This window comes from Pedobacter duraquae, from assembly GCF_004362245.1.
GTDB classification, from domain to species: Bacteria; Bacteroidota; Bacteroidia; order Sphingobacteriales; family Sphingobacteriaceae; genus Pedobacter; species Pedobacter duraquae.
In genome coordinates this window covers 1-57,671 of the sequence record NZ_SNWM01000004.1, presented here as the reverse complement: position 1 = coordinate 57,671, position 57,671 = coordinate 1, and the positions used below count along the sequence as shown (strand labels likewise).

At 41.5% G+C, this 57,671-nt stretch carries 53 protein-coding genes, 1 tRNA gene, 1 other RNA gene and 1 riboswitch (1 of these 56 running past the window's edge); of the genes, 27 read left to right on the top strand and 28 right to left on the bottom strand.

Annotated features, from left to right (window positions below; all coding sequences use genetic code 11):
- The 3 genes in view from CLV32_RS15800 to mgtE are tightly spaced (at most 44 nt apart) and all read left to right on the top strand, a layout consistent with a single transcriptional unit that may run on beyond the window.
- Positions 1-536 carry the 3' portion of a WbqC family protein gene (locus CLV32_RS15800; protein ID WP_133557274.1) on the top strand. The gene continues 73 nt to the left of window position 1, outside the view, so only the last 536 of its 609 coding nucleotides appear in the window; the start codon falls outside the window, past its left edge; it ends in the stop codon at positions 534-536.
- Positions 537-538: 2 nt separating this feature from the next.
- Positions 539-1,657, top strand: a complete 1,119-nt coding sequence (corA, locus tag CLV32_RS15795) for a magnesium/cobalt transporter CorA (protein ID WP_133557272.1) — start codon at positions 539-541, stop codon at positions 1,655-1,657.
- 44 nt (positions 1,658-1,701) lie between these two features.
- Entirely contained in the window at positions 1,702-3,051 is a 1,350-nt protein-coding gene (gene mgtE / locus CLV32_RS15790; RefSeq protein WP_133557270.1) for a magnesium transporter, read from the top strand.
- On the opposite strand, the gene CLV32_RS15785 is transcribed toward mgtE, so the two are convergent.
- The 7 genes from CLV32_RS15785 to CLV32_RS15755 all read right to left on the bottom strand — a co-directional run bounded on the left by CLV32_RS15785 (position 3,040) and on the right by CLV32_RS15755 (position 13,903).
- Entirely contained in the window at positions 3,040-5,211 is a 2,172-nt protein-coding gene (locus tag CLV32_RS15785; protein WP_133557268.1) for an FUSC family protein, read from the bottom strand. The genes mgtE and CLV32_RS15785 overlap by 12 nt on opposite strands.
- A 23-nt stretch (positions 5,212-5,234) precedes the next feature.
- Positions 5,235-6,461, bottom strand: coding sequence for a TCR/Tet family MFS transporter (locus CLV32_RS15780; RefSeq protein WP_133557266.1), 1,227 nt, complete (start codon positions 6,459-6,461; stop codon positions 5,235-5,237).
- 134 nt (positions 6,462-6,595) lie between these two features.
- Positions 6,596-7,738, bottom strand: a complete 1,143-nt coding sequence (locus tag CLV32_RS15775) for a tetratricopeptide repeat protein (RefSeq protein WP_133557264.1) — start codon at positions 7,736-7,738, stop codon at positions 6,596-6,598.
- Positions 7,739-7,816: 78 nt separating this feature from the next.
- Positions 7,817-8,902, bottom strand: coding sequence for a tetratricopeptide repeat protein (locus tag CLV32_RS15770; protein ID WP_133557262.1), 1,086 nt, complete (start codon positions 8,900-8,902; stop codon positions 7,817-7,819).
- Between the two features lie 28 nt (positions 8,903-8,930).
- Positions 8,931-11,555, bottom strand: a complete 2,625-nt coding sequence (gyrA, locus tag CLV32_RS15765; RefSeq protein ID WP_133557261.1) for a DNA gyrase subunit A — start codon at positions 11,553-11,555, stop codon at positions 8,931-8,933.
- Positions 11,556-11,651: 96 nt separating this feature from the next.
- Complete coding sequence (gene hemF, locus CLV32_RS15760; RefSeq protein ID WP_133557259.1) at positions 11,652-12,545, bottom strand: oxygen-dependent coproporphyrinogen oxidase; 894 nt, start codon at positions 12,543-12,545, stop codon at positions 11,652-11,654.
- A gap of 131 nt (positions 12,546-12,676) precedes the next feature.
- Positions 12,677-13,903 carry an MFS transporter gene (locus CLV32_RS15755; protein ID WP_133557257.1) on the bottom strand — a complete coding sequence of 409 codons (1,227 nt, stop codon included), beginning with the start codon at positions 13,901-13,903 and terminating at the stop codon, positions 12,677-12,679.
- Positions 13,904-14,113: 210 nt separating this feature from the next.
- On the opposite strand from CLV32_RS15755, the gene CLV32_RS23120 reads away from it, so the two are divergent.
- The gene (locus CLV32_RS23120; RefSeq protein ID WP_166641954.1) at positions 14,114-14,353 is read left to right on the top strand and encodes a hypothetical protein; all 240 of its coding nucleotides are present in this window, start codon (positions 14,114-14,116) and stop codon (positions 14,351-14,353) included.
- Between the two features lie 168 nt (positions 14,354-14,521).
- Here CLV32_RS23120 and CLV32_RS15745 read toward each other — a convergent pair whose 3' ends face one another.
- Positions 14,522-15,133 carry a fasciclin domain-containing protein gene (locus tag CLV32_RS15745; RefSeq protein WP_133557253.1) on the bottom strand — a complete coding sequence of 204 codons (612 nt, stop codon included), beginning with the start codon at positions 15,131-15,133 and terminating at the stop codon, positions 14,522-14,524.
- A 135-nt stretch (positions 15,134-15,268) separates the two neighbouring features.
- On the opposite strand from CLV32_RS15745, the gene CLV32_RS15740 reads away from it, so the two are divergent.
- The 5 genes from CLV32_RS15740 (at position 15,269) to CLV32_RS15720 (ending at position 19,501) form a co-directional block, all read left to right on the top strand.
- Positions 15,269-15,754, top strand: a complete 486-nt coding sequence (locus CLV32_RS15740) for a DUF4442 domain-containing protein (protein WP_133557251.1) — start codon at positions 15,269-15,271, stop codon at positions 15,752-15,754.
- A gap of 20 nt (positions 15,755-15,774) precedes the next feature.
- Positions 15,775-16,407: an AlbA family DNA-binding domain-containing protein gene (locus CLV32_RS15735; protein WP_133557249.1), complete on the top strand. Its 633-nt coding sequence runs from the start codon at positions 15,775-15,777 to the stop codon at positions 16,405-16,407.
- 27 nt (positions 16,408-16,434) lie between these two features.
- Positions 16,435-17,796, top strand: a complete 1,362-nt coding sequence (locus CLV32_RS15730; protein WP_133557247.1) for an MATE family efflux transporter — start codon at positions 16,435-16,437, stop codon at positions 17,794-17,796.
- Between the two features lie 129 nt (positions 17,797-17,925).
- Complete coding sequence (locus tag CLV32_RS15725) at positions 17,926-18,513, top strand: RNA polymerase sigma factor (RefSeq protein WP_133557245.1); 588 nt, start codon at positions 17,926-17,928, stop codon at positions 18,511-18,513.
- 52 nt (positions 18,514-18,565) lie between these two features.
- On the top strand, positions 18,566-19,501 hold the full coding sequence (locus CLV32_RS15720) for a cation diffusion facilitator family transporter (RefSeq protein ID WP_133557243.1): 936 nt from the start codon (positions 18,566-18,568) through the stop codon (positions 19,499-19,501).
- Here the strand turns inward: CLV32_RS15720 and CLV32_RS15715 are convergent, their stop codons facing one another.
- Positions 19,502-20,554, bottom strand: a complete 1,053-nt coding sequence (locus tag CLV32_RS15715) for an aldose epimerase family protein (RefSeq protein ID WP_133557241.1) — start codon at positions 20,552-20,554, stop codon at positions 19,502-19,504. It abuts the gene before it with no gap.
- Positions 20,555-20,666: 112 nt separating this feature from the next.
- Between CLV32_RS15715 and CLV32_RS15710 the strand changes: the two genes are divergently transcribed.
- Positions 20,667-21,197 carry an RNA methyltransferase gene (locus CLV32_RS15710; protein ID WP_133557239.1) on the top strand — a complete coding sequence of 177 codons (531 nt, stop codon included), beginning with the start codon at positions 20,667-20,669 and terminating at the stop codon, positions 21,195-21,197.
- Positions 21,198-21,270: 73 nt separating this feature from the next.
- Here CLV32_RS15710 and CLV32_RS15705 read toward each other — a convergent pair whose 3' ends face one another.
- From CLV32_RS15705 to gltB, 5 genes are all read right to left on the bottom strand, one after another.
- A complete protein-coding gene (locus tag CLV32_RS15705; RefSeq protein ID WP_133557237.1) occupies positions 21,271-23,412 on the bottom strand; it encodes a xanthine dehydrogenase family protein molybdopterin-binding subunit in 2,142 nt (713 codons plus the stop codon).
- On the bottom strand, positions 23,412-24,395 hold the full coding sequence (locus CLV32_RS15700) for an FAD binding domain-containing protein (RefSeq protein ID WP_133557235.1): 984 nt from the start codon (positions 24,393-24,395) through the stop codon (positions 23,412-23,414). Before CLV32_RS15700 ends, CLV32_RS15705 begins: the two co-directional genes overlap by 1 nt.
- A complete protein-coding gene (locus tag CLV32_RS15695) occupies positions 24,392-25,015 on the bottom strand; it encodes a (2Fe-2S)-binding protein (RefSeq protein WP_133557233.1) in 624 nt (207 codons plus the stop codon). The genes CLV32_RS15700 and CLV32_RS15695 overlap by 4 nt, the downstream gene beginning before the upstream one ends.
- Before the next feature lie 88 nt (positions 25,016-25,103).
- A complete protein-coding gene (locus CLV32_RS15690; protein ID WP_133557231.1) occupies positions 25,104-26,570 on the bottom strand; it encodes a glutamate synthase subunit beta in 1,467 nt (488 codons plus the stop codon).
- Positions 26,571-26,572: 2 nt separating this feature from the next.
- Positions 26,573-31,072: a glutamate synthase large subunit gene (gene gltB, locus CLV32_RS15685; protein WP_133557229.1), complete on the bottom strand. Its 4,500-nt coding sequence runs from the start codon at positions 31,070-31,072 to the stop codon at positions 26,573-26,575.
- Positions 31,073-31,346: 274 nt separating this feature from the next.
- Between gltB and CLV32_RS15680 the strand changes: the two genes are divergently transcribed.
- From CLV32_RS15680 to CLV32_RS15665, 4 genes are all read left to right on the top strand, one after another.
- A complete protein-coding gene (locus tag CLV32_RS15680; RefSeq protein WP_133557227.1) occupies positions 31,347-32,312 on the top strand; it encodes a S41 family peptidase in 966 nt (321 codons plus the stop codon).
- Between the two features lie 126 nt (positions 32,313-32,438).
- An RNA gene (gene ffs / locus CLV32_RS15675) (signal recognition particle sRNA small type) lies at positions 32,439-32,537 on the top strand.
- Positions 32,538-32,676: 139 nt separating this feature from the next.
- Entirely contained in the window at positions 32,677-33,342 is a 666-nt protein-coding gene (gene fsa / locus CLV32_RS15670; protein WP_133557225.1) for a fructose-6-phosphate aldolase, read from the top strand.
- A 128-nt stretch (positions 33,343-33,470) separates the two neighbouring features.
- Positions 33,471-34,004 carry a hypothetical protein gene (locus CLV32_RS15665; RefSeq protein WP_133557223.1) on the top strand — a complete coding sequence of 178 codons (534 nt, stop codon included), beginning with the start codon at positions 33,471-33,473 and terminating at the stop codon, positions 34,002-34,004.
- A gap of 22 nt (positions 34,005-34,026) precedes the next feature.
- Here CLV32_RS15665 and CLV32_RS15660 read toward each other — a convergent pair whose 3' ends face one another.
- The gene (locus CLV32_RS15660) at positions 34,027-34,524 is read right to left on the bottom strand and encodes a D-glycero-alpha-D-manno-heptose-1,7-bisphosphate 7-phosphatase (RefSeq protein ID WP_133557221.1); all 498 of its coding nucleotides are present in this window, start codon (positions 34,522-34,524) and stop codon (positions 34,027-34,029) included.
- Between the two features lie 84 nt (positions 34,525-34,608).
- Here CLV32_RS15660 and CLV32_RS15655 point away from each other — a divergent pair, with 84 nt between their 5' ends.
- The 4 genes from CLV32_RS15655 to CLV32_RS15640 all read left to right on the top strand — a co-directional run bounded on the left by CLV32_RS15655 (position 34,609) and on the right by CLV32_RS15640 (position 37,552).
- Positions 34,609-35,241: a class I SAM-dependent methyltransferase gene (locus tag CLV32_RS15655; protein WP_133557219.1), complete on the top strand. Its 633-nt coding sequence runs from the start codon at positions 34,609-34,611 to the stop codon at positions 35,239-35,241.
- Positions 35,242-35,418: 177 nt separating this feature from the next.
- Positions 35,419-35,491 (top strand) — tRNA-Lys (locus CLV32_RS15650).
- Between the two features lie 247 nt (positions 35,492-35,738).
- Entirely contained in the window at positions 35,739-36,956 is a 1,218-nt protein-coding gene (locus tag CLV32_RS15645; protein ID WP_133557217.1) for a site-specific integrase, read from the top strand.
- A 38-nt stretch (positions 36,957-36,994) separates the two neighbouring features.
- Complete coding sequence (locus tag CLV32_RS15640; protein ID WP_243732333.1) at positions 36,995-37,552, top strand: ORF6N domain-containing protein; 558 nt, start codon at positions 36,995-36,997, stop codon at positions 37,550-37,552.
- 174 nt (positions 37,553-37,726) lie between these two features.
- Here CLV32_RS15640 and CLV32_RS15635 read toward each other — a convergent pair whose 3' ends face one another.
- The 3 genes from CLV32_RS15635 to CLV32_RS15625 are packed head-to-tail and all read right to left on the bottom strand — an operon-like array spanning position 37,727 to position 40,182.
- Positions 37,727-38,029 (bottom strand): hypothetical protein, encoded by a 303-nt coding sequence (locus CLV32_RS15635; protein ID WP_133557216.1) that lies wholly within the window; start codon positions 38,027-38,029, stop codon positions 37,727-37,729.
- On the bottom strand, positions 38,010-39,302 hold the full coding sequence (locus CLV32_RS15630) for a hypothetical protein (protein WP_133557214.1): 1,293 nt from the start codon (positions 39,300-39,302) through the stop codon (positions 38,010-38,012). The genes CLV32_RS15635 and CLV32_RS15630 overlap by 20 nt, the downstream gene beginning before the upstream one ends.
- Entirely contained in the window at positions 39,295-40,182 is an 888-nt protein-coding gene (locus CLV32_RS15625; protein WP_166641953.1) for a HEPN domain-containing protein, read from the bottom strand. Before CLV32_RS15625 ends, CLV32_RS15630 begins: the two co-directional genes overlap by 8 nt.
- A 123-nt stretch (positions 40,183-40,305) precedes the next feature.
- Between CLV32_RS15625 and CLV32_RS15620 the strand changes: the two genes are divergently transcribed.
- The 4 genes from CLV32_RS15620 to CLV32_RS15605 all read left to right on the top strand — a co-directional run bounded on the left by CLV32_RS15620 (position 40,306) and on the right by CLV32_RS15605 (position 44,274).
- Complete coding sequence (locus CLV32_RS15620; protein ID WP_133557210.1) at positions 40,306-40,668, top strand: helix-turn-helix domain-containing protein; 363 nt, start codon at positions 40,306-40,308, stop codon at positions 40,666-40,668.
- A 325-nt stretch (positions 40,669-40,993) separates the two neighbouring features.
- Entirely contained in the window at positions 40,994-42,190 is a 1,197-nt protein-coding gene (locus tag CLV32_RS15615; RefSeq protein WP_008245487.1) for a sulfite oxidase, read from the top strand.
- Between the two features lie 92 nt (positions 42,191-42,282).
- Positions 42,283-42,879, top strand: coding sequence for a DUF305 domain-containing protein (locus CLV32_RS15610; protein ID WP_082489588.1), 597 nt, complete (start codon positions 42,283-42,285; stop codon positions 42,877-42,879).
- 3 nt (positions 42,880-42,882) lie between these two features.
- Positions 42,883-44,274, top strand: coding sequence for a beta-propeller fold lactonase family protein (locus CLV32_RS15605; RefSeq protein ID WP_056095402.1), 1,392 nt, complete (start codon positions 42,883-42,885; stop codon positions 44,272-44,274).
- Between the two features lie 6 nt (positions 44,275-44,280).
- Here the strand turns inward: CLV32_RS15605 and CLV32_RS15600 are convergent, their stop codons facing one another.
- From CLV32_RS15600 to CLV32_RS15580, 5 genes are all read right to left on the bottom strand, one after another.
- Positions 44,281-45,267 (bottom strand): YeiH family protein, encoded by a 987-nt coding sequence (locus tag CLV32_RS15600; protein ID WP_008245480.1) that lies wholly within the window; start codon positions 45,265-45,267, stop codon positions 44,281-44,283.
- A 117-nt stretch (positions 45,268-45,384) separates the two neighbouring features.
- Positions 45,385-46,134 carry a substrate-binding domain-containing protein gene (locus CLV32_RS15595; RefSeq protein WP_008245473.1) on the bottom strand — a complete coding sequence of 250 codons (750 nt, stop codon included), beginning with the start codon at positions 46,132-46,134 and terminating at the stop codon, positions 45,385-45,387.
- Between the two features lie 11 nt (positions 46,135-46,145).
- Positions 46,146-47,066, bottom strand: a complete 921-nt coding sequence (locus CLV32_RS15590) for a molybdate ABC transporter substrate-binding protein (protein ID WP_056870676.1) — start codon at positions 47,064-47,066, stop codon at positions 46,146-46,148.
- A 19-nt stretch (positions 47,067-47,085) separates the two neighbouring features.
- The gene (locus CLV32_RS15585; protein ID WP_008245470.1) at positions 47,086-47,541 is read right to left on the bottom strand and encodes a DsrE family protein; all 456 of its coding nucleotides are present in this window, start codon (positions 47,539-47,541) and stop codon (positions 47,086-47,088) included.
- Positions 47,542-47,560: 19 nt separating this feature from the next.
- Positions 47,561-48,646 (bottom strand): c-type cytochrome, encoded by a 1,086-nt coding sequence (locus tag CLV32_RS15580; RefSeq protein WP_082491480.1) that lies wholly within the window; start codon positions 48,644-48,646, stop codon positions 47,561-47,563.
- Between the two features lie 144 nt (positions 48,647-48,790).
- Here CLV32_RS15580 and CLV32_RS15575 point away from each other — a divergent pair, with 144 nt between their 5' ends.
- The 3 genes from CLV32_RS15575 to CLV32_RS15565 are packed head-to-tail and all read left to right on the top strand — an operon-like array spanning position 48,791 to position 50,619.
- Positions 48,791-49,690 carry a LysR family transcriptional regulator gene (locus CLV32_RS15575; RefSeq protein WP_133557208.1) on the top strand — a complete coding sequence of 300 codons (900 nt, stop codon included), beginning with the start codon at positions 48,791-48,793 and terminating at the stop codon, positions 49,688-49,690.
- Positions 49,683-50,189 (top strand): hypothetical protein, encoded by a 507-nt coding sequence (locus tag CLV32_RS15570; protein WP_056095394.1) that lies wholly within the window; start codon positions 49,683-49,685, stop codon positions 50,187-50,189. The genes CLV32_RS15575 and CLV32_RS15570 overlap by 8 nt, the downstream gene beginning before the upstream one ends.
- Before the next feature lie 40 nt (positions 50,190-50,229).
- Positions 50,230-50,619: a YidH family protein gene (locus CLV32_RS15565; protein WP_008245456.1), complete on the top strand. Its 390-nt coding sequence runs from the start codon at positions 50,230-50,232 to the stop codon at positions 50,617-50,619.
- Between the two features lie 160 nt (positions 50,620-50,779).
- On the opposite strand, the gene CLV32_RS15560 is transcribed toward CLV32_RS15565, so the two are convergent.
- Genes CLV32_RS15560 through CLV32_RS15545 form a run of 4 tightly spaced genes read right to left on the bottom strand, consistent with a single transcriptional unit; the run spans position 50,780 to position 54,402 of the window.
- Positions 50,780-52,072, bottom strand: coding sequence for a voltage-gated chloride channel family protein (locus CLV32_RS15560; protein ID WP_008245455.1), 1,293 nt, complete (start codon positions 52,070-52,072; stop codon positions 50,780-50,782).
- Positions 52,073-52,090: 18 nt separating this feature from the next.
- A complete protein-coding gene (gene eno, locus CLV32_RS15555) occupies positions 52,091-53,371 on the bottom strand; it encodes a phosphopyruvate hydratase (RefSeq protein WP_133557206.1) in 1,281 nt (426 codons plus the stop codon).
- A 58-nt stretch (positions 53,372-53,429) separates the two neighbouring features.
- Positions 53,430-53,843: an EamA family transporter gene (locus CLV32_RS15550; RefSeq protein ID WP_008245453.1), complete on the bottom strand. Its 414-nt coding sequence runs from the start codon at positions 53,841-53,843 to the stop codon at positions 53,430-53,432.
- A gap of 4 nt (positions 53,844-53,847) precedes the next feature.
- Positions 53,848-54,402, bottom strand: a complete 555-nt coding sequence (locus CLV32_RS15545; RefSeq protein ID WP_133557204.1) for a phosphatase PAP2 family protein — start codon at positions 54,400-54,402, stop codon at positions 53,848-53,850.
- Positions 54,403-54,444: 42 nt separating this feature from the next.
- Positions 54,445-54,513, bottom strand: a riboswitch (Fluoride riboswitch).
- 227 nt (positions 54,514-54,740) lie between these two features.
- Here CLV32_RS15545 and CLV32_RS23480 point away from each other — a divergent pair.
- Together CLV32_RS23480 and CLV32_RS15535 are read left to right on the top strand one after the other, a co-directional pair.
- Entirely contained in the window at positions 54,741-55,079 is a 339-nt protein-coding gene (locus CLV32_RS23480; RefSeq protein WP_008245450.1) for a four-helix bundle copper-binding protein, read from the top strand.
- A gap of 391 nt (positions 55,080-55,470) precedes the next feature.
- A complete protein-coding gene (locus CLV32_RS15535; RefSeq protein WP_243732332.1) occupies positions 55,471-55,836 on the top strand; it encodes a YnfA family protein in 366 nt (121 codons plus the stop codon).
- Between the two features lie 35 nt (positions 55,837-55,871).
- Here CLV32_RS15535 and CLV32_RS15530 read toward each other — a convergent pair.
- A partial coding sequence (locus CLV32_RS15530; protein ID WP_133557202.1) for a heavy metal translocating P-type ATPase occupies positions 55,872-57,671 on the bottom strand: 1,800 nt, incomplete at its 5' end.

Genomic DNA, 57,671 nt, shown 5'->3' with positions numbered 1-57,671 from the left:
ACTATATCTTTGAACTTGAGAAGTTTGAACATTTTCCAAAGCAGACCTTTCGAAACAGGGCAACAGTAGTATCGCCTAACGGGCCCTTAAATCTTTTTCTTCCGGTAGTTAAAGGATCGAAGTTCCATACTACAATGAAAGATGTCAGGATCAGTTATGATTTTAAATGGCAGCGCCTGCATTGGCTGACGCTGCAGACCTGCTATCGCAATTCTGCCTACTTTGAATACTATGAAGACGACTTTGCCGGTTTTTTTGAGAAACAGCATGAGTTCCTTTTCGACCATAACCTGGAAATCATGGATTGGTTATTTAAACAATTGAAAAAGAAAGTGGATTTTCAGTTTACTACAGAATTCGTAAAAGACCCTGAGGTTGTGGCCGACTACCGCGACCGGTCCATGTTTAAAACTGACGCAGCACATCCTGCAAAACCCTATTTTCAGGTATTTGATGACAGAAATGGATTTCTTCCAAACATGAGTATCGTTGATCTGTTATTCAATCAGGGACCGCAATCTAAATCCTTCCTTTAAGAATGACGAAAAATCAGCGTGCTAAGAAAAAGAGGCAGCGTTATAATTTACCCGCTGCCGGAAGCAGTCCGGGTACGGTATTTATAGACGATAGCTCACTGGAACCAAGGATCGTGTTACATACCATTGCTGATCAAAACTATGGGACAGAATCCCTGAAAGATCTCAGTCGGCTAAAGGACATCATCAATAAACCTGGCGCAACGTATTGGGTAGAGATCCAGGGCTTTAAATCTGAATCCATGTTCCGTACGCTGGAGCAGGACCTTGATATCAATAAATTGATCCTTGAGGATATCACAAGAACTTATCAGCGACCTAAGTTTGAAGAATATGATAGCCATATCTTCGCAATCAGCAGAATGCTCTTTTTTGATGACGATAAAAACCTGGAAAATGAACAGATCTCCTTTATCGTTACGGAACGCGCGGTAATTACCTTTCAGGATAAATATGAAGATTGCCTGGAGCCCATCAGACAGCGCCTTAAGGCAGGGAAGGGGAATATCAGAACTTCTGGCAGCAGCTATATCATGTATGCGATCATGGATATCATCGTAGATAAATATTTTGAAGTTTTAGGATATTGGGGTGATGAACTTGATCTTATTGAAGACAGGTTACTCGATAAACCAGATAAAACGGTCATGTATGACACGCAGTCTATTAAACGCAGTTTAATCAGCATCCGCAGGGTGGCCTGGCCAGAGCGCGATAAACTCAATGATATCCTGCGTTCGGACAGCCCTTTGATTACTGAACAAACCAAACTGTACGTCAAAGATGCCTATGATCATTGTATCCAGATTATTGACATCATTGAATCACTAAAAGAAATCTCTGCAAGTAATATCGACATGTATCTTTCTATTATCAGTAACCGGATGAACGAGATCATGAAGGTGCTGACCATTATTTCGTCCATTTTCATTCCTTTAACCTTTATCGCAGGGATTTATGGTATGAATTTCTCGCGCGAAGATCCTGTTACAGGAAGAATTATGCCCTATAACATGCCCGAACTGTATGCACAGCATGGTTATCTCTACACAATGATTGTCATGCTCGTTATCGCGGCGTTTCAGGTCGTATATTTTTGGAGAAAAGGCTGGTTTAAGTAGAACCAGACCCTAATAAAGCCTTATTTTTCCTATCTTAGCCAGGCATGCAATTTTTCGACCTAGACAAAACAGACGTTCCCAAGCTTAAGGCAGCATTACAGGCTGACGATGAAGCGCTGAAGGTTATCCTTTCAGAATACCATGCTTCGGAAATTGCCATTCTGTTTGAAAGCATCCATCAGGACGACCGGCAGCGGATCATTAACCTGCTAGATGTTGAAATTGCATCTGAAGTTATTTCAGAGATGCATGAGGAAGCACACCCGGAAGAGCTTCTTTTGAAAATGCATCCCGACAAGCGTACCGAGATCGTTGAAGAACTTGACTATGATGATGCGACCGACATTATCTCTCAGTTGGAGGAGCATGAGCAAAAGGAGATCTTAGGAGACCTGAGTGAAGATGATGCCAGCAACATCCGCCAGCTGTTAAGTTATGATGAGGATACTGCGGGAGGATTGATGAACACAGAGTTCATCAAAATCAACCTGAACCTCACCAAAAAAGATGCTATCGATGAAATTATCCGTCAGAGCGAAGAGATAGAAGAGTTTTATACCATCTTTGTAGTCAACGACTTTAATATATTTCAGGGAATTGTATCCCTTAAAGACATCATCAAAGCTAAAGGGAATGCAAAAATCACCGAGCTTGTAAAAGCCGATGTGGCCTGGGTAACACCCGACACTGATCAGGAAGAAGTAGCTAAACTCATTTCCCAATATAATATTACGAGTATTCCAGTTTTGGATGAGCAGATGCATTTGCTTGGTCGCGTAACATTTGATGATGTTATCGACGTTTTGGAAGACGAAAATACAGAGGATATCCTGAAAATCTCGGGGGTTTCCGAGGATGAGGAATTAAGTGGTAACTGGGTGGAAGCCGTAAAATCACGTTTACCCTGGTTAGTTATCAATCTCGCTACCGCCTTTCTTGCCTCATCCGTTGTCCGTTATTTTGAGCCTACGCTGGAAAAGATCGCTGTGCTTTCTGCGTATATGACCATTATTGCCGGAATGGGAGGAAATGCAGCTACACAAGCCCTCGCCGTTACTGTACGTCGTATTTCCTTATACGACCTAACCGACAATCAGGCATATCGGACTGTTTTAAAGGAGTTTACCGTTGGATTGATTAATGGTGCCGTTACAGGACTGATCGTATTTATCTTCGCCCTTGTTTTTGATGCAAATCCGATGCTGGGCTTTGTGATATTTATGGCCATGACGGGTAACCTCGTCATAGCTGGCGTGACGGGCGCAGGAATTCCCTTAATCTTAAAAAGGGTAGGTATAGATCCTGCAATAGCCTCATCCATCATTATCACAACCTTTACCGATGTTTTCGGCTTTTTATTGTTACTTGGGATGGCCAGTAAACTACTCCTGTAACCTGATCTGATCGGTTAATTTGTAGACATCGTACGACAGCTTTTGGATGCTGCTAAACTGCTCAGCAATCAGTTCTGATTCGGTATCCAGTTTTTCATCAACCTTAGTTTTTACCAAAGGTACATTACTGAGAATGTCTGACTTATGGAGTAAATTTTCTGCTGCCAGATTGATCAGGTAATTTGTATTATCGGCTATAGGCCGCAACTCTTCAACGTCATACGTATGCATTGCGTGTTCCTTATAGTACAAAGATAAAGTAGCTATATAAGAGGATAACAGATGGTTAAGTGCTGTAAACTGATGAAGTTCTTTAATCATCACCTGCTTGCTTTTAGGCTCCGAAAACATTCTTTGAAATAAGGACGCCAGGTTGGCTGAGGTTACATAGACTTCCTTTCTTGCAACCTTATAACCCGTTGTAATGTCCGATCTATCAAAGTACAGGCGTGTAACCTCCTTAAAATAGTTTGCATTAGCTTTCACTACGGCAATCATCGCTTCCTTAATCTTCTCATGCTCCCAATTTGGAAACAGCACGTAGCTGGCTGCAAAGGCGATTCCGGATCCGATCAACGTATCATAGATTCTTTCTTTCGCAACAGAAAGACCACCCATCCCCAGGAAGTCGAACAGAATCAGAATATACGGCGTCATAAATAACACACTAACTACGTAATTTTTGCGCTGAAAACTGTAGCAGCCGATCATGCAGACCAGGAGAATACCGAATAACGTGTTTTTATCATCGATGAAGGTCAACACCACCATTCCAATGACGGCACCAACTATAGTGCCGATCAAGCGTTGATAATTCCTTTCCTTAGTCAGACTAAAGCCTGGTTTGGAGATTACAAGGATGGTGAGCAAGATCCAATAGCTATGCGAAAATGCCAGTGACCTAGATAGCACAAAGCCTATCAACATAACGATCGCCACGCGTAACGAATGTCTGAATACTGAAGAACTGAAGGTCAGGTTTTCCAGAATAAGTTTAATATCTATACTTTGCCGCGTGATAAATTTCTCCGTTTCTATTTCACGCGTTTTAAGATTCTTCTTTTCACTTTTATTGAAATAGCCCTGAATAGTTTTTACACGTGCGACGATGTTTTCGATGTTAACCTCAATATTCTTCAGCGCAATGATACCAAGTGTATTATACTGTCCTTGAGTATTGTTTCTCTCCAGCGCAGTGATGCGGTTTTTTAGTTTCTTTACTTCGCGACCGAGTTGTTTTAAGGAAGGGGGATTGCCACCGGTTTTCAGGGCGAAAGATAGCTCATCCAGAGCATCGGCAATCTTAAGGATCACAATTTCATATTTAGCAAGGATGCCTACAGCATCAAACTGTTCGTGCAATTGCTTATAGTTGTAATAGGTCGACATTACCTGTTCAAACAGATCAACCATATCAACAAATACCAGCAACAAGAACCGGCCTTCGGGAGTAGAGTCCCTTACAATTTCCCTGGTCTTAAATAGCAACTCCCTAACAGCGTCCTGTTTTTCATGCACCAATACCTGCAATTGGAGTAGTTCTGCATAGTTATCGTCGTAATTCGTGTTCTGTCTATAAAACTTTGCCTTGGACCGCAGGAAATCTGCTACCTCCAAAATAGATTCACTCAATGTTTGCTGTACAATACGAAAGGGCCGGATACGGTAAGAAAAATAACTCAGCAGGGTATACCAGAGTCCGCCCACCAGCACCAGTCCTGCATGCAAGGTAACTTCATTCCAGGGGCGCACATCGTCGATACTCAAAACGAGAATTAACAACGCCGCTGTTCCTATAGCTGCTGAACGTGTTCCGTACACGTTGAACATTGAAAACACCAAGCTAAACACGACGAGCAAAATGGCTGTCAAGTATGCATTTGCATTGATCAACCCAATGAGCAGGCTCATCAGAAAAATTAGCCCCGTTGTGATCAGCATCGCATTCCGCCGATGTACTATCGGCCCGGGTGTATCCACAATACTGGCGCACAATGCGCCGAGGGATAGTGTCATCCCAAATTTGAGCAAACCAAACTGAGCCAGGATCAGCGAAGGGAAAAGTACGCCGATAGTGATCCGGATTCCATCAGCAAAATAGGTGCTTAGTAGAAAGTCCTGTACATCTCTGACTGGTTTTTGTATTGTATTAGTGTTCATCCGCTAGCTAAACAGTTTTATAGTTATTTTGATTGTTGTGGATGGTGATTTTTAAGGGTGCGCATGCAAATAAATAAACACAATACTGTTAACACCGCACCCAGTATAAATGGAGATCCCGGGAAATAAACCGGGCTTCCGCTACTTGTGAAATAAGAGAACAAATTGGTCATAATCAGCGGACCGATGATTGATGAGATGCTCATCAGTCCAGCCATAATACCCTGAATTTCTCCCTGTCCATTTGGTGGAACATCGTTTGAAATAATGCCCTGCATAGCTGGACCAAAGATCCCTGCTAGTCCGTAAGGCAGCATAAAGGCAAACATCATCCAGCCTTTTGTGGCAAAGGCAAACAATGTAAAACCCAGGATATAAAGCAAAAGTCCGAAAAATACTGCCTTGTGTTGGCCGATTTTAGGGATGATGACCCGGATTAACAATCCCTGTACCAAGCCAACCACAATACCCACAAAACCAAGGGAATAACCAACCCAGGCTTCAGACCAATTAAACTTTAGCATCGTGTAATAAGTCCATGTAGATTGTACGGAATGTGCCGCAACATATAAAAGCAGGAGGGAGAGGAGCAGACCGCCCAAAGCAGGATACTTACGAATATGCAAAATAGAACCAACTGGATTGGCACGTTTCCATTCAAACTTCCGGCGATTTTCGGGTTTCAACGATTCCGGTAAAATGAAATAACCATAAAGCCAGTTTAGCAAGGACAATCCGGCAGCGATCATAAATGGAACGCGAAGTCCGAACTGACTAAACAAGCCACCCAAAACTGGGCCCACAATAAATCCGATGCCAAAGGCTGCGCCAACCATACCAAAATTTTGTGCACGCTTTTCGGGTTCGCTCACATCTGCAATATACGCCTGAGCTGTAGTGAAACTTGCTCCGGTGATTCCTGCAACAATCCGGCCTACAAAAAGCCAGAGAATACTGGGTGCAAAAGCAAGAAAAATATAATCCAGTCCGAGGCCAAATAAAGATCCCAATAAAATTGGTCTACGACCAAACCGGTCACTCAAGCCGCCTAATACCGGTGCACTTATAAACTGCATAACTGAATAAGAAATTGTTAACCAGCCACCGTAAATTGCAGCCTGACTAAGTCCGCCGCCAGTAAGTTCTTCAATTAATTTTGGAAGCACCGGAATAATAATTCCAAATCCGGTAAAATCAATGAGTAGCGTAATAAAAATAAAACCTACAGCTGATTTTTTATTCTTGGCCATGCGTTAAAGACGTTAATAAGATAATGTAGACAAGTTATTTATTCTTCCCGGATTTCAGAAATTAATATCTGTATCATAATTAATATTATGTTAAGTAGAAGAAAGAAACAGAGATTAACACTCCCCATTTTCAACTAAAATTCCTGCAATTTTCTTTTTAGCTCTTGGACTTTATCCAATCTATTTTTACGGGTATAAATATCAATCAGCAACTGGATGGCCGACTTATCATTTGGATTGATCTCATGCGCCTGCAATAAAGTAAACTCAGCACGATTCATGCTGGCTGTAAAATTCTCTACATGATCTTTCTGATTAGACTTCAGTTGTTCGTTAGCTGTATTGATATATGCCAATCCAAGTTGATATAGTGCGTCATAGTAATTCTGATCCAATCCAAGGGCACGCTTATAAGCAAGTTCTGCTGTAGCATTGTTGCCGTTAACCTGTTGCAGATATCCGTAGAGATAAAACAGCAATTTATTTCTGTTTTCTACTTTAAGCGAATTTTCTATGACCTGACTTGCTTCAGCATAATGCTCATTATCGAGCAGTATATTAATATAATCATAGGTGATAAAGGTATTATAGGGATTGAGTTTTAAACCTTCCTGCAATGTTTTAATTGCATTTTCGGTATCAAATTTACCGGCATACAGATTGGCCAGCGACTGAAATAAAACAGGATTTTTAACGCCGTTATCCTTTGCCCGCTTAAAATAAACGAGTGCATTATCGTAACTGCGGATATTTTGAGCAGCCAATGCCGTGTTAATTGCCAGCGTGCTATCCTTAGGAAAAAAATCACTCACTTCCTTCAAGTATGCATATGCAGTTACATAATCTCCGGCATTATACGCTGCATTCCCCTTATCCTGCTTTTTAATTGTAACATTCAATAGTGCAGCATTAATCAGATTCGAGTTGTCCTGGTATTTGTCGTATGTCTTAGCAGAGTCGATTGATTCTGTGGCCGCCGAAAAACTTTGCTCCGAACTCTGGTCGTTCTCGTCAATTAAGGCCAGATAAGAGGTTAAATAAGCGCTGATCGCCCAGGTTTCGGGCCAATTTTTTGTCCTCCGGTCTTTCTTTGCCAGTTCAGTTGCCTTGATCCCCTCTCCTATGATGATAATCTGCTTTTTACTATCCTGACCGGCAACAATGGCCGATTGCAGCTTACCCAATGCATTTCTTGCAATTTGAACCTGCGTCTTCTGTGCAGCTACAGACAAGGAAAACAAAACAAGTAATACTGAAAATGTCGTTTTTATAGTCATACGGCGGGTGTCTCCCACAAATTTATGCAAAAAAAAAGAGGGATAAAATTTATCCCTCTTTTAATCCATTCTTAGTGGTTATTTTTTTGATAAAGCTTCTAAACGTGCTTTAATCTCGTTGTAACTTTTGGTATCATTCTTAAAGCTATAGATCGTTTTAAGGTTCTCCAATGCAGTAACATTGTTAGCATCCAGCTCTAATGCTTTTTTGAAGTAAGGAACAGATTTTTCAACTAATCCATCTCTTTTTTCTTTAGCAGCATTGTATTCCTTAACTTTCTTAGCATCAATTGCATTTAAAGAATTTTGCATTTTAAGTGCTTGTTGCAGGTATACATTACCCAACGCAGCCTGGAAACTTGCATTTGTAGGTTCTTTTGCGATTAATGTAGACAACATTGCTTCAGCATGCTCGATATCACCTTTTTTCAGATAAATATCAGTTTCTGTAGTGATAAAACGGATATTGTCAGGATATTTTGCTTTTGCATCCTTAAGTAAGGCTAATGCAGTAGTCGTATCGCTTTGTTTAGCAAGCGTTACGTCAATGATCTCATCATACAGTGCAGCTGACTGCGGAGAGTTCAAAGCAATCACTTTCTTATACTGCTCGATCATTTTAGGATAATCATCCATATTACGGGCAGCAATACCAGCATTCAGGTACATTGCAGTATCAGTTGGCGTAATAACTGTAGCTTGTACAAATTTATCGTAAGCCGCTTTGAAGTTCTTCTTTTGATAAAAAAGTACACCTGAATTTCTAACACCGTTAGTGATGTTGGTTTCAGCTAAGGCAATATTCTCTTTTTCAGTACCTTTTGCATCAAGCGCTTTTGCTTTTTCTACAGCTTCTTGTGCCAATTTAATATTGGCATCTGCCTTATCAAGGTTAACTGTATCAATTAATGCAGCTGCCGACGTCAATAAAGCTCTATAAGACCAGGCATCAACCATATCTTTCGATTTTGGATCAGCAATCGCTTTATCGGTGTGTGCGATAGCACCGTTAAGCGCTTCAAGTTGTTTGTCAACAGCCTGATTACCTCTGGAAGTAATCTGGAACATACCCCAAGCTTTCTTTGCTTCGGCAACTTCACTTTTCTGGGCAAATGTTGCACTCGCAGCACCTGCTAATAAAATACTAAGAAGTACTTTTTTCATAATCTTTCTTAAATTTTCAATCAATTAGTTAATTATCATTTTCTTCCGGCTCGTCATCCTCGGCTTCATCATCTTCAGTTTCGGGATCTTCTTCCGCCACTTCGTCTGTTGTTGCAGTATCTTCAGTTGTTTCGGCTGCTGTTCCATCTGCACTTGCCTCGTCAGCAATTACACCTTCTTCAACTTCCTCTTCATCATCCTCATGTTCAATTTTAGCTACCGATGCAATTGCATCATTACCTTTTAAATTGATCAGCTTCACTCCCTGTGTTGCCCTGCCCATTACGCGCAGTCCACTCACTACAATTCTGATTACGATACCAGACTTATTAATGATCATCAGGTCGTCAGCGTCCGTTACATTTTTAATTGCAATCAGATCACCTGTTTTCTCTGTGATGCTAATGGTTTTAACACCTTTACCACCCCTGTTCGTTACCCTGTAATCTTCGATATCTGTACGTTTTCCGTAGCCTTTTTCCGATACCACGAGTACCGTTACAGCCGGATCATCCACAGCAATCATGCCAACAACCTCATCTTTATCATGTGCAAGTGTTACACCACGCACACCTGTAGCTGTTCTTCCCATCGGTCTAACAGTAGATTCGTTGAACCTGATTGCACGACCAGAACGTAATGCCATAACGATTTCGCTGCTGCCGCTTGTTAAGCTTGCTTCTAACAGTTGATCACCTTCGTTGATGTTGATCGCGTTAATTCCGTTCACCCTTGGACGTGAATAAGCTTCCAGTGATGTTTTCTTAATGGTACCTTTTTTGGTACACATAATGATAAAGTTGTTCTCCAGGTAATCCTGATCTTTCAGGTTTTTAACCTTGATATAGGCTTTAATCTTTTCTTCCTTCGGAATATTGATGATATTCTGAATTGCTCTTCCTTTACTTAATCTTGAGCCTTCAGGAATTTCGTAAACCCTCAGCCAGAAACAGCGACCAGTTTCAGTAAAGAACAACATATAGTTGTGGTTCGATGCAATTAACAGGTGCTCAATAAAGTCTTCATTACGGGAATCGCTTCCTTTAGAACCTTTACCACCACGTGCCTGCGTACGGTATTCTGTTGCAGGAGTACGTTTGATATAACCTTCATGAGAAATGGTGATTACTACCTCTTCATCCTCAATAAAGTCTTCCATGCTCATATCCTCTGCAGAATGTACAATTTGCGTTCTACGCTCATCGCCATATTTCTCCAGCATTTCAGTCAACTCATCCTTGATAATCTGCATTCTCAGTCCTTCATCATCGAGGATCGACTGCAAGTAATCAATTAATTTCATCAACTCAGCATATTCTTCTTTGATCTTGTCTCTTTCCAGACCTGTCAACCTACGTAGGGTCATGTCCAGGATTGCTCTCGCCTGGATATCACTTAAGTTAAATTGCTCAATCAAACCTAATCTGGCATCCTCAGGTGTATTTGCGGCACGGATCAACTTGATCACTTCATCCAGGTGATCTAATGCGATCAATAAACCTTCCAGGATGTGTGCACGTTTCTGAGCTTCAGAAAGCTCATACTTAGTACGTCTGATCACAACCTGATGTCTGTGATCCACGAAATGTCTGATCAGATCTTTCAGATTTAACATCTGCGGACGGCCGTTCACCAATGCAATATTATTTACACTGAATGAAGTTTGAAGCGCAGTTTGTTTAAACAGATTATTTAAAACGATAGAGGCATTTGCATCACGTTTAATTTCGTAAACGATACGGATACCATCTTTGTTAGACTCATCTTTGATATTTGAAATACCTTCCAGTTTTTTCTCACCAACCAATTCAGCAGTACGCTCAATCATCATGGCTTTATTCACCTGATAAGGGATTTCTGTAACGATAATCGTTTCTCTGTCTTTATGACTTTCGATTTCCGCTTTCGCACGCATTACTATACGGCCACGACCGGTTTCAAAAGCTTCCTGAACACCAGTATAACCATATATAATCGCACCTGTAGGAAAATCAGGTGCCTTAATGAACTTCATCAGTTCAGCAATGGTAATTTCGTTGTTCTCAATATAGGCAATCGTACCATTGATAACTTCCGTAATGTTATGCGGAGGCATATTTGTTGCCATACCTACAGCGATACCAGAAGCACCGTTGATCAATAAGTTTGGAACTTTTGAAGGCAATACAGTTGGCTCCTGCAGGGAATCATCAAAGTTAAGCTGGAAATCTACAGTATCCTTATTGATATCGGCCAGCATTTCTTCAGCCATCTTGCTGAATCTTGCCTCAGTATAACGCATGGCTGCCGGCGAATCACCGTCAATAGAACCAAAGTTACCCTGTCCGTCAACCATCATATATCGTAAACTCCACTCCTGTGCCATCCTGACCATCGTCATGTACACAGATGAATCACCATGTGGGTGATACTTACCGAGAACCTCTCCTACGATACGGGCGGATTTCTTGAAAGGTTTATTATTTGCCAAACCTAAATCAAGCATTCCATATAAAACACGGCGGTGTACTGGTTTAAGTCCGTCGCGCACATCAGGTAAAGCACGGGATACAATAACAGACATCGAATAATCGATATAAGCAGACTTCATCTGCTCATCAATATTGATCTTAATTATTTTATCGCTTTCCTGATTTTCAAAATCTTCTGCCATATAAATTGTTATTCGTTAAAACGATTTAAAAAAGGGTATTGTATTAACCTTGCGAATTTAAGAAAATAATAGCGTTTAAGCGTATTGTGGAAAAAATTAAACCCAGTCTATCCCTTTTCTTAACCGATCCAGAGTAAGTGCCTCCTGACTGTTTTCTGCTGGTGTGAAATTATAGGTCCATTTGGCCATCGGGGGCAAGCTCATCAGAATGGATTCTATCCTTCCGTTTGTTTCCAGACCGAACTTTGTACCGGAGTCGTAAACCAGATTAAACTCTGCATAGCGGCTTCTGCGCAGGTATTGCCACTCCTGCTGATCTGGCGTATAAGCAGTATCTCTGTTTCTTGCAATCAGTTCTGTATAGGTTGGCGCGAAAGTTTGGCCTACGGCGACGGAAAAGTCAAGAATCTCTTCGTAACTGAGACCTGTGTTTTCAGGCTGTAACCGGTCATAAAAGATACCGCCAACGCCCCTTGTTTCATTCCTGTGTTTGATAAAGAAATAATTGTCAGCCCGCTTTTTGAAATCTGCATAGAACTCCGGACTGAAACGATCGCATGTATTTTTAAGTTGCTGATGAAAAAAACGTGCGTCACCATCCAGCACGTAATGCGGAGTGAGGTCGATGCCACCACCAAACCAGCGCATCTGTTCGTTCAATTCGAAATATCGGATGTTGAGGTGGATAATCGGAACCATTGGACTTTTAGGATGAATTACGATAGATACACCTGTGGCAAAGAATTCTTCTTCATCCACTTTAAAAGCTTTTTTGATGGTATCTGGTAACACCCCATGTACTGCAGAGAAATTTACCCCACCTTTTTCTATAACCTCTCCATTCTGAATAACGCGGGTGCGACCTCCGCCACCACCCTCGCGTTCCCAAAGTTCCTGTTCAAACTTTGCTACACCATCTGCCTGCTCTAAGGCAAGGCAGATCTCATCCTGAATTTGCTGGTATGCTGCTACAACTTTTTCTCTAAACATATACTATATATAATATCAACACGCGATATGCGCCAGATATTCTCGGTCTTTTTTTAAGGCTCAAAGTTATCAAAACGTTCCCCTTAATCAAGAAAGGCTATCGCTATTGACGCTAAAAACACAATCAATTGCTACTCCTCCACGAAATTTAGATCGCGTCCATAGGTTTCTTCAAGGTTATACAGTGCGATGAATGCCAGTGCAACCAGCAAAATTGCTACCGCTAATGCTGCGTGAATGATACCGATCTCCGTTCTGAGCCATTGGAAAAGGATCGATACAAGAATCAATGATCCCCGCACCATATTTGGTACACTCGTAGTTACGGTAGCGCGTAAATTCGTCCCAAACTGTTCTGCTGCCATGGTGACAAACACCACCCAATAGCCCGTAAATAGGCCGAAAAACAAACACAACGTATAGAACTCAAATGCCGTCCATCCTGTTCTGAAGAGATAGATGAGAATGGTGACAAAAGTAAGTGAGATAAAAATATAGACAATTTTCTTTCTTGTTTGGAAGACCTGACTTAAGCTACCTGATAAAAAGTCGCCCAGCGAAATCCCGATATAGGTAAACATCACTCCTTTACCATTATCCAATAGTTCTTTAGCGTTCAGGGCTTTACCAAAATCTGGTGCGATACCAACGAGGATGCCCACAACAAACCAGAGTGGAACAGCGATCAAAATACAATTCAGGTATTTAAAAAAACGCTTCTTATCAGAAAACAACATCAGGAAGCTTCCTTTTTTAACTTGCGTCTGAGCCATCTTCTGGAACATCCCAGATTCAAATACGCCAAGTCTGAGTGCGAGTAAAAGAAAACCCAGTCCACCGCCAACAAAAAAAGCCGTCCGCCATTGAAACAGGTCACCCACTATATAAGCCGCCACTGCGCCCATTAAACCGATCCCCGCTACCAGCATTGTTCCGTAACCACGTTTCTCCTTGGTCATAGATTCTGCAACCAGCGTAATGCCCGCACCTAGTTCTCCGGCCAGGCCGATCCCGGCAATAAACCGAAAGGTAGCATATAAAGGTATCGTGTGGACAAAACCATTGGCAATATTAGCGACAGAATACATCAAAATTGAGCCGAATAAAACCGACAATCTGCCTTTTTTATCGCCTAGGATTCCCCAAAGGATCCCACCAATCAGCAAACCAGCCATTTGCCAGTTCATTAACGATAATCCCGTGGCCGTCAATTTATCTGCCGGAACACCCAGGTCGGTCAGACTTTTATTCTTAATAATCAAAAAAAGCAGGAGGTCGTAAATATCTACAAAATAGCCCAGGGCGGCCACTAGTACCAGCAGATAGATCTTTTTGTTCGCAGCGGATTCAGCGTTCATACGTAATTTAGATTTGGAATCTGAATTACGACAAATTATAGCTAAGAAACAAATTTCGTTTAAGTCATGGTGCTGTATGCTAGATAACGGTATTAACACCTGCTGCTTAAATATGACAAATACGAGTCGAGATCAGGTGTGAATGCACGAAGGATCTGCGAAAATTAATTGCATAAAAAAGAGGCCGATATAAATACCGGCCTCTTTTTTATGATTAACTACATTGGTGGAGTTTTTCTTGTAGTGTCTGGTGGAGTAGTTTTGGCTGTGTCAGTTACTTTAACAGTGTCTGTCGCCGCTGGCGTACTCATTGTAGTTGAATCCATTGTAGTGCTGTCTGAAGTTTCAGACACATTCTTCGTGGAATTGCATGCTGATGTGGCCAATATCATGGACCCTGCAACAACAAGACTTAAAATCATTCTTTTCATAAGACTATGTTTGTTTTAAGTGGAAATGAAGCTATCATGGTTGTATACTAAAAACAAATGACGGTTTCATAATTATTGGTTATTTATCACTTAAAACAGAGTCGCCTCATAAAAGTTTTGTTTAAAACAAAAAAACGCCCTCCTCTGATACAGGAAGGCGTTTAAAAATTAATTAATTAGCTAAAGCTTATTTTTTTGGCATTAATACACCGTCGATAACATAAGTAACACCGTTACTGCTAATCACATCAGGAATAGTGATTTTCGCATCATTTACCCACCATGCACCATCTTTTTTTGTCAATTTAATCTTTTGTCCCTGAACTGTAGTCAGCTCCATGCCATCTTTTAAATCTGCAGATTTATAGCTACCAGCAACTACGTGGTAAGTCAACACATTGGTCAAGTCTTTCTTCATTGCCGGTTTCAGCAAATTATCTACTGCACCTGCTGGTAATTTTGCAAATGCTGCATTAGTTGGTGCAAATACAGTGAAAGGCCCTTTACCACTTAATGTTTCTACCAGGCCGGCAGCCTTTACCGCTGCTACTAATGTTGTATGATCACTAGATCCCATCGCATTTTCTACGATGTTTTTTGAAGGCACCATCAATGCGCCGCCAACTTCAACACCTTCCTGCGTATGCATGGTTGTATCCGTTGTTGTAGTTGTCATGCTCGTATCCGTGCTCATGGTAGAGCTGTCAGCATTCGAAGCGTCTGTTTTGTTAGAATTACAGGCTGCCGCAAACATCAATAAAGATGCAGCAAGACCCAGGGTTAAAAATTGCTTTTTCATAGGTTAAAATATTTTGTAGAACAAGTTTTGTTTCGATTACATACGTGAGTATTTATCAGTCGGTTTTATGTTTTATTTTGATGGTAACGGTTAAATAATTTTAAACTTCAATAATCTTTCTGATATTTAGACATCATGGTAGTCTCCGAAAATACCCTTAAATGGGCTTTGTGTTTATACCCGCCACTATTATTTCAGCGTATCTGGGTACAGAAATTCCATCCCGGTTTTAGGGGGGTCGACGTCAAGATTGCAAAGAGTTTATTTAACACGAATTACAACGGATCTATCTTTGGCGGAACGATTTATGCCGCCACAGATCCTTTTTATGCATTGTTATTCGACCAGATTTTGCAGCGCAAAGGTTTTAAAGTAAGGGTATGGCTTAAAAGCGCCTCGATTCAATACCTTAAACCCGGTCGCGGGCACCTCTATTTCACAATCAAAGTTACCGATGAGATGATTGCCGATGCAGAAGAGGTGCTTAACACAACAGGAAAATTTATCAGAGCATACCCTATGGAAATCAGGAACAAGCAGGGAGAATTATGCGCTACGGTAATGAATGAAGTATATGTCCGCAATTTATTTGACGGAGAAAAAAATAGGGTTGCTTATTAGTACTGCTTTACATACAGAACATGAACATCAAGAGACTGATTTTACAAGGAGAAGGCACTACACTTGATTTTAAGAAAACCATTACCAACACCGAGAAGATTGCCAAGAGCCTGGTGGCTTTCGCCAATAATAAAGGCGGACAGCTTTTAATTGGCGTAGCCGATGATGGCACAATTAAGGGTGTGAAGTCTGAAGATGAAGAGCGCTACATGATTTCCAAAGCGGCACACCAGTTCTGCAAACCTGCTATTGAACCTGATTTCGAAGAAATTTATGTAGATGATAAACTGGTATTGGTGGTTACCATTGCCGAAAGTGACTTGAAACCTCACTATGCATTGGATGAGCACAAAAAGTGGTGGGTTTATTACCGCGTGCAGGATAAAAGTATCCTGGCAAGTAAGATTATAGTCGACATGCTTAAAAGTAGTGATGCTGAAAGTGGTCAGTTGATCAGTTATACCGATCAGGAAGCCAAGCTATTCCGGTTTCTGGAAGATGAAGGCAGGATCACGCTAAAACAGTTTTGTAAGATCACCCGCAGTTCCCATAAAAAAGCACAAAAAATCCTCGTTAGATTGATCCTGGCAGGCCTTTTAAAACCCAATACCTCCGAAAAGGAAGAATACTATACGCAATTAAGTGTCAAATAGGTACCTTTGCCGGTCACCATTACAGACATGTTCAGTTCATTTTACGCCAAATATAAACCTTATTATAAAGACAACCTGATCCTTGCAGTACCCATCGTGGTGTCTCAGCTTGGACACACTTTAGTTAACCTGATGGATAGCGTTATTGTCGGGCATTTTGCCGGCACCGTGCAATTGGCGGCCGTTTCTCTGGTTAACAGCATTTTCATGCTAATTCTTGTAGTAGGACTTGGCATTTCTTATGGCTTAACGCCACTCATTGCAAAAGAAAACGGTCGGAAGAACTATGATGAGTGCGGCAGGTTATTGTCAAACAGCCTGATCATGAATTTAGGGACCTCACTTCTGCTATACGCCTTTATTTATTTCGGCACCCTGTCAATCATCGGTCACATGGGGCAAGCCCCCGAAGTTGTTGTCCATGCCCGCCCATATCTTACCTATCTCGGCATGTCTATCATCCCGTTGATGATCTTTCAAACCTTCAAGCAGTTTGCCGAAGGGCTGGGTTTCACTAAGCAGGCGATGTATGTTTCTATATGGGGCAATGTACTTAACGTGGTGCTTGGGATTATCTTCGTAAAAGGATTATTTGGTATCGCCCCAATGGGTGTTAAGGGTGTGGGGCTGAGCACGCTGATCGACAGGACTGTGATGGCAATCGTGATGTTCAGTTATGTGATGCGCTCCAAACATTTCAAAATTTACCTGCAGCATTTCAAAATTACCTTTATTGATCAGGTACGTACCATGCAAATCTTCAGAATTGGCGCTCCTGTGGCTATGCAATATGCTTTTGAAATCAGTGCTTTTAGCGGTGCGGCTATTTTGATTGGCACTATTGGCAGCGTACAACAGGCGGCACACCAGGTGGCTATTAACCTGGCATCTATGACGTATATGATTGCCAGTGGGCTTGCTTCGGCAGCTACCATAAAGACCGGAAACAACCTTGGCAAGAAATCTTTTACAGACCTGCGTTTATCAGCAATCGGAAGCTATCATATCGTTATCGCTTTTATGTCGTTAACCGCAATTATTTTTATGGTAAGCAGCAGATATCTTCCTTATATCTATACTGATGACATTGCTGTAGTAAACATTGCTGCACAGCTATTAATCATTGCCGGTTTCTTTCAGCTGTTTGATGGCACGCAGGTGGTTGGGCTAGGTGCGCTCCGCGGGTTGGGTGATGTAAATATTCCTACGTTGATTACGTTCATCGCCTACTGGGTGATTGGGATTCCTTTGGGATATTTCCTTGGCATCACTTTGCATTGGGGAGTCAACGGGATCTGGTATGGCCTAACAGTAGGTCTATTGGTCGCTTCCATTCTGCTGTTTATACGTTTTCAAAACAGAACGAAGGCACTGATAGTCAATACGTAGTTTTATTTATTTTTGAATTTATACGTATTCAATACCTGATTGACCGAAATCGCATAGCCTTCAGGAATAATATCATTAAAAGGCTTAACATTTGTTTAGAGTAGATCAGAAATACCTAAACATCTACCAATGGCAGCTTTTTCTTATTCAGCGCTCACCTTACCACAAGAAAATCCATTTATTAAAGTTCACCTCCCAGAACAAGAACTCGTTGACGGGTTGAAGTCAGGACAAAAAGAGGCGATCGACCGACTTTACAAAATGTATTCTTCTTCATTGATGGGGATTATTTCGAGGATCATCAAGTTTGATGAAATCGCTGAGGATGTATTACAGGAGACCTTTCTTAAAATCTGGAAATCCATCGGGCAATACGATGTATCTAAAGGAAGGTTGTTTACCTGGATGTCTAAACTGGCAAGAAACACGGCGATTGATCAGCTCCGGAGTCGCGGACAATTAAACAGCAACCGCAATGAAAACTTTGAAGACCTCGTTTTTGAGTTAGATACCAAACACCAATGCCTCTACAATCCTGAAGTTATTGGCCTAAAAAAACTCCTGAGTGCTTTAACTCCAGCACAACGTCAAATTATAGATCTGATCTATTTCAATGGCTACACCCACCTGGAAGCAGCAGAAGAACTAAATATTCCTATCGGTACCGTTAAGACAAGATTAAGACTGAGCATCATAACGCTGAGAAAGTTTTTTTAGTAAATACAGCTCTTGGTACACCGTTTGAAGTTATGAGATCTTAATACCGCTCATGGCTGCTTCAAATAAATCAATCTATAGTGCGCTTGCCGCAAACTTATTAATTTCTATTACCAAATTTATTGCCGGTGCATTTAGTAACAGCGCCGCGATGATTTCCGAGGGAATCCATTCCCTGGTAGACACTGTAAACCAGATCCTCCTCCTTTTTGGCTTGCGCCGAAGCAGAAAACCTGCCGATGCATTACGCCCTTTCGGATATGGAAAAGAACTTTATTTCTATTCATTTATAGTTTCCATTCTCATCTTTGGCCTTGGTGGTGGGATTTCCATTTACCAGGGAATCATCCATATCATCGAGCCTGAGCCCTTGCGGAATCCAACATGGAATTATGTGGTGCTCGGACTTTCCGTGATTTTTGAGGGAACGTCTCTCGTCATTGCTGCAAAGGAGTTTAACCTTACCCGTGCAGGCCAAACCTGGTGGGAGGCTATTAAACGCAGTAAGGACCCCTCGGGTTTTTTGGTGTTATTTGAAGATGGTGCCGCAGTTGCCGGGCTCCTACTGGTAATTATTTGTCTGTTCCTTGGTCACCATTACGAAATTCCAGAACTTGACGGCATTGCTTCTGTGTTAGTAGGAAGTATCCTGATTGTAGTGTCTTTAATTCTGGCCAGAGAAAGTCGCAGTTTACTCATGGGCGAAGGCATTGCGCCAGAAACACAGAAAAAAATCATCGCTATTGTAGAGAAAAACCCTGCAGTAATTAAAGCAGAGCAGATTTTATCTACATATCAGTCGCCGGAAGTCGTGGTACTCATCCTGATTGTAGCCTTTCAGGCAGATCTGGATACTGCTGATATCAACCAGGCGATCGATGAAATCCGGGCCGATATCAAATCAGAATTCAAGCTGGTTAAGTTTGTGATTATCCAGCCTGAAATCTTTAATGAAACAAATAAAAAGTTTGATCCGTATAGCGGATAACTAAGACAATATTGACGTATGCGAAATCTTATAGATCGTACGTTGATGATAAATTTCTCCAGGTCTTAATACTGTAGTCGGAAAATTAGAGTGGTTAACAGCATCCGGATATCCCTGGGTTTCTACGCAGAATGCCGAAAATGGTCCGTAAGTAGCTCCCCCCTTACCTTCTTTTACAAGCAGATTTTTAGAGGTATAGAAATGGGCAACAGGTTCTGTGGTATAGACAGATAGTGTCAGTCCACTTTTATGCTCGCTGGTCTCGGTAGCCAGCGCAAATTCATGCAAGGGTTTATCGAGCACAAAACTTTGGTCGTACCCCTCTCCAGTAACCCAGTCGGCACCGATTAATTTAGTCCCCAGAAAATCAAATGGCGTACCCTCCACCGGTAAAATATTTCCCGTAGGATTATAGGTATTATCCTGCTCCAGGTATTTAGATGCCGCAATACGATGGTGGTGTAGTGCAACAGTATCTTCCCGGTCTGGCGAGAGATTAAAGTAACTGTGGTTACTCAGCACAACCGGTGTGGCCTGATCGCAGGTGGCTTTATAGTCCAGTAATAACTCATTGTCATCTGTCAGTTTAAAAGTCAAGATTACCTTCAGGTTACCCGGAAAGCCTTCTTCTCCATCCGGACTGATGTATTGCATGGTCAGGCTTGGATCAATCGTCGGAATGATATCCCACATCTTGCGGTCAAAACCCGTTACACCACCATGCAGCATGTTACCGTCAAACTTATCTGTTAAGGTGTATTCCTTACCGTCCAGCGAAAACTTACCACCTTTAATCCGATTCGCTACGCGACCCAATACGGAGCCTAAATAGGGATAGTTCTCCAGGTAATCGTCGCTCAGGTAACCTTCAATATCGTCAAATCCTAAAACGATATCCTGCTCATCGCCCTGGATATTTTTAACTACAAATTTATTGATGATTGCACCGTAATTATATATTTTAACATACGTACCATGGGTATTGGTCAGTTCTACGGCTAATATTTCTTTGCCGTCCAAAACGTGTCCGGTGTGGATAAGGTTTGCTTTCATAAAAGTATCTTCAGTTTACTACAAACAATACTATCAATAGTTTTTCGGATCCCGGCAAATAATTTGAAAATTAATACCCAAGTAACGCTCAAAAATTAATTTACCTTTGCATATGGCTAAGTTGACGCTAAAGGACCTCAATAGGGTAAGCATAGATGAATTTAAACTACAGGGCAAGTTGCCGGTAGTCGTAGTTTTGGATAATGTGCGGAGTATGCACAACGTTGGTTCAGTATTCCGTACCGGCGATGGTTTTGCGGTAGAGAAAGTGTACCTGTGCGGGATCACCGCGCAGCCGCCCCATCGCGAAATAGAGAAGACAGCATTGGGCGCCACACAGTCTGTAGACTGGCATCATCGCGAGAGTACCGTAGATGCGGTGTTGGAGCTCAGAGAACTCGGCTATAAAATTATAGCGATAGAACAGGCTGAGGATAGCATTATGCTCAACTTCTATCAGCCCGACCCTACCCATAAATATGCGCTGATTTTTGGAAATGAGGTAAACGGGGTGAGTGATGAGGTCATGGAGCTGATAGATACCTGTATTGAGATTCCGCAGTTCGGCACCAAACACTCCTTCAATATCGTTATCTCAGCAGGCATTGTCCTTTGGGATTTCTTTGCCAAACTTAAATTATAAGCAACAAAAATAAAAAAGCCTGCGCAAGAGCAGGCTTTTTTATGATCAGACAGTTCAATGAACTGCATTTTTTTTAGGCTAAAATCTTATCCGGTGTAATTGGTAAGGTCCTGATTCTTTTCCCTGTTGCATTAAACACTGCATTGGCTACTGCCGCAGAGAAGCCAATCAAAGCAATCTCGCCCATCCCTTTAGCACCCATTGGATTGATATACGGATCCGGCTTATTCACAAAAACCACCTCAATCTCTGGGATATCCGCATGTACCGGCACATGGTAATCAGCAAAGTTGTTATTCACATAACGACCAAACCGGTGATCCATGACGGTTTCTTCCGTCAGGGCCATCCCTAAACCACCTACTGCGCCACCAACCATCTGGCTTCTGGCTGTCTTCGGACTCACTATTCTACCCGAATCACCAACAGAAACAATCTTGCTCACCTTAACAACGCCGGTTAATGGATTTACCTTTACCTGAACAAAGTGTATCGAGAAAGAATACATAGAATACTTTTTCTGCTCCTCTCCCCCCTTGGATTCCATCGTTACCTCTACCGAAGGTAAATTATTCTTTTTTAATACGTCTACAAATTTAGCCGATGCAGAAAGTCCACTTTGCGTAGCCATTTCAGCAATCTTCGCCTTTAAAGCGTTACAAACATCACTCACTGCTGAGCCTACTGTCGATAAAGTTGCTGAGCCACCCTGACTAGGTGCCGTAGGGAAAGAAGAATCTCCCAACTCGAAAGTAATTTTAGACACGGGAATTCCCAATACCTCATGGGCAATCTGCACCATTCCCGTTCCTGTACCCGGACCGATATCACTCGCTGCACTTTGCAACAGCAATGTGCCATCACTTTTTAAAATACCTTTGGCGCTAGCCCTGCCTCTTGATGCATTAAAAACACCCGTACTCATGCCATAACCCACCAGCCAGTTGCCATCTTTATTTGTTCCAGGCTTATTGTTACGCTTGCTCCAACCAATCTTTTCTGCACCCATCTTATAGGCTTCTTTCAGATTCTTGCTGGAATAAGGCCTGCTTTTTTCAGGATCTTCCTCGGTGTAGTTTTTCACCCTGAAAGCTATCGGATCCATATCGAGGCTATGTGCCATCTCGTCCATGGCCGATTCCAAAGCAAAAGCACCGGTAGCCTCTCCCGGTCCACGCATCCAGATCGGAACGCCAACGTTCAAAGGAACTATCTTATAAGTAGTATTTACATTCGCCGAGTTATACATAAATTTCGACATGCTCACTACATTTTCTGTAAAGTCTTCATAAGTGGCCGTATGCCCCCAGGCCTCATGCGTAATCCCTGTCAGCTGACCATCTTTATCAGCACCCAGGCCAACCTTTTGAAAAGCATAGGGCCTGTGACCTGCCAGTGTAAACATCTGATCGCGCGTAATCACCAGCTTAACCGGTTTATTGACCTGCTTAGCAGCAATAATCGCCGCAATTTCCAAAGGCCAGGTACGTAAAGCCATCCCAAAGCCCCCACCAACAAATTCAGAGTTGACCTGCACGTTTGTTAACGGCAGTTTAAACGTCGACGCAATAGTTCCCTGAGTAGCCTTTACCCCCTGGGTTTTTGCATACACAGTAATTTTATCCGCACTTTCCCAGTTTGCAAGGATCCCGTGGAGCTCCATTGGGTTATGCGTTTCGGTAGGCAGCGTATAGGATGCCTCAATTTGTACAGCCGCATTTTTATAGGCATCAGCAGTACCACGCAGGTAACTTGCCTGAGCCGGATTTTTCGGTGCCTTGGCTTTGGATAGATTCTTCTCGAAATCAGTTTCAAAAGCCTCTTTAGCATAAGTTCCCTTAACCAACGTAGCCGCATAAACAGCGCGCTCATAAGTATCAGCAACAACCATGGCTATCGGCTGACCGTTAAATGAAATCTGATCCGTATAAAAGATCTTCATCATGTTATTCGGTACGCCCTGGTCTTTACCAGTCTCATAGCCGGCAACAACAGGCCTATTCAAATGCGACACGACCGCTAGCACTCCCGGTGCACGTTCTGCGGCCTTACTGTCTATACCTGTAATTTTCCCTTTGGTGATGGTTGACGGAACCAGCACACCGTATGTTGTTCCTGGAATCTGGTATTCGGCAAAGTATTTTGCCCTGCCGGTAACTTTATCAAAGCCGTCCACGCGGTCTGTATCTTCCTTAAGCAAACTTTTATCTCTCATTACGCTTTGGATTTAGCCAGGTTTAACGCCTCAATTAATGTATTAGGTGCCATTTTTAACTTAAATGCGTTTTCTTTATACGCCTTCGCATTTTTCATAGCGATCTGCGCTGCGGATTTAAAGTTAGCTTCAGTCGCCATTTTCCCTTTTAAAAATGTCTCCGCTTCCAATAAGCGCCAAGGCTTATGTGCCACACCGCCCATCGCCAGCTTTACATCTACAATTTTATTCCCTTGTAACTCCAACCCTGCTGCTACAGACACCAATGCAAACGCATAAGAAGCGCGGTCGCGCACCTTCACATAATAAGAATGAGCAGCCAATTTGTTGGTCGGAATCTCAACGCGAATAATCATTTCTCCAGGCAACAGGTTATTGTCTTTATCAGGTGTAGTACCTGCCAGTTTATGAAAATCTATAAATTTCAACTTGCGTTCCCCTTTCGGACCAGATAATACCACCGTACTATCTAATGCGACCAAGGCAATACACATATCACTTGGATGCACAGCAATACATTGCTCAGAGCCTCCAAAAATAGCGTGCATTCTATTATACCCGGTTATCGCCCCACAACCTGTTCCCGGCGCACGCTTATTACAAGGCATGGTCGTATCATAAAAATACCCACATCGTGTACGTTGCATCATGTTACCCCCTACGGTAGCAGCATTGCGCAATTGCTGCGATGCTCCGGCCTGTAAAGCCAGACTCAGTAACGGGAAATGTAATTTAACAAGCTCATGCTCTGCAACAGCAGTATTGGTAGCCAATGCGCCAATATGCATCATATTCCCAACAAGCTCAATCTGTTTTAAAGGTACGGCATTGATGTCAATCAGTCGATCCGGAGCCGTTACGCCCCGTTTCATCAGATCTACGAGGTTAGTACCCCCGGCAATAAACTTTGCATTTTTCTCTTTGGCCAGCAAACCGACTGCAGCCTTTGCAGTGGTGGTTCTTACATAGGTGAAATTGATCATACTTGTACGCCTGATTTATGAACTTCCTCAATGGCATCTACAATATTGGGATAAGCCCCGCATCTGCAGATATTGCCACTCATATATTCCCTGATTTCTCCTTTGGATCCAGCATGACCTTCGCGTACGCAGGCTACGGCCGACATGATTTGTCCTGGCGTGCAATAGCCACACTGAAAACCGTCGTGCTTAATAAATGCCGCCTGCATCGGATGCAATACATCTTCATTTGCCAGACCTTCAATCGTCGTAATTTCCTTGCCTTCGTTCATCACGGCAAGCTGTAAGCAGGAGTTTACACGCGTACCGTCGATATGCACGGTACAGGCGCCACACTGACCGTGGTCGCAACCCTTTTTAGTTCCAGTCAACGCCAGCTGCTCCCTTAATAAATCGAGTAGCGTTACCCGCGGCTCAACAAAAAGCTCATGTGCCTTGCCGTTAACCTTAATTCTTAATGAAACTTTTTCGAATAACTCGGCAAATTTCTCATCTGCCTTTTGATCAGCGGCCTTGAGCAGGCTCACCGGAGTTAGTGCAAGGGCCGTAAACAGCGTTCCCTGCTTGAGGAAGTCGCGCCGACCCTCGTTTTCTGGAATATTTTCTTCTTTAACTGACATAGGTTATTGCAATTTCAGTAGCGTTGTGCTACCTAAATATCGCAATAACCTATCCAATCAGTGTATTTAAAATGTATTTAGAAGGATTCTAAGCGTATGCTATCCCATCCTTCGTTGCAAGCTTGCTATGCCCCATCAGGTACTCATCAACCTTACGAGCGGTTTCCCTGCCTTCGGAGATTGCCCAGACTACCAGCGACTGCCCCCGGCGCATATCACCTGCAGCAAAGATCTTCGCGATGTTGGTTTGGTATTTACCTTCCTCAGCCTTTACATTTCCGCGGTTGTCCAGTTCTATACCCAGTTTTTCGAGCAGTCCTTCTTTCTGCGGATGTAGAAAGCCCATGGCTAACAGTACCAACTGACAAGGCAGATCACGTTCCGTTCCTGGAACTTCCTTAAAATTAAGTGGCCTGCCGGTTTTGTCAATATCCCATTCCACATCAACAACTTTCAATGCTTTCAGGTTGCCATTTTCATCCTGGATAAATTCCTTGGTGTTTACACCCCATCCTCTTTCGCAGCCTTCCTCATGCGAAGAAGTTACTTTCATCAGCATCGGGTATTGTGGCCATGGCATATTTTCAGTCCGGCTTTTTGGTGGCGTAGGCATAATTTCGAATTGCGTTACAGACCTGGCGCCCTGTCTGTTGGAAGTCCCTATACAATCTGATCCTGTATCTCCACCGCCAATCACAATTACGTCTTTACCAGTCGCCAGAATCGCTTCCTGATCCACAGAAAAGTTTCTATTGCGTTTGTTCTGCTGCTTTAGAAAATCCATGGCGAAGTGTACACCTATGGCAGATCTGCCAGGCGCAGGTAAATCGCGTGGGATCGTAGAACCGCCAGCCAGTACAATCGACTGGAATTCGCGCAGCAGCGTGTTGAGCTCCACATTTACCCCAACATTCGCATTGCATTTAAACACAATGCCTTCTTTTTCCATCAGGGCGATACGTCTGCGGACAATATCTTTCCCCAATTTAAAATCAGGTATCCCGTAGTTTAATAAACCACCTGGTGTATCATCACGTTCGTAAACAACCACTTCATGCCCTGCCTTATTCAGTTGCGCAGCGGCAGCCATACCTGCAGGTCCCGAGCCAATTACAGCTACACGTTTGCCTGTACGGATCAAAGGCTCTTCAGCTTTAATATATCCTTTTGCGAAAGCCATGTCACTGATGTGCTTTTCTATTTCCTCGATGGAAACTGGCGACTTATTAATACCCAATACGCAGGCCGACTCACACGGAGCAGGACAAATCCTACCTGTAAATTCAGGAAAGTTATTTGTACTCAGCAAAATAGTAGTAGCCAACTCCCAGTCAGCTTTATATACTGCATCGTTAAACTCAGGGATTACATTACCCAGCGGGCACCCCGACATGCAGAAGGGAACACCACAATCCATGCAGCGTGCCGCTTCGCGGTTTACCTCTTCAGCTTCGTAAGCCTGTACAAATTCATTATAATGTTGCAGGCGCAATTTAGCGTCCTGTTTTGAGGGTGGTGTCCGCTCGTATTCTAAAAATCCGGTTACTTTCCCCATGACTAAGAATTTATATTTATAGTACTTCTTTTCAATAAAACAGCTTTGTATTCTTTCGGGAATACTTTAACAAAATGTGCAGATTGAGTTGCCCAATCATTTAAGATGAACTCTGCCAGCTTACTACCAGTCAGCTTGATATGTTTCTTCAGCAAAATACTGATGCGCATCTCATCTTCCTCGTTCAGCGGATCCAGATCTACCATTTCCTGGTTGCATTTGCTCGGGAAATTACCATCAGAGTCGTATACCCAGGCAATACCACCGCTCATTCCTGCAGCAAAGTTACTTCCTGTATTACCGATCACCAGCACTTCGCCCCCGGTCATGTATTCACAACCGTGATCACCCAGACCTTCCACAACAGCAGTAGCGCCAGAGTTCCTTACTGCAAAACGCTCACCGGCTTGTCCGCGTGCAAACAACTCACCAGAAGTAGCTCCATACAAGGCTACGTTTCCGATAATGATATTCTGCTCAGGCACATAGGTTACATTACCGAATGGATAGATTGATAACCTGGCGCCCGAAAGTCCCTTACCTACATAGTCATTTGCCTCACCTTCCAGCTCGAGCGAAATTCCGCGCGTAGCAAAAGCACCAAAACTTTGTCCGGCTGATCCGTTAAACTTGAAGTTGATCGTATCCGGAGGCAAGCCCGGGCCGCCATAACGTTTGGATACCTCATTGCTCAGCATTGTTCCAATAGCACGATCGGTATTTTTGACATCGAACAGCTTAAATACAGGCTCTTTATTAGCCAATGCATCGGCAGCGGCTGCTATTAACTGATGATCAAGAACATGTTCCAAACCATGGTCCTGAGTTTCCGTATTATATAAACTCAAACCATTATCAGGTGCTTTATGTAAGATACCAGAAAGATCAAGGTGTTTCAATTTCCAGTCGGCCGGATCAATAGGTCTCAGACTCAAAGCGTCTGCCTGACCAACCATTTCCTGTACCGTACGGAATCCCAGCTCAGCCATTACCTCACGTAGTTCCTCCGCCAGGAAGTAAAACAAGTTTACCACATGGTCAGGATCACCTGTAAACAACTTCCGCAGGTTAGGATCTTGCGTAGCAACACCCACCGGACATGTATTTAGATGGCATTTGCGCATCATGATACAACCCGAAGTAACCAGTGCTGCTGTAGCAACACCCCATTCTTCAGCACCCAGTAAAGTAGCTATCGCGATATCACGACCGGTTTTCAACTGACCATCTGTTTGCAACACTACCCTGCTCCTCAGTTTGTTTTTAACCAGGGTTTGGTGTGCTTCTGCCAAACCAAGTTCCCAAGGTAAACCTGCATGCTGGATAGACGTTAAAGGTGAAGCACCCGTACCACCGTCAAAGCCAGAAACCAGGATCACATCGGCATGTGCCTTAGCCACTCCGGCTGCAATAGTACCTACGCCAGCTTTAGAAACAAGCTTCACATTGATCCGTGCCGTCCTGTTCGCATTCTTTAGGTCAAAGATCAGTTGTGCCAGATCCTCAATAGAATAAATATCATGATGTGGTGGCGGAGAGATCAAACCAACACCAGGCGTAGCATGACGTACTTTCGCAATCCAATCGTCAACTTTGTGCCCAGGTAGTTGTCCACCTTCACCAGGCTTAGCACCTTGCGCCATTTTAATCTGCAGCTCATCAGCATTGGTCAGGTAGTTGCTCGTAACCCCAAAACGGGCCGAAGCAATCTGTTTGATCGATGAACGCATCGAATCGCCGTTGGCCAGTTTCTCATAGCGCAACTCATCCTCACCACCCTCACCAGTATTGCTTTTCCCGCCAATACGGTTCATCGCGATCGCTAAGGTAGAGTGTGCCTCGTGCGAAATAGAACCAAAACTCATCGCCCCTGTTGCAAAACGCTTCAGGATACTTTCAATTGGCTCAACTTCATCTATCGAAACAGATGGTCGTTTATAGTTAAATTCAAATAAGCCACGGATAGTAAAAGCTTGTTTAGTCTGCTCATTAACCAACTTTGCATATTGCTTATATGTGTTATAGTCCTTCCGGCGGGTAGCATTTTGTAACAGGTGAATCGTTTGCGGGTTAAACAAATGTTGCTCCCCCTTACGTCTCCAACGGTAGTTACCACCGGTTGGCAAAATCGTATCCGGCCTGGTTGCCTTACCAAAGATGCGGATGTGCTTAATCAAAGCCTCATGCGCAATCTCGTCCAGTCCAAGACCACCAATGCGGGATACGGCACCAGCAAAATATTTATCAACTACACTTTTGTGAAGCCCCAGGATCTCGAAGATCTGTGCACCATGGTAACTTTGCAGCGTCGAAATCCCCATTTTAGAGAAAATCTTAAGCAAGCCGCTGTTTACCGCGTAGATATAATTTTGAATCATTTTTTCGGTAGATACCGCACTTTCTTCCTCAAATCCACGGATCGTTTCCAATGCCAGATATGGATTTACTGCTGTAGCACCAAAACCAATCAGACAGGCAAAATGATGCACTTCCCACACGTCGCCAGCCTCAACAACCAACCCTACTGCGCCACGGTGCCCTTTACGGATCAAGTGGTGGTGTACCGCCGAAACAGCCAGCAAAGAAGGAATGGCCGCATGTTCAGAGTCTAAAGCACGGTCTGACAGTACAAGTACCTGAAAACCATCTTCAACAGCATCTACCGCATAGCGGCATAAACGCTCCAGTGCTTTAGCCATCGCTCCAGGCTCACCACTTGCACGGAAATACGTTTGCAGCGTTTTAGACTGGAATACACCGGTATCAATACTACGCACCTTTTCCAGCTCCAGGTTGGTCAGGATTGGATGCTTGATACCTACACAGTGGCACTGCATGGCATTTTCTTCCAACAGGTTTCCATTGTTACCCATAAAACCAGCAAGCGACATCACCACTTTTTCGCGGATGGGGTCAATTGGCGGATTGGTTACCTGCGCAAAAAGCTGTTTAAAGTAAGAAGAAAGATGTTGCGGCTTCTGTGATAAAATTGCCAGTGGAATATCGGTACCCATAGAGCCGATTGCTTCCTTAGCCTCCAAAGCCATAGGCTTCAGGATCATGTCTATATCTTCCCTACTGTAACCAAAAACCTGCTGGTACCTGAAAATAGATTCCTCAGAAAGTCCGCTGAACACCACGCGTGGATCAGACAGTTCTTCCAAACGGATCTGATATTGATTTAACCAGTCGGCATAAGGCCTTCTGCTACACACCGTAGTCTTAATTTCATCATCGCTGATAATGCGACCTTGCTCCATATCCACAACAAACATCTTTCCGGGAGTTAAGCGTCCCTTTTCGATGATCTTGCTTTGATCCAAGGCCAACACACCAGCTTCAGAAGCCATAATTACGCGGTCGTCTTCAGTAATTGCGTAGCGCGAAGGGCGCAGACCATTCCTATCCAGCGTAGCACCAATCAGGTTGCCATCTGTAAAAGCAATAGCCGCCGGTCCGTCCCAGGGCTCCATTAATGTAGCGTGGAATTTATAGAAGGCCGTTTTAAGCTCATCCATATCCTCATTGCCATCCCAGGCTTCCGGAATCAACATCATGAGTACATGCGGTAAAGAACGGCCGGCATGTAACAATAGTTCAACAATATTATCCAGACAGCCAGAATCTGACTGCGTTTCATCAATTACCGGCAACAGGATATTTAGTTCCTCAGGCGTAAAATAACTTGAAGCAAAAGACTTAACGCTTGCCCTAAACCAGTTTAGGTTACCCTGTAAAGTATTGATCTCGCCATTATGGGCGATATACCGGAACGGCTGTGCTAATCTCCATGAAGGAAATGTGTTTGTAGCAAAGCGGGAGTGAATCAAGCCGAAGGCTGATACCACCCGTTTATCAGCAAGTTCCGTAAAATAAGTACGCAGCTGCATGGAGGTCAGCTGACCTTTATATACTATAGTTCGTGCAGAGAACGACGCGATATAAAAATCAGCGCGAATTCCCTTAACGGTATTGTTAATCGTTTTTGTCAGGTAGTTTTTAAAAACATAGAGTTTACGTTCAAAATCTGCACCAGCAGCAATCGCATAAGGACGGGCAACAAATACCTGTTCCATTTCTGGCTCTACCGATAAGGCAGTCTCTCCAATACCATCCGAATTGGTCAATACCTTTCTGAAGCCCAGAATTTCCAGGTTCAGCTTTTCTGCAGCGCGGTAAATGACCTCGCGGCATTCTTCGCGTGCCTTAATATCCTTTGGAAGGAAAAGCATGCCAACACCGTAGTCTCCCGACTGGGTTAAGCTGAAGCCTACTTTAAGGCATTCATCATAAAAAAATTCATGTGGAATCTGAATCATGATTCCGGCACCGTCGCCAGTGTTAATTTCTGCTCCGCAAGCCCCGCGGTGGTCTAAGTTTTCAAGAATGGTTATTGCGTCAGAGATAATCTGTTGCGACTTCCTACCCTTTACGTGGGCCACAAAACCAATACCGCAGGCGTCGTGCTCAAAACGCTGGTCATATAATCCTTGCTCGTTCATATTTTGGTTTTAATAGTGTAATCGAAACACTAAGATAATAAAAACGAATTGGTTTACCAGTTGAGGACCTTATTTTTAACATACCATTAATATTGAGTACATAAAGCGATTTTCAATACAAATATGTTAATTTGGCAACGTTTTCATTAACGATTTAATAATTATAGATTAAGCCTTTAGTTAAAAACTTATCGTGTAACGTCCCGGAGCTAGCGGAGTCTAAAAAATGAAACCAAGCAAAACAATAATATAACTAAGCTAAATTAATAAACCCATGAACCTGAAATGCCTTTTTTTAATTTGCCTCAGCACCCTATCCTTCAATCTTGTTGCGCAGGAAAACCCAAAACAATATCTGCAGGAAGCCATTACAATAATGAAAGACAATTCCGTTAACAAGAGCAAAATAGATTGGACAGCATTTACCAAGCGCGCCATGGATTCGTTAGGGAACAAACAAACCATCAAACAAAGTCAATCTGTAGTCAGATATATGCTGCGTCAATTGGGCGACAGTCACTCTAACTTTGTGCCTGCAAAGGAAGTTGAGGCATACCTTAAAACTTACGAAGAGCAAGGAATGGCTTTTCCCTATGCGCAGGATAGCCTGATCAATTCCATTGCCTATTTAACCGTACCGGCAATCGGCAATTTAAATGAACAGGATTGGGACAAGTACGTGCGCGACTTCTATCAAAAGGTAAAGGCGCTTGAAGCAATGCACCCGAAAGCCTGGGCTATAGACGTGCGGGAAAATCAAGGCGGTATGTTTGCGCCTATGTTTAAGGTAGTAGAACCTTTCCTGGACACCAAAAACGCAATAGGCTCAAAAGACAATGCCGGGATGGTAAATTATTATAATATCAACAAAGCAGATATCACCTTTGGTAAATTAAAGATTGCGAAAATAGTAATTCCGGTTATTAAGTTGAAAAACCCCCGACTGCCTGTCTATATTTTAGCAAGTAAAAAAACAGCAAGCTCAGGCGAATTTGTTGTGGCGAGTTTTGTAGGGCAAAAAAACGTAAATATTGTTGGTGTCAATACCCAGGGACTTACATCAGACAATTCCGATTTTAAACTTTCTGATGGCTCCATCATGATTTTAACCACAGGAACACTAGTAAACAGGAAAGGATATGCGTACAGCGAACTTGGAAAAGGCATCGAACCAACCATCAAAACAACCGGGAATACGCTATCAGACTACATCGACGCTATAAAAACTACAATGAAATAGATCATTGAAAAAATATTTGCACTGCAAGCTACTTAACTCCAAGCCCTTACTGTTCCAGTAAAGAAAATAAGCGGTTATTTTGAAAAATTACTTTCGTAGTCTGATCTCTTTTACTACATTTGCAGTGGGCAAGTCTTTTACGATCAGCTCCCTTTGAACTCCCCCAGGGCGGGAACGAAGCAAGGGTAGAAGGTTGTAGCGGTGCGATAGAAGGTGCTTGCCCATTTTTACTTTTTCCGATAAAGTAAAATCCTCCCAATTCAATTTATGATTAAATAGTATACTGATCTTACAACTTTTAAGAAAAGTAATTCTAATTTAGCGTTCAATAAATTTGAATTATCACAATCTTTAATTTAATAACATGAAATTTTTCATTGACACAGCAAATCTTGATCAGATCAAAGAAGCTCAGGATTTAGGTGTATTAGACGGAGTAACCACAAACCCAAGCCTAATGGCTAAGGAAGGTATCACAGGCGAAGCAAACGTAATTGCACATTACAAGGCTATTTGTGCTATTGTAGATGACAATGTAAGTGCTGAAGTGATTTCTACTACTTATGACGAGATGATTAAAGAAGGCGAAGCCCTGGCTCAGCTTGATCCAAAAATCGTTGTAAAAATCCCAATGATTAAAGACGGTGTTAAAGCGATCAAATACCTGACTGGAAAAGGCATCAGAACCAACTGTACCTTGATCTTCTCTCCAGGACAAGCATTATTGGCTGCAAAAGCAGGTGCATCATACGTATCCCCTTTCCTTGGTCGTTTAGATGATATCTCTGTTGATGGCTTAGCGCTGATCGAAGAGATACGTTTGATCTTTGATAACTACGGTTACGCAACTGAAATCCTGGCTGCATCTATCCGCGGTCCATTACATATTGTAAGCTGTGCTAAATTAGGTGCTGATGTAATTACTGCCCCTCTTTCTGCAATCACTGCTTTATTGAAACACCCATTAACAGATTCAGGTTTGGCTACATTTTTAGCTGACCATAAGAAAGCTGCTGAGGCTGCTAAATAATTAAAGCTATTTTGATGAGGAAGGCTTTCTGATTTTTCAGGAAGCCTTTTTTTATGTTTGTGATTTTGGTTATCAAACAATAACAGCTACTCCATGTTTTTAAACTACACCAACAAGGTAAACTATCCATGAGAAAGTTATTGATTTTTCTAGTCATCATGACCCTGCATTTGAGCAGCTACAGTCAAAAGAAAAAAACACGGGCATTGCCACCTCCCGTACCAAAAGATAGATTGGTTGAGTTTAAGCCAGATACTTTATCACTTCAGGAATATTCTTTACCAAAATTGTTCCAGTGGACCATGAATGCAGATGTGACATTACCAGCCGGTACCGTATTTAAAGAACTCATTAAGCTTACTTATGGAGAGACTGAAGTTAATGGTTACTATAGTCAGTTACCTTTAACACTAAAAAAATCAAAAGTGCAGCAGGAAGTTTTGGAAACAAAAGTTCCAAAGATGATTACCAAGGTCGACTACTATGACGCAAACATCTCTGGTGGCATCGTCACACTCAAAGAGCGTGGACGTACAATTAAGGCTTTAAAGGTATTTTATGACAAAAATAAATACGTAAGCTATTTAAAAGACTTAAAAACCGGAGCAATTTATAAGCACATCGAGTCAGCTGAGATGCCTGTTGCTCCAGCAACCCCATAAATTTACCTTTATTAAATCGCGTTTATAAAGCCAGTACGCGTTTTACTTCCTCATAGTTGATCTGTTCGTCGGGCGCTATCAAGATGCCCTTCACCCCTGCTCCTGCTGCGGCTTCCACATCTCTCGGTTTATCGCCGATCATGACAGATAAAGCAGGATCTATATCATAAGTTGCAATAGCTTCCAGTAACATTCCTGATTTGGGCTTGCGACAATCACAGTCGCCCGAAACCGTTGGGTGATGTTTACAGTAATAGGCATGGGTAAATTTAACACCCTGCTCTGCATAGATATCATACATCGTCTGATGCATACCTGCCAGTGTTTCTTCAGTATATCTGTTTAAAGCTATCCCTCCCTGATTGGTAATTACAATGAGCATATACCCTTCGTCATATAATTTCTTTAAAGGAGGAATCTGGTAGGTTAAGACCTCAAAATCTTCAGGGCGGCAAATATAGTCGTAGATCTCGTGGTTCAGGACACCGTCACGGTCCAGAAAGATAGCTTTATTCTTCATTTTTCAGTATTTGAACCAAAGATGAAAATATTAATTGTTAATTTCACCTAGGTGATTTCTAAATAATAGCGAACAAATTGAATCATGGATACGTACAAAGAAACATTTGAAACATGGAATACTGTTGCCGCTCTATATGAAGAGAAGTTTATGGATCTGGATTTCTATAACGAGACGTATGATTATATTTGCAGTAGCATAGTAAAACCAAATGCCAAGTTATTGGATCTTGGTTGTGGCCCTGGAAACATCACTAAGTATTTGTTAAGCAAACGACCTGATTTTGATATTTACGGGATCGACGTTGCTCCTAATATGATCGAACTTGCGAAAAAAAACAATCCATCAGCACGTTTTGATGTAATGGACAGCAGACAAATCAGCCAAATGCAAATGAAGTATGATGGAATCATTTGCGGATTTTGCTTACCATATCTATCACCTGCAGACAGTCAAAAGCTCATTTTAGACGTAAAGGACTTATTAAATGATGATGGATTATTTTATTTAAGTTTTGTAGAAGGTGATGCTAGTCAATCTGGCTTTCAAGTTGGAAGTAGCGGAAAGCGAGTGTATTTTTACTATCACACTTTAGCAGTTTTAAAAATGAATCTTTTGGAAGCGGGGTTTGAAAACATTGAAGTATTTCAAATAGACTATAAAAAATCTCCTACAGCAAGGGAGATTCATACCGTTCTAGTGGCTAGAAAGAAATAATGTTAGCTGGTTTTTGAGCCTAAATTTAAGCCCATATTAAGCCCGTGTAAAATAATCTTCCTTAAAATCAGTATGCTAGCTGATTTCTCGTAATTATTGTTGCACCATATAGAGAATGTCCCTATATTTGCATCACTTTAAACGGAAACGCTTAGAGTAAAGTTCTAAGAAAACTTTGATTCCGTAGCTCAGCTGGTAGAGCATTACACTTTTAATGTAGTGGTCCTGGGTTCGAATCCCAGCGGGATCACAGACAATAGTATCAAAACTACGTAAAAGCTTGCAAATCAAATGATTGCAAGCTTTTTTGTTTTAGTGGAAAAACCAAAATACTCACCTACTCTCCTATTAAAAGTGGGTAATTCGGTGAGTAATTTAGGTCCTAAACGAACTCACCGAATTATATATAATCACCTGATTAACAAGATATTCGACTATCGAACATCTTGACGTTTTCAGACTGCAGGGCTAATTTTGTTAACCTTAATTCAGTTTATATGAAAACTAATTTTAGCCTGCTTTTTTATCTTAAAAAGCAGAAAAACTATCGTGGCGGCCATGTGCCGGTTTATTTAAGAATAACTGTTGGCGGAAAAAGGGCAGAAATGACCAGCAGGCTTGAGTGCGACCCTGAAAAGTGGAATACCAAATCTGGCAGACAGGATGGAAAAAAGGAAGATGTCAGAAGCTTCAACGCTCATCTGGACAATCTCCAGTCAATGATCAACCAGGTTTACAGGGATCTTTTTGATGAAGGCAAAGTTATTACGGCCGAAGGCATTAAGTGTAGATTTATCGGGCGGGAAGTCCGAAAGCATACCTTGATGGAAGGCATCAAAGTTCATAACGAAAAAATGGAGGCTTTGGTAGGAAAGGAATATGCCATTGGTACCTTGAAGCGCTTTCAAGTTTTGGAAAGGCATCTTGTCGCTTTCATGAATGAAAAACACAAGATAACAGACATCAACATCAAAAATATTAACCATGCGTTTATACGCGATTTTGATTTTTTCCTGAGGTCAGTAAACGGTTGTGCCAACAATACCACAGTAAGGTATCTGAAAAGCCTTCGTAAAATCCTTCGCATTTCATTGAGCTTAAAATGGATCGACAGCGATCCAATGTTTGGATACAAACTAAAGAGTAAAAATGTAGAGCGTTCATTTCTTACAGAGGATGAATTAACTAAAATTTCAGAAAAGCAGTTCTTAACCGAGCGACTGAGTCAGGTGAGGGATGTTTTTATCTTCTGCTGTTTTACTGGACTTGCGTATTCCGACATAGAAAAACTGAGCCCATCGAATATTAAAACAGGTGTAGATGGCAAAAAATGGGTTTTCACAAACAGAACCAAAACAGGAACCCGGTCTGCTGTTCCCCTATTACCACCGGCAATCGCAATACTGGAAAGATATAGCGACCATCCATATTGCATCACAAAAGACAGGGCGTTACCAGTTTCGAGCAATCAAAAACTAAACGAATACCTCAAGGAAATTGCCGCAGTTTGTGAGATCAATAAGCCTTTAAGCTCGCACATTGCCAGACATACCTTTGCAACAACCATAACCCTCTTAAACGGTGTTCCCATGGAAAGCGTATCGAAGATGCTTGGACATACCAATATCAGGACGACCCAGATTTATGCAAAGGTTCTTGATATAAAGGTAAGTGCAGATATGGCGATCTTGCAAAACCGATTCTCTATAAAATAATAGACTCATTACTCCAGCACGTTTTGGTGCTGGCAAATTTGAAAAATCATGAACAAAACCATAACAAATATTCTAATTCAGGAACAGGTTGTGCTGGAAAAGATATATCACTCCGGGATCAAAAGGTAATGCTGGATATTGACCTCGCTGTCCTCTATGAAGTTGAGACCCGTGCACTCAAACAGGCAGTCAAACGCAACATTCAGCGTTTTCCGGACGATTTCATGTTCCAGTTGACAAAAGGGGAATGGCAGCAGGTTATCACAATTTGTGATAACCTCCCAAAGTCGGCAAAATTCAGCCCGGCAACCCCTTTCGTATTCACCGAACAGGGTGTAGCTATGTTATCAAGCATACTCAACAGTGAGCGGGCTATCAACGTTAACATTCAGGTAATCCGAATATTTGCACGACTTAGAAATATGGTAGCTGATAATACCCAAATCCGTCTGGAGATAGAAAAGATAAAGAACAAGCTGGAAAACCAAGACAAGAGCATGGAAATTGTTTTTCAATACCTTGATGAGTTATTAGCGCTTAAGGAAAAGCCAATACCCAAACGAAATAGGATCGGGTTCAAACCGGATGAACTGTAGCATATAGAGGCGGAATTGCATTTCCGTATATACCATAGTGAAAAACCCCGGGCTGGTGAAGTGGGCTTTCACAGGCCGAAAATGCGGGAGGGCCGGCTCTCGCAATAGTATATTGAAAACAACTTAATGATAACAGAAAGCGACTCCCTGATGATCTTGCTTTCTGTTATTTATTCATCTATTTTGTTTCTGCTTTGTTACTATAAAAGAAAAGTTCAGGAAGCTGATCATCTGGTTACAAAAGAAAAGCATATCAGTCATTTCCTCTCCTTCCGGAGATTCAGCTTCCAAATGCACCCAACCCTTGTAAAGTTCCCATAAATTAGTCCTTGCCTCATGCAAGGGAAAATTCACGAAAAAATATTCCATCTCAGAATCTGCATTTCCAATTTCGTCGTCGGTAAGCCCTGAAGGCTGAAAATCGAGTAGTGTTTTAATCTCTTCCATGTCGCTATTTCTATCTGATTTCAAGTTCATAGTGTTTTTTGATTTCATCTAGGTATCGTTCGAAATGCTCCCTGTAATAACCCTTTGGGATTTGAATCCTGAAGTTTTTCCGGCTAAAGAAAAGAACTACCCTTGAATCCGTTTCACATTCCAATAGATACCAGACAGTGGGGTTTGAAGCCGAACAGATTAAGAACATGGCAATCCTATCCTCGCAAAAAAGAAAACTCTTTCCCTTTACCTTGAACCTCAGCTTAAGTTCGTAATAATCACCCTTATCAATGAATAAAAAACTTAAACGGGGTACTTCAACTGAGAATCTGGTAACCTGCATATCCTTTTTCATAGGTTTCTTCTGAATATTTCTCATCCCATAGGTAAACAGGTAGTGTGTAAACGGCTCCCTCGATAGCATTGGGAGGGCTTTATTGAATAGTTCGAAAATCTTACTCTTATTGCTGAAATTGAGATCGTCTATTTCGTCAGAACGTTCATCACTGTCTCCGTGTTCCCTGAACTGAATCCTTGCAATTTTCTTCATTTCGTAGCAGATGCTGTTCAGCTCAGTTTGATTTGCGGACAGTTCAGATTGTTCAAAACTATCGTCTTCTTCGAAAAGAAACCCTGTGAAAGATTTTACAGTCTTATTATCCGCATTTAGGGAAAATTTGTACGGTATCAGAAATGGATAATGGTTGGAATGGAACCTGACAGCATCGGTATTTGCAAGGCAATAACCAATAAGGTACTCATGGTTTAATGTCGTGGAACCATCAGTCACAAGTTTTCTCTCCAATACCTTGCGTTCGGCTATGTGCAGGAAATAATCATCCGGCCTGAAAAGACCTTTAAATTCTTTTTTTAGCCTGATGTCTACTCCATACCTATCACAGATAACTTCAAGATATTTTGACCTTCCGGTCGCTTCATTAAAACATTCCGGCCAATAATATTTTTCAAAGTCATGAAATTCATTCCATAACATCGCCCTCAAGGTCCGGTAGGCATATCTTCCCAGATAATTTCCATCCGTATCAATATTGCAGCTTACCAATAAATGATCATACTCGACCTTTAAGTAAACTTTTACAGGCGGCTCATTTTCGAGCTTTACCCTAATTGTCAATATCCCTTTCTTAAATGAAAGTATCTTTCTTTCAACCATGTAATATGGCCGGTTCCCGGCTCGAAGTTCTGTGTGTGACTCCAAAACATTTAACCTCAATATGCGGGTACTCTTATCAAACGGAAGTTTAAAGAACTGGGATTTAGCTTTTCCTGCAAGCATCATTTCATCAGCCATTTTCAGTTCCTCCTTTCGATGCTTCCGCCTCTTCACATTCGGCAGTTAAAAGATTAATCTTCTTATCACAAAGATCTTTGGCGAGAATTAAAAAATTATGAACCAGGCTATATAGTTTATCGGCATCGCCCATGTCGACATTGAAATTATCTTTATACCTGGCATGGCTATAACTGTTCATGAGCTTCTCAAAAAGCCTTCTGTTTTCTGGCGTTCCAAGAAAAAGCGCTCTTGGCTGCTCCGAGAAACATGCACAGATATCCAGTAGCCTCCCCAAATGATGAATATCCGACCTGTAAGCCATAAAAACCCTGATCATCGCAATGCAGGATTGCTCAACAACTTGGTGAAGCATAAAAACGCACACATTGAATTTTTCATTACTGAAACATTCTCCCGCTCCGTCCAAAAATCCCTGCGCCATTGGAATCCTATGGTATAGATGCTTACGGGCTTTTTCAAGAGATATCTTTTTATCAAGAATATATTCAGGAAACAGATTCAGCGTACCATCATGACTGTATAGCTGAATGCCGGTATTAAAAACAGTTATAAAAAATCGGTTATTAGCTGCGATTGCAGTTTCTATGCTCTCTTTGCTATGAACAAGGATTGTGATCTTGCCGCGATTGAAATGTGTATTTACATAGTCCTGAACACCATGCTCAATTCGCGTAATACCTTCTATTACCATTAATAGATAATAGTGAAAAATTTCGTTTGCCTGTTCGGGCAAGAAAGAAGTAAAAGAATTCTTTTTAGAACTTATTTCACCGAACTTAAGAATTTGCAAGGGCGTGAACCGCTCTGCAAGTTCTTTAACAAAATTGGAGAACGGCTCTTGCCGGCCCTCCACTGGCTTTAATGATTGCTTTTTCATATCTTCATGATTATTATTAGAACCAATTTCGACTTGAAAAAGCACGTACCGAACCATTGCTGATTGTAAAATACAAGCGCAGGGTTGTTTTTAACTGTCGGAATTTTTTAAATATATTTGGCCATGGAAACCTCAGAAAAAACGAACAGAATGCATCTTGGTAGAAAAATAAGCCGTATCCGTGAACTTCGTGGAATGAAACAAGAAGCGCTTGCTACAGAGCTTGGCATAAGCCAACAGGCTATCAGCAAACTTGAACAGAGTGAGGAAATTGAAGAATCTACACTAGAGAAAGTGGCAAAAGCACTAGGCGTAACTGCTGAAGGAATCAAACACTTTACAGAAGAGACAATTTTTAACAATATCAATAACTTTCATGATAATTCAATTCAGAATAATTTCAATCCTATTGAAAAAATAGTTGAACTGTATGAACGTTTGTTGGCGAGCGAAAAAGAAAAAAATGAGCTTCTGAAAAAGCTGTAGTTGAATGCATTCATCCTCTTATTAACTACCCAAATATTGAGTTCTCACTTCGTTGGCTAAAATATAAATGAAGTCCGATAATGGATGTTGAATTTCGTAGACAACATTTCGCTATTAGACTACCATTATAAAAAAACGACCGTTTTTTGATAGAAATTGAGATGAGTATTTGATAAACAGTTATAGAACTATTGTGTCTTTTCTAGCAGGCCAGCGATGAAGTAAAGTCTACAGTTGTTTCCTTTCAACCATCAAGAAAAAGGAAGAATACAAGTTATCCTATGAGAGATTTTTGGCTATATTGTAATCACCTACATTTATTGAAATGAAAAACGACAAAACATCACAAAACTACACGTTAAACAGACGTAATTTTGTTACTGGAATTATCCCGGTGATAGCTGGCGCAACAATACCATCCTGGGCTTCGGCGAAGGAGATTCAACAAACCAGAGAAGACAATGACTTTCCAGGACTTATTACGCGAGAGAAAAAGCCATTAAATATGGAGTTTCCATTTCCTACGTTAAAAAACAGGATTACTCCAAATAACCAGTTCTTCATCAGGAGTCATTTTAATATTCCCAATATTGATGCTACAAATTGGGAATTAGAGATTGGCGGCAACACCAATCATGTCATAAAGATCAATCTGAGCGAACTTAAAAAGCTTCCTGCAAAAAAGGTAATGGCTACTATAGAATGTGCCGGAAACGGACGTGCTAACCTCGCCCCAAAAGTGAAGGGTTTAGGATGGGAACAAGGTGGGATCAGCAATGCTGAATGGACAGGAGTACCTTTATCCGTATTGTTAAAGAAGGCTGGCATAAAGGTGGGTACGGTAGACATTATTTTGGAAGGGAATGATGAGGGGATGATTACAGAAGAGCCGAAATCACCAGGAAAAATCAAATTCGCCCGAAGCATTCCGTTAAATATAGCAATGCAGGATCACATCATCATCGCCTATGAAATGAATGGAAAACCATTGAGTGCTGAACATGGTTTCCCGGCAAGGGCAATTATTCCAGGATGGTATGGTATGGCATCTGTGAAATGGCTGATGAAAATTACTGCATCTGAAAAGCCGTTTGATGGCTATTGGCAGACGATTGAATATGCTTACTGGAAGCGTGTTGAAGGACTACCTACCTTGACGCCCGTAACCACTACATTGGTTAAGTCTGAAATATCAAGGCCGGTATTGTTTGAAGCGGTGCCGGCTGGAAAACCTTATCAAGTAAGGGGTGCAGGATGGTCAGGTGATAGTAACCTATCGAAAGTAGAAATAAGCACGGATAAAGGAAATTCATGGCAACCAGCAAAATTAATTGGTCCTGCTATCCCTTTCGCCTGGCAGCTATTTGAATTTGAATGGGTGGTTCCTGCTAAGACTGGAAGATATAGTTTAATGGCTAGAGCGACAGATCAAAATGGCAAAACGCAACCCATGGAGCATGATTTAGACAGAAGAACTTACATGGTTAATTTTATCTCGCCAATTGATGTAGATGTAATATAGCTCAATAAGAACAAATTTCAGGATCTTGCGGTTATCGCATAAGGCTTGTTTGGCATAAACAGTTTATCACAATTAATATTCTACATCAAACCATGATCAGATTCACGTCTATACTTCTACTATTTGCTAGTTTCTCTGCACGAGCACAACATGAACACATGCAAATGGCAACTAAAAAAAATGTCTTCCTTGGGCAAATGGCTCATATGATGATGAAGATGGATGAAATATCAGCTACCACATCTGCAGACAGAGATTTCATACAAATGATGATCCCACATCACCAGGGTGCTATTGATATGGCAGAAGAAGAGATTAAGACCGGAAAAAATAAAGAAATGATTCAGCTAGCTAAAAGTATCAAAGCTGAGCAACAAACCCAGATTCAGCAAATGCGACTCCTGCTCAGCCATCCTGAAGGATTTATCGCTACAGGCAACCAACATCAAAACGCCAACCAGAAGATGATGAAAGTGATGATGGAACAAATGCCTGAAGAAAAACAATTGTCTGATACTGATCTGTCCTTTGCAAGGATAATGCTTCCTCACCATCAGGCTGCCATCGACATGGCTAAAGTTGAGTTGCGGTATGGAAAAAATAAAAATGTAAAAAGACTGGCCGAGAATATTATCTCAGATGAACAGATAGAAATCCAACAAATGAAGACATTTACAAACTCCCATTAACATATGAAAAAGATATCCTTGTTTACGCTATTAATATTCAGTTTTGCCCTACAATCAAAAGCACAATCAATCTATGCCCAAGACAGGGTTTATACAGGCAATCAGATATCTAATACGGTTTCTGTCTTAGATCCCTCAACACAAACGCTATTAGGAAATATTGTTCTTGGTAAACCCCAACCTGATATCTTAAGTCCTCTATATAAGGGACAGGCCCTGGTTCATGGCCTGGGTTATTCCCCTAAAAGGCAATTACTAGCAGCGGTTTCCATTGGATCAAATTCAGTAACCTTTATTTCAACAGCAAAAAATAAAGTTTTAAAAACTGTTTATATCGGACGTTCACCGCATGAGGCAACCTTTAACCCTTCAGGATCACAGGCATGGATATCGGTAAGAGGAGAATCGTATATCAGCGTAATTGATGCAAATAAACTGATTGAAATCAAGCAAATTCCAGTAGCCGACGGCCCGGGAATGGTTGCTTTTACTCCAGATGGAAAATGGGCTTATATTTGTTCCAGCTTTACTGCAGAAGTGGATGTAGTGAATGCAACTTCTTATGCTATTGTAAAGCGTATTCCAGTAGTTAGTCCATTTTCTCCAAATATATTCTGTAGTCCTGATGGGAAATGGATTGCATTGACACATAAGGATGTAGGGAAGATCACTGTCATCAGCACGGAGACAAATACGATACATACAGTACTAAATACAGGTCCAATTACCAACCATGTCACTTTTACTTTAGTTAATGATTCACCTGTGATGCTGGCAACCATTGGCGGAGAAAACAGCTTAAAAGTATTTAGTGTTTCACAAGATTTCAAGCTTACTGATAGCGTTGCGACAGGATCATTGCCACATGGCGTCTGGACTTCGGCAGATGGTAAATTTGCATATGTCGGATTAGAAAATGATGACCAGGTACAAGTGGTTGATCTGGTAAAAATGGCCGTTGTAAAAACCATTGCTATTGGACAATGTCCGCAAGCATTGTTGTACGCCGCTAATGCCAGCCCTGCAAATGCCTCAAAAGAAAATTTAACCCCGCTTAATCTTGCAGACAAAAGTCAGGTGATTAAATTGATGAATAAGGATAATTCAATGTCATCAGGCATGCTAAACGTAAGAAGCGTAGGCTTGACTGATCTTGTCCAACAGGACTTTAAAAAACTCGAGCCAAATACTTCGTATACTTTAGCGTTAACCAACTCCTCAAATGATACGTTTAACGCAGATTATGTCATCAATTCTTTTAAGACCGATGAAAAAGGAGCTTTTAGCGGTCAATCCTCGGGGATAATTAAGAGTGTAGGAACAGGTGGCGCCGATTATAAACATGTGGTTCTTATTGATGATCTTTCAAAAAAGCTGGTGATGATCAGTAACTAATGTATTTTAAACCAAAGATATAACTGCCCATAATGCAGCACTTGAAATTACTATCCATAAAATTACGCCTTGTAACAGTGGCATTATCCCCACTGCTTTCAAGATAGTAAATGAGAGTCCGCTTCCTATCAGGAACAAGGTTAAAGTTAAGCCTGCTTTTGCTAATGCTACAAAGTAGGGCGCAAAAGGCTTAATAAAAGGTAAGTAGGTGTTGGCGATCATTGCCAGGATAAATAGCCCTATAAAATAGGGTATACTAACTTTGCTATTGTTGCTTTTGAACAGGAAAGATGTACCAAACGCTACGGGAACAATCCATAGTGCTCTGGCTAACTTAACAGTTGTGGCTATCTGTAGTGCTTGTTCACCATATTTACTGGCTGCCCCAACAACAGAACTGGTATCGTGAATAGCAATGGCACACCACATACCAAATTGTGACTGTGACAAGTTAAGCGCATGTCCGATAGCGGGGAAAAGAAATAAGGCCACCGAGTTGAGTATAAAAACAGTACCCATTGCAACGGAGATCTGTTTTTCTTCTGCGTTCATTACAGGCGACAATGCAGCAATAGCACTTCCACCACAGATCGCCGTTCCAGCTGATATCAAAAAAGATGTTTTACGTTCTATTTTAAATACTTTTCCCAGGATAAAACCAATGATAAGCACTCCGAAAATAGAAACTACGGTAAACAGTACGCCTTCTTTTCCTGCTTTCATTGCACTGAATACATTCATTCCAAATCCTAGCCCGACAACAGAAATTTTTAGCAGCAGGTTTGTGGCCTTGTGATTTAAATGCAGATAGGGATGTTCCATTAGTTGCGCCAATACTAATCCTAGCAATAAGGCTAAAGGAGGCGACATAAATGGAAAGAGGCACAGCAAAACTGCCAGGATGAAGATAATTTTACGGGTGTTTAAATTTAAGTTTAGCAGGTTACCCGCCTTTATTTTAGAAGAATTTGAATTGTCTTTGATTTGTGTCATAATTTTGATTGTCTTTATTTTCTAATTCAAAGATCCATAACTAATAAACCCCGATCAAATCATTAAAACTTATCTTCCATAACTTCATGTTATAGAAGATAAGTTTTTAGACATTATTTATTCCCAACCCCATTTTTTGAAAATGAGATGTCCTTTATCGGATTGCATAAACTTGATAAAATCCTCAGTTTCCGACTTATGCGTACCAGTGCTACCCCTCACTACAGGTGTACCTCTATAGACTGTTTGTGTAACAGGAATCCTAACCATTGAGGTGAGGTCTGGTAAACGGTTATGCCAGGAGCCAAATGTTATCCAGGCATCATATTGAGGATCATTTTTCCATGCAGCAATACCCAATGCCGAATTTGCAAATGTACCTGCTATACGCTGCTGTATGTTTGCAATCAGATCTTGTCGACCTGCCAAATCTTCCCAAAGCCCCATTTGCCCAGCCCCATTCACATCAAGAATTTTCACACCTGGTTTACAGAGATCGCCCAGATTTTTGATGTTTTTAGGATTGCCGGGCCGTACCAGGATCGCTGCCGCACGTTTATATAACTCTGTCCGAGAGTTCGCCACTATCATGTTTGGGTGGTCAGACATGAATTTTGAAAGCATGTATTCTGCTCCTCCAAAGAACAGATCTGCATGTTTCATTGCATCCGGCATCCATTCATTATCTGGCCCGGCAGTGACTTTAATTACGATATCATGCTGCTTTCCAAAAACCTTCGCACATTCATTGATCGGTCCGAGCGGCCCACCGGGACCATAGACATATAAAGTATCGTTTGGGATTTGTGCATTCCCAATGGTCACTACAGCAACGACTGACAATATGGTTAAAAATATATTTTTCATTGTGTTTATGTTTAAGGTAAATCAAAACCAAACTTTTTGTAGATGGCAGCAGCCTGCGGACTGATCAAAAAATCCATAAAATCTTTTGCAGCGGCCGGATGTGGCGCATCTTTTAACTGTCCCGCTATATATTGCGCATGGATATTCTCTTTTTCAGGAATTTCAATGAGCTCAACAGGATGGCCAATCATTTTCTGATAGTAGGCCTCAGTATACCATACTGGAGCGGCGTCACTTTCGTTGTATAGGATCCTCATTGGTGATTGGCGATGATGGATCATGGTAAGATAAGTAGTCTTATCTTTAACTTTATCTTCCATGATGGTAGATTTTAATGTTTCCCCTCCAGCTTTCACATAGGCTTCTTCAATACGTTTACCGATCCCTTCATTCTCTGGATTGGGCATACTGATCCTCAGCTCTTTATTTGCTAAATCTTTGAGTGACTTCAATGCCTTCGGATTTCCCTTTTGGACCATGATTGCCAACCTGTTTCTAGCATATAAAGTCGTTTTGCTAAACCATTCAGGGGTCATGTCTATCCGGTTCTTACCAGCTGTATAAACATCCGGCTTTAAGGTAATTCTCATGTTGCCCACCACAATGCTACCGGTTTTTATTTGTTGGGCTAAAATGCCTGGGGGAAGCGTTTCGGCAAATACCCGCTGATAATGTGGATATGACTTTTTAAAGGCTGCAATTAATTCGTCAATGCACATAAACTGGTTACCGGCAAAGAAAACCACCAGTTGGGGATCATTAATGTCTCCAAAAAGATCAGGCACATTGTCTACTCCAGGTACTGTGAACTGAACTTTACTTTCAGGTGGAGTATTCCAGGGCGGATCAAAGCGATGATCCTGGGCCTTAACATTTCCACAAAGCAATAAAAATGCAACTGTGGCTAAAAAGGTGTGATTTATATATTTCATGATTTTCTAATTATTTGGTTTAAGGATGTACAACTGCCCATCCCTGATATTGACGGATGATGATTTCACCATTGCCGCTGGGTACATAACTGATAAAATCAAATAAGGTATTTTTTTCGATTTTCCTTTCTCTGACGGTATTTTCACATTGTGCAAGAATTACTCCTCTGGATTGCAGTTCTAACAATGTTTTTTCAAAAGATCCGTTCTTCTGGTAAACAGCTACGCCATCTCCAAAGGCAATAAGTTCTGCATTGATTTTCCCTTTTAACCTGGGATCGTCGAGTGCATTTTTTAGGTTTCGAAGTGTTCCTGCAATCTTTTTCTCATCACCGTTATTGATTACATACAGTGCCTTATAATTTTTCAGGGTGGCTTTTGCCCCTGTAAAATTAGCAGGTGTAGCTTGGGCAAAAGTGGCCGAGGTTGCTGCGATCAGCAAAAATAATGTACAGATTAAGGTTATTTTTTTCATGATTTTAGATTTTGATGATTTATTTAGTTGTTAGTTTTACTTGTTTTTCGGAGGTTACAATTGGTGCAAATGGACCATACTTATGTTGATTTTCAGAAAATTTGTCGGCATATGGTCCGTATGGCGCATCAAAAGGTTTTTTTAACAAATCAGGGTAATCTTTTCCCTGATCTTTATGTGGTCTTGGCTGTGAGTTCACAAAAGCAGCGAGATCCCAGGCCTCCTCATCACTTAACTGCGCATCTCCATATCTGGCACCATATGGCATATTGTTCTTTACGAACCCCGCAAAGTTACTGAGTCTATACATCCCTGCGCCATCATTGTAGCTGTGTTTGCCCCATAATGGCGGATAAACATAAGTTAGTTTGTCTTCATCGAGTATTCCCTCACCATTTGCACCATGACAACTTTGACATTTACTGGTATATAAAATCGCTCCATGTTTGACATTCGCTGCCCTATCCAGGAATTTTAATTTTTCGGTTCCCGTTCCAAACACTTTCTCCCCTTTTTTTACACCTGTTCCAAGCCATTTCATATAAGCCAGCATTGCCTGTATCTCTTTACTAGATTCGTCTGGTACTTTGCCTGCAAGACTTCGATTGAAGCACTCTGCAATACGTGCCGATGCAGGTTCAACCTTTCCTGATCTGCCACTCATTTTAGGAAAACTGGAAATAAAACCAGCATAATTATTTCCGAACAGTTTGGTTCCACCCTCGAGGTGACAATTCTGACAATTCATACCATTTGTAATACGGGCTATGGATCCATTTGGCCCAAAATATTTGCTCGTATGTGCTATTAATTCTTTGCCATACCTGATCATCTGGCCGTACTTGGTGTCCGCCGGAATCGTATTTTCATCAGGCGCTTTCCAGGCATCAGCAGGTACAACCTGGCTTTTGACGTTAACAGCAGCTATACCGGTTTCCACATCCTGTTTGGTTTTTGCTGTCACTACATCTGGCTGCCCATTAAAAAATAAAGTGCAGATGAAAATGGTTCCACAAGCAACAAATAGAAACGCAATGATAGCCGTTGTCCTGGCTGTATATATAAGTGCTTGTCTGATTTCTTTTTCTGTTGATTCCTTATTCATAACCAATATTTTTCTGTTACAAATGTGCATTTATTCTACTCATCAGAAAAAGCATAAAAAGTTATTGATGATAACGTAAGGTTATGATGTCAGTACCCGTTGAAACAAATTGTTTGTATCTTAGGTTATCTACTAAAACCGTGTATGATAGATTTCCGTTTGCAAGTATTTTATGCTGTCGCTAAAAGGCTGAATTTTACAAAGGCCTCGGCAGAGTTATTTATCAGTCAGCCTGCTGTAACCAAACACATTAAAGAATTAGAGCAGGAGTTCAAAATGTCATTATTTGAACGCAGTGGAAACAAAAAAATCAGCCTCACCCCAGCCGGCGAATTATTGTTGCATTACGCAGAACAGATTTTTGGAACTTACCGGGAACTGGAATATGATATGAATCTACTTATTAAACAGCATAAAGGAATATTGAGGATTGGTGCCAGCAGTACTGTGGCACAATATATCATTCCACCTGTATTGGCACAGTTTCACAATAAGTTTAAGGATATACAAATTCAACTGGTTACCGGAAACACAGAAGATGTAGAGCAGCGTTTGATTGCTAAGGAAATAGATTTTGGAATCATTGAAGGCATCTCCCGGAACCCACAGATTAAATACGAACAATATCTAAAAGACGAGCTGGTGCTGGTGTGTTCTGGTCACAATTATGCCATGAAAAAGGAAATGATCAAACCGAATGAGTTGAAGGATTATGATTTATTACTTCGTGAACCTGGTTCTGGTACACTAGATGTTATTGCATATGCTTTAAAAGCACACCAGATAAAGGTGGGGGACTTAAATATAGAAATGCAGTTAGGTAGTACCGAAAGCATTAAATCCTATTTGATTCACAGCAAATGCCTGGCTTTTTTATCTATCCACTCCATATTGAAAGAGCTCAAGAATAATGAATGCCGCATCATAGATATCAAGGATATGGTTATCGAAAGGCCGTTTCATTTCATTCAGCTTCATGGTCAGCAGGACGCTCTGGCGGAACTATTTATGCGCTTCGCTAAAAGCTACAACTATAATGTATAGTGTTACCGAAATTTCGAGGCAATATCAGCCAGCTAAAGTGCTGCTGCTCTTTGTTTCTGAAGCTCCTGGAGGTGACGATAAACATTTTTACCTGGGAAATACTAATCTGTTTCGAACAATTTATCTTGCATTTAGTGAGGTATTTGGCGATTTTAAATCTGTAGAAGATTTTTTGCAGTTCTTTAAAGGCACGGGATGCTTTTTGGAACATCTAACTTGTACACCTATTGATAAATCGTCAGTTAAAATCAGAAAAAACCAGAGGCAGGGGGGAATAGAGCAATTAGCTCATAAAATCAGAACATATCAACCCCGATTAATCATGATCCTAATGAAAAGCATTGAACAAGAGGTTAAAGAATCTATTGACCTATCAGGCTTATCGTTTATCGAAGAAATTGCAGTTACCTGCTATCCTGCCGGCACTGAATCAAACAGGCTTACTTGCATCCGGGATACCAGGGTTATCATCTCCAAACTGGCATCGATATTGACATAACATGCAAATATATTGCTGTAATATACCGATACAGAACAAGATGAAAATTCAAGATCAGGAAAACACCAAACAGCATGCAGGAGACCATTTGGCTAATGAAAGAACATTTTTGGCCTGGATCAGAACCAGTATTGGTATCATGGGATTTGGCTTCGTGGTGATGAAATTCTCGCTATTTATCAAGCAGATCAGTGCCGCACTGGGGAGTAAAGTGCCCCTGCACCAAACCGGAGATTCCCGCATTATCGGGATTTTTCTAGTTGCCCTGGGAGCAATTACTATCATTTGTTCTTACTTAAGATATAATTCAACGAAAGAACAATTGAATCAGGGGGTGTATTACCATTCAACACTTTTTGTTAAAGTTTTAACCGCTTTAGTTTTCATAGCTAGTATACTTTTACTGCTCTACCTTATTAAAACAACATAGGCAGTTAAATCATCTGTACTTGATGCTTTAGAAAAGAGAGGAAGGAAAGCGGTCGATATAGCGTTGTTTTTTGATATAAATTGCTGATTGCATTGGTCAAGGATCTTATAAAAATTTCACCTCTTTATGATAATCCACAGGAACAGGATAAGTCAATATTTTATGTTCCCGTAAATATTTTGGGTACCGCAATACGCTGTGAAGAATATATACCTGAATGGCCACTGAAAAAATAGGCTGTAAAACAGGCTACCGCAAAAAACATGGTGTATTCACTACCAAAAAGTTCTATACCCATAATCGTACAGGCAAGGGGTGTATTCGTTGCACCAGCAAAAACAGCAATAAATCCAAGGGCAGCAAACAAACTAACTGGAGCATTTAATAAGGTCGAAAGTGCATTGCCTAATGTTGCGCCAATATAAAACAAAGGCGTTACCTCACCACCTTTAAATCCAGTTCCTAATGTTAAAGTTGTGTAAATGGTCTTCCATAACCAGCTCCAAGTATCTGCTCCACCAGGCTGAAAAGCAGAGGGAATTGTAACGGCTCCTTGGTATTCGCTATCCACGCCCAAACTTAAGTAATCCGGTTTCCCGATGGCGTAAGTCAAGCCTATAATAATCAGACCACCGATAACAGGAATAAGCCACTGGATCTTACATACTTTAGAAAAAAAGGCCTTGATCTCATGCACCATTACAGCAAACAGGTAGCTGGCCAGACCAAACAATGTGGATGCTAGAATAACCTTACTAAGCAGGAGTAGGTTTACCGGCAGGTATTCAGATAGAAAGTAGGCACTTTTCTCTATGAGATCGATGTGATAAGCGGTATGATGGATGCCCCAGGCAGAGACAGTAAGATCACCAAGCACGCTGGCAATTAATGCGGGAAGTAAAGCCTTGTACTCTATTCTTCCAATGGCCAGAACTTCCATTGCAAATATGGCACCGGTGAGCGGTGTTCCGAACACCGCCCCAAACCCGGCTGCAATTCCCGCGGTAAGGAGCATCTTGGTGTCTACCTCATTTAGCTTAAACCAGCGGCTAAACATTCCTGCGATGCTTCCTCCGATTTGTACCGCGGTTCCCTCTCTTCCAGCCGATCCGCCAAACAAATGGGTAATCACTGTAGTTATTAAGATTACTGGCGCCATCTGCCTGGGCACTCCACCACCCGGCCTATGGATTTCATCCATGATCAGGTTATTTCCTTTTTCTGAGGACCTACCAACTGACTGATAAATCAGGTGGATCACAATACCTGCTAAAGGTAGCAGAAAAATGAGACAGGTATGCTGAAAGCGAAAGTGAATGGCCCAGCCTAGCAGCCAAAGGAACAAGGCAACCATACTTCCTATTGCAATGGCAACAGGAAGTATAAGCAGCGTCCATCGAACCGCATATTTAAAAACCGAAAGGTGTTCAAATAAAAATTTATTATGTTTCATTGTAGGTTAGCGGCTGATTTATAATTTTTTATAAAAAGTATTGATTCCTGCAAATGATGCCCTATCACCAAGTTCTTCTTCTATCCGAAGCAACTGGTTAAATTTAGATACCCTTTCAGAGCGGCAGCCACTTCCTGTTTTGATGTGCCCCGCACCGGTAGCGACAACCAGATCCGCAATTGTCGTGTCTTCAGTTTCACCACTGCGGTGAGAAATAAAGCAATTGTAACCGTTTTTTTGGGCTAGTTCTACGGCCTTTAGCGTTTCGGAAACTGTACCGATCTGGTTCAATTTAATCAGTACGCTGTTTGCAATGCCCTGGTCGATTCCCTGCTGGATAATACTCGGGTTGGTGCAGAATATATCATCTCCAACCAATTCCACTTTGTCTCCCAAAAGGCTGGTCAGCTTTTTCCATCCCTCCCAATCGTTTTCGCCCAACCCGTCTTCCAACAGGATAATTGGGTACTCTTTTAACCATCCTTCCCAAAAGCCAATCATTTCATCTGTTGTGATCCGTTCTTTAGAACTTTTATAAAATTCATATTTTCCATTATTCCACATTTCGCTGGTCGCTGGGTCAAGACAAAGGGAAATATCCTTGCCTGGAGCAAAACCGGCAATATGTATCGCTTCCATGATGATTTGGACGGCTTCCTCATTAGAACTCAGATTTGGCGCAAACCCACCTTCGTCACCAACTCCGGTATAATAGCCTTTCGCTTTTAGCAGACTTCTCAAGGAATGAAAAACAGCTTCGCCCATACGGATACTTTCCTTAAACGAGGGGGCGTTATGAGGGGCAATCATAAATTCCTGAAAATCGATGTTGTTATCAGAATGCCTTCCCCCATTAATGACATTCATGCACGGTACGGGCATTACGTAACCTTCCCTTTCCACTAGCTGCCTATACAAGGGAATCCCTTTTGCAACGGCCGAAGCCCGGGCGAAGGCGATTGAGGCCGCAAGCATCGCATTTGCGCCGAGCCTTGATTTATTCTCGGTTCCATCCAGACCAATTATATGATCATCGAAGGCCTGCTGACCCTCAAAGGATAAGCCGGTGACTGATTTGCCGACTTCGACGTTAATCCCTTTTACTGCTTTTTCCACGCCTTTACCATTATAGCGCTCTGGATCACCATCTCTAAGCTCTACGGCTTCTTTTTCACCCGTACTTGCCCTGGATGGAGAAATACCCCTTGCTGTTGTTCCGTTAAGAGTGACTTCTACTTCTACTGTCGGATTGCCCCTGGAATCCAAAATTTCACGGGCATGAATTTTAGTTAATTTCATAGTTTTTTGTTTTATATTGATTTTTAGTATTTCGGTTGCTTACAAATAATTGAGTTTCTCAAAAGATCAAAACCAGTGTTCCCCCAATGATCAGTAGGGCACCAAAGAATACTTTCAGGGTAAGAGCTTCTTTCAGGAACACCATTGCAAGTATAATAGTTAGGGCAACACTCAACTTATCAACAGGGGCGACCTGGGACACTTTCCCGATCTGCAAAGCCTTGTAGTAGAATATCCAGGACAAGCCGGTGGCAAGGCCAGATAAAAAAAGAAATAGCAGGTTATGCTTTGACAGTTCCGTAATTCCTTTAAGTTCGCCTCTGGCCATTACGATCCCCCAGGCTACAATCAGTATTACCACCGTTCGTATGGCAGTAGCCAAATCAGAATTGACATTGGTTACGCCGACTTTTGCAAAGATGGCCGTAAGGGAAGCAAAGAAAGCTGATAATAGCGCGTAGATCCACCACATAGTTTTATGTTAATTTTCCGTTATTGAATAATTCCAAAGTAAATGAGTACAAGAACCGTTGCTCCGGCAATGATCCGGTAAATGCCGAACCAGCGGAAAGAATGCTTTTGAAGATAGGTGATGAAAGAGCGGATGGCCATCCATACATCCCACCCGCACCTGCTTTACTTAAATGAATGATCGTAGTTAGATTCGGTTCATGGGAAGGGCGTAGACGCTTAACGGTGTTTTTAATCAGTCCTGAAGCAATCTGATCTGCACTAGCAACTAGTAGCGCAATGGTAATAAGAACCTGCCAAATTTTTTTGCAGAAATTCTGGAAGAGGCAATAAATAATGAAGGCATAAAAAGAAAGCCAAAAACGCTTATCACTGGCCCAGTACATGATCGTATCCCAGAATGCATTATGGTGCTGATTTATCCACAAGAACCATTCAGTTTCAACCGGCAGGACCATTGCTAACACTGATCTCACTTTGGCAGACAGACAAAGTAAGACAAGCGCAATTAAGATAGCTGCCAGCAATAAGAGTTGAGAATTTATTTTTAATTTTTTCACCTACAATACTTTGACCGGCAGATTTTATTACCTGCTGGAATTTCTATTGTAGGCGCCATCAGCTTTTGAAAAAAGCGGTTGAATCGGAAGGACACCATTTCCGTATTGCAAATATAATACTAATAAAATGATGTGCAAAATCTTAAAGTAGGTGTTGAGAATTTAATTTATCACTATTCCTCCTTATTTGAATACGAGAACCAGTTTCTTATTCTTCTACCGTTTAAACAAGCATCATATCACGGGATTAAAGCTTTTCTTAAACAAAATGAAACCGCCTGGAAATAAACATGTTATCTATATAGGAATTTTTTTTATAACCCTAAAAAATTAAAGTTATGGGATACCATGAATGGAAAAACTGTATTGATGCATGCTTAAAGTGTGCTTCAATTTGCAATCATTGTGCAAGTTCATGCACTCAGGAAGAAGACGTGAAAATGATGGCGCGGTGTATTGAGCTTGATATGCAATGTGCAGCCATCTGCTACTCTGCCGCTCAATTGATGAGTATGGGTAGCTCTTTTGCTCAAGACATTTGCCGTATTTGCGCAGATATTTGCCAGCAATGCGGAGATGAGTGTAGTAATCATCATACCCAGCATTGTCAGGAATGTGCAGATGCTTGTAAGGCTTGTGCGGAAGAATGCAGAAGAATGACAGGAGTAGCTGCTTAAGATGCCAATCACCGTGAGCATTAATTGATTAAGGGCAGCATTCTAGTTGCCCTTTCATTTTTATAAATAGGCAAATTTATTCCATTCATTTTATTTTCATTATTCCCTCGTTTTTTGAAATGCTTTCTAATTGACTATGATAATTTCCGCATTATCTTTTAGTCCAATAATGGCCAATTTTTATTATCAAAAACTCATCATCAAAAACTCAAAAAAGATTTTGATTAATGGAATGGGTTTATGATAATTGTAACAACCTCATCTAGAATTTTATTTTGGGTGGGTTATCTTTTTAATTCGGCAATTTGATTATCATCAAACGAGGGAATAATGATAATTATATTAACTCTTATTGAAAGAGTAACGTCCGTAAATTAAAGGACAATATTTTATGAACGGAATTAGCTTTCCTACCTTAGCACTTATGGAAATTATACGGTCATTATTCTTTTTTATTCTTGCAGGTATTTTTGAGATAGGTGGAGGATATTTAATCTGGCTATGGCTAAAAGAAGATAAGCCTTTTTGGTATGGAATATTAGGCGGAATAATTTTAGCACTTTATGGTATCGTAGCTACTTGGCAAACGGCTAGTTTTGGGCGAGTATATGCCACTTATGGAGGCATTTTTATTGTTTTAGCCTTAATATGGGCATGGAAAGTAGATGGATTTAAGCCGGATAAATATGATATAATAGGAGCATCGATTGCCCTAATTGGTGCATGTATCATTATTTACATGCCTCGGAATACTTAAAAGTAAAGCAGGGATGAACCCTGCTTTACTTTCTATTATAATTTCATTTTCTGTATCCTTACCGCATTAAGTATTGCTAGCAGCGCAACACCAACGTCTGCTATGACTGCTTCCCAAAGGTTTGCAATCCCACCTGCTCCAAGGATAAGGACAATAACTTTGACAACCATTGCAATGGTAATATTCTGCCAAACGATCTGGCTCGTGATCTTACCAATTTTAATAGCTGTTGTAATTTTTGAAGGCTGATCATTTTGAATAACTATGTCAGCAGTTTCAATCGTGGCATCACTTCCTAATCCACCCATTGCAATTCCTGCATCAGCCAGGGCGACTACTGGGGCATCGTTAACACCATCACCTACGAAAGCGATCCTGTTACCTGCATCTTTGAAACCTTGTACTTTTTCAACTTTTCCCTCGGGCAACAAATCCCCGAACGCTTGGTCAATGCCAAGTGCCTTAGCCACTTTATCTACAACCGCCTGTTTATCTCCGGACAACATGACCGTCTGGATCTTAAGATCGTGCATCTGCTGGATGGCCTGTTGTGCGTCTTCTTTTATCTCATCAGCAATAGTTATGTAGCCTGCATACTTATCATTAACAGCAATCACTACGATCGTATCAACAAGTGCATCGACTTCTGAAGGATAAGCGATGTTGAATTTTTTAAGCAGCTTTGCATTCCCCGCAAGAATTACTTTTCCTTCTATAGTTCCTTTTAAACCATGTCCTGATATTTCCTCAACATTTTCAGCTTTCAACCCTGCAGCTTTATCTCCGGCATATTCTAAAATAGCCTTGGCAATAGGGTGGGTAGAATTGGCTTCAATCGCAGAGGCTAGCCTGATCAGTTCATTTTGATCAAAGTCCTGGGTAATGACTTCCTGAACTTTAAATACTCCTTTAGTCAGGGTGCCGGTTTTGTCCATAATCACGGTATTGATTTTGGTCATCACATCCAAAAAGTTGGAACCCTTAAATAGTATTCCATTCCGGGAAGCAAGGCCAATACCTCCAAAGTATCCCAGCGGTATAGAAACGACAAGCGCACAAGGGCAACTGATTACCAGAAAGACCAGCGCACGGTAAAACCACTGGTGGAAGTTATATGGATCTACAAAAAAGTACGGGGCAAAGCAGACCAGTAGTGCTAACGCAAAAACAATAGGCGTATAGATCTTTGCAAACCGGCTAATAAATAACTGCGTCTGCGATTTCCTCGCTGTTGCATCCTGTACCATTTCAAGGATCTTACTTAGCTTGCTGTCCTTAAATAATGATTTGACCTGTATCTGGGAAACCTTATCCAGGTTAATCATTCCGGCAAGCACCTGTTCACCTTTTCGCTTAGTATCGGGTTTACTTTCCCCGGTCAATGCCGCAGTATTGAAGGTTGCCGACTCAGAATCAAGGATACCATCCAGGGCTACCTTTTCGCCGGACTTCACCTGGATCAGCTCATCCAAAACGATGAGCTTCGGGTCAATAACTTCAGGATTGCCGTTCCTAAGCACGGTAACCTGATCAGGCCGAATGTCAAGCAGGGCCTTAATGCTCTTTTTTGCTTTATTGACAGCTGCATCTTGGAACCATTCACCAATGGAATAGAAAACCATTACGGCCACCCCTTCACTATAAGAGCCAATGCTAAAAGCTCCGATTGTGGCCACGCTCATTAAAAAAAATTCATTAAAGAAATCAAAGTGTTTAGCTTTCCTGAAAGCCATACCCAGAACATTATAACCCGCCAATAAAAAAGCAATGGTATAAATAATCAGGTTAATAGGAAATGCCGGCTGGAACTTGAAACCGTATTCCAGGGTTAGCAT

Excerpts from the sequence above, each read along its gene's own strand:
- CLV32_RS15745 (WP_133557253.1), bottom strand. The coding sequence starts at position 15,133 with ATGAAAAAGCAATTTTTAACCCTGGGTCTTGCTGCATCTTTATTGATG.
- CLV32_RS23480 (WP_008245450.1), top strand. The coding sequence starts at position 54,741 with ATGGGATACCATGAATGGAAAAACTGTATTGATGCATGCTTAAAGTGT.
- CLV32_RS15710 (WP_133557239.1), top strand. The coding sequence starts at position 20,667 with ATGGCTAAGTTGACGCTAAAGGACCTCAATAGGGTAAGCATAGATGAA.
- gyrA (WP_133557261.1), bottom strand. The coding sequence starts at position 11,555 with ATGGCAGAAGATTTTGAAAATCAGGAAAGCGATAAAATAATTAAGATC.
- CLV32_RS15705 (WP_133557237.1), bottom strand. The coding sequence starts at position 23,412 with ATGAGAGATAAAAGTTTGCTTAAGGAAGATACAGACCGCGTGGACGGC.
- CLV32_RS15755 (WP_133557257.1), bottom strand. The coding sequence starts at position 13,903 with ATGAACGCTGAATCCGCTGCGAACAAAAAGATCTATCTGCTGGTACTA.
- CLV32_RS15580 (WP_082491480.1), bottom strand. The coding sequence starts at position 48,646 with ATGAATAAGGAATCAACAGAAAAAGAAATCAGACAAGCACTTATATAT.
- CLV32_RS15620 (WP_133557210.1), top strand. The coding sequence starts at position 40,306 with ATGGAAACCTCAGAAAAAACGAACAGAATGCATCTTGGTAGAAAAATA.
- CLV32_RS15625 (WP_166641953.1), bottom strand. The coding sequence starts at position 40,182 with ATGAAAAAGCAATCATTAAAGCCAGTGGAGGGCCGGCAAGAGCCGTTC.
- CLV32_RS15590 (WP_056870676.1), bottom strand. The coding sequence starts at position 47,066 with ATGAAATATATAAATCACACCTTTTTAGCCACAGTTGCATTTTTATTG.
- CLV32_RS15535 (WP_243732332.1), top strand. The coding sequence starts at position 55,471 with ATGAACGGAATTAGCTTTCCTACCTTAGCACTTATGGAAATTATACGG.
- CLV32_RS15585 (WP_008245470.1), bottom strand. The coding sequence starts at position 47,541 with ATGAAAAAAATAACCTTAATCTGTACATTATTTTTGCTGATCGCAGCA.
- CLV32_RS15775 (WP_133557264.1), bottom strand. The coding sequence starts at position 7,738 with ATGACTATAAAAACGACATTTTCAGTATTACTTGTTTTGTTTTCCTTG.
- CLV32_RS15695 (WP_133557233.1), bottom strand. The coding sequence starts at position 25,015 with ATGTCAGTTAAAGAAGAAAATATTCCAGAAAACGAGGGTCGGCGCGAC.
- gltB (WP_133557229.1), bottom strand. The coding sequence starts at position 31,072 with ATGAACGAGCAAGGATTATATGACCAGCGTTTTGAGCACGACGCCTGC.
- corA (WP_133557272.1), top strand. The coding sequence starts at position 539 with ATGACGAAAAATCAGCGTGCTAAGAAAAAGAGGCAGCGTTATAATTTA.
- CLV32_RS15715 (WP_133557241.1), bottom strand. The coding sequence starts at position 20,554 with ATGAAAGCAAACCTTATCCACACCGGACACGTTTTGGACGGCAAAGAA.
- CLV32_RS15730 (WP_133557247.1), top strand. The coding sequence starts at position 16,435 with ATGTTCAGTTCATTTTACGCCAAATATAAACCTTATTATAAAGACAAC.
- CLV32_RS15630 (WP_133557214.1), bottom strand. The coding sequence starts at position 39,302 with ATGGCTGATGAAATGATGCTTGCAGGAAAAGCTAAATCCCAGTTCTTT.
- CLV32_RS15665 (WP_133557223.1), top strand. The coding sequence starts at position 33,471 with ATGAGAAAGTTATTGATTTTTCTAGTCATCATGACCCTGCATTTGAGC.
- CLV32_RS15780 (WP_133557266.1), bottom strand. The coding sequence starts at position 6,461 with ATGGCCAAGAATAAAAAATCAGCTGTAGGTTTTATTTTTATTACGCTA.
- CLV32_RS15700 (WP_133557235.1), bottom strand. The coding sequence starts at position 24,395 with ATGATCAATTTCACCTATGTAAGAACCACCACTGCAAAGGCTGCAGTC.
- CLV32_RS15770 (WP_133557262.1), bottom strand. The coding sequence starts at position 8,902 with ATGAAAAAAGTACTTCTTAGTATTTTATTAGCAGGTGCTGCGAGTGCA.
- CLV32_RS15680 (WP_133557227.1), top strand. The coding sequence starts at position 31,347 with ATGAACCTGAAATGCCTTTTTTTAATTTGCCTCAGCACCCTATCCTTC.
- CLV32_RS15785 (WP_133557268.1), bottom strand. The coding sequence starts at position 5,211 with ATGAACACTAATACAATACAAAAACCAGTCAGAGATGTACAGGACTTT.
- CLV32_RS15570 (WP_056095394.1), top strand. The coding sequence starts at position 49,683 with ATGTATAGTGTTACCGAAATTTCGAGGCAATATCAGCCAGCTAAAGTG.
- CLV32_RS15575 (WP_133557208.1), top strand. The coding sequence starts at position 48,791 with ATGATAGATTTCCGTTTGCAAGTATTTTATGCTGTCGCTAAAAGGCTG.
- eno (WP_133557206.1), bottom strand. The coding sequence starts at position 53,371 with ATGAAATTAACTAAAATTCATGCCCGTGAAATTTTGGATTCCAGGGGC.
- CLV32_RS15600 (WP_008245480.1), bottom strand. The coding sequence starts at position 45,267 with ATGACACAAATCAAAGACAATTCAAATTCTTCTAAAATAAAGGCGGGT.
- CLV32_RS23120 (WP_166641954.1), top strand. The coding sequence starts at position 14,114 with ATGATTAACTACATTGGTGGAGTTTTTCTTGTAGTGTCTGGTGGAGTA.
- CLV32_RS15635 (WP_133557216.1), bottom strand. The coding sequence starts at position 38,029 with ATGAACTTGAAATCAGATAGAAATAGCGACATGGAAGAGATTAAAACA.
- CLV32_RS15550 (WP_008245453.1), bottom strand. The coding sequence starts at position 53,843 with ATGTGGTGGATCTACGCGCTATTATCAGCTTTCTTTGCTTCCCTTACG.
- CLV32_RS15655 (WP_133557219.1), top strand. The coding sequence starts at position 34,609 with ATGGATACGTACAAAGAAACATTTGAAACATGGAATACTGTTGCCGCT.
- CLV32_RS15690 (WP_133557231.1), bottom strand. The coding sequence starts at position 26,570 with ATGGGGAAAGTAACCGGATTTTTAGAATACGAGCGGACACCACCCTCA.
- CLV32_RS15720 (WP_133557243.1), top strand. The coding sequence starts at position 18,566 with ATGGCTGCTTCAAATAAATCAATCTATAGTGCGCTTGCCGCAAACTTA.
- hemF (WP_133557259.1), bottom strand. The coding sequence starts at position 12,545 with ATGTTTAGAGAAAAAGTTGTAGCAGCATACCAGCAAATTCAGGATGAG.
- CLV32_RS15740 (WP_133557251.1), top strand. The coding sequence starts at position 15,269 with ATGGTAGTCTCCGAAAATACCCTTAAATGGGCTTTGTGTTTATACCCG.
- CLV32_RS15610 (WP_082489588.1), top strand. The coding sequence starts at position 42,283 with ATGATCAGATTCACGTCTATACTTCTACTATTTGCTAGTTTCTCTGCA.
- CLV32_RS15560 (WP_008245455.1), bottom strand. The coding sequence starts at position 52,072 with ATGAAACATAATAAATTTTTATTTGAACACCTTTCGGTTTTTAAATAT.
- CLV32_RS15660 (WP_133557221.1), bottom strand. The coding sequence starts at position 34,524 with ATGAAGAATAAAGCTATCTTTCTGGACCGTGACGGTGTCCTGAACCAC.
- fsa (WP_133557225.1), top strand. The coding sequence starts at position 32,677 with ATGAAATTTTTCATTGACACAGCAAATCTTGATCAGATCAAAGAAGCT.
- CLV32_RS15605 (WP_056095402.1), top strand. The coding sequence starts at position 42,883 with ATGAAAAAGATATCCTTGTTTACGCTATTAATATTCAGTTTTGCCCTA.
- CLV32_RS15645 (WP_133557217.1), top strand. The coding sequence starts at position 35,739 with ATGAAAACTAATTTTAGCCTGCTTTTTTATCTTAAAAAGCAGAAAAAC.
- CLV32_RS15595 (WP_008245473.1), bottom strand. The coding sequence starts at position 46,134 with ATGAAAAATATATTTTTAACCATATTGTCAGTCGTTGCTGTAGTGACC.
- mgtE (WP_133557270.1), top strand. The coding sequence starts at position 1,702 with ATGCAATTTTTCGACCTAGACAAAACAGACGTTCCCAAGCTTAAGGCA.
- CLV32_RS15725 (WP_133557245.1), top strand. The coding sequence starts at position 17,926 with ATGGCAGCTTTTTCTTATTCAGCGCTCACCTTACCACAAGAAAATCCA.
- CLV32_RS15615 (WP_008245487.1), top strand. The coding sequence starts at position 40,994 with ATGAAAAACGACAAAACATCACAAAACTACACGTTAAACAGACGTAAT.
- CLV32_RS15735 (WP_133557249.1), top strand. The coding sequence starts at position 15,775 with ATGAACATCAAGAGACTGATTTTACAAGGAGAAGGCACTACACTTGAT.
- CLV32_RS15565 (WP_008245456.1), top strand. The coding sequence starts at position 50,230 with ATGAAAATTCAAGATCAGGAAAACACCAAACAGCATGCAGGAGACCAT.